Below are 56042 nucleotides of genomic sequence, written 5' to 3' on the forward strand. Positions count from 1 at the left end.
CACGCGTGCGGGCGACTTCCTGTTCGTATCGGGCACGAGTTCGCGGCGGCCCGACAACACGATCGCCGGCGCGTCGGCCGACGCGCTCGGCACCGTGCAGCTCGACATCCGCGAGCAGACCCGCACGGTGATCGAGAACATCCGCGACATCCTGCGCAGCGAAGGCGCCGACCTGTCGGCGCTCGTCGAGATTTCATCGTTCCTCGTGAACATGAACGATTTCGCAGGCTACAACGCGGTGTACGGCGAGTATTTCGACGAGACCGGCCCGACGCGCACGACGGTCGCGGTGCACCAGCTGCCGCACCCGCACCTGCTGATTGAGATGAAGGCGATCGCATACGCGCCGAAGCGTTGACATGTGGGGCGGGTTGGCGTGTCACGTCACCCGCCCGGAGGAGACAACCATGCTGAAGTACGGCACCCCGTTCAATTTCTCGCGCTGGATCGACGAGCATGCGCACCTGCTGAAGCCGCCCGTCGGCAACCAGCAGGTGTGGCAGGACAGCGATTTCATCGTGACCGTCGTCGGCGGACCGAATCACCGCACCGACTATCACGACGATCCGTTCGAGGAATTCTTTTACCAGCTGCGCGGCAACGCGTACCTGCACCTGTGGATCGACGGCAGGCGCGAACGCGTCGACCTGAAGGAGGGCGACATGTTCCTGCTGCCGCCGCACGTGCGGCATTCGCCGCAGCGCCCGGAAGCCGGCAGCGCGTGCCTCGTGATCGAGCGCCAGCGCCCCGAGGGCATCGTCGACGGCTTCGAGTGGTACTGCGACGCCTGCGGGCATCTCGTCCATCGCGTCGAGGTGCAGCTCAAGAGCATCGTGGCCGACCTGCCGCCGCTGTTCGACGCGTTCTACGCATCGGACACGCTGCGCCGCTGCGGGCACTGCGGCCACGTGCATTCCGGCAAGGCGGCCTGAGCCCGCCGCGCCTCTTCACCGACAGAACGACGATGACACTTCGAATCGACATGCACTCGCACTTCTTCCCGCCGATCTCGCGGGAAGAGGCCGCGCGCCTCGACGCGCAGCGTGCGCCGTGGCTGCGCATCGACGCGGACGGCCAGAACGGGATGATCATGACGGGCGAGCGCGCGTTCCGCCCGGTCTACCGCGCGCTGTGGGACCCGGCCGCGCGTGTGGCCGAAATGGACGCGCTCGGCATCGACATCCAGCTGATGTGCGCGACGCCCGTGATGTTCGGCTACGACAGCGCGCCGCACGACGCGCACGACTGGGCGATGCGGATGAACGACCGCGCGCTCGACCTGTGCGCGCATGCGCCCGACCGGATGTTCGCGCTCGCGCAGGTGCCGCTGCAGGATGTCGAGCTTGCATGCCGCGAAGCGACCCGCGCGCACCGCGCCGGCCATCGCGGCGTGCAGATCGGCAACCATCTCGGGCCGCTCGACCTCGACGACGCGCACCTGGTCACGTTCCTCACGCATTGCGCGAACGACGGCATTCCGGTGCTCGTGCATCCGTGGGACATGATGACCGACGGACGGATGAAGAAATGGATGCTGCCGTGGCTCGTCGCGATGCCGGCCGAAACGCAGCTCAGCATGGTGTCGTTGATCCTGTCCGGCGCGTTCGAGCGGATTCCGCGTTCGCTGAAGCTGTGCTTCGCGCACGGCGGCGGCAGCTTCGCGTTCCTGCTCGGCCGCGTGCAGAACGCGTGGGAGCAGCGCGACATCGTGCGCGAGGATTGCCCGAATCCGCCCGTCAGCTATCTCGACCGCTTCCACGTGGACAGTGCGGTGTTCGATCGCGGTGCGCTGCGCCTGCTGGTCGACACGATGGGCGAGGACCGCGTGATGCTCGGCTCCGACTATCCGTTCCCGCTCGGCGAGCAGCGGATCGGCTCGCTCGTCGAGCAGCATCCCGACCTGTCCGACACCGCGAAAGCCAGGATCCTCGGCGGCAACGCGTTGCGCTTCTTCGACCTGCCGCCGGCGGCGGCATCGCGCGCGGCCTGACGCCTTTCACGACATCCGTCATCCCATAAGGAACACTAATTTCATGACCACACGCGAACACTGCGCCGCGCTCGACGCGGCCGACCCGCTCGCCCACTGTCGCGCACGCTTCGACCTGCCAGCGGACACGATCTATCTCGACGGCAACTCGCTCGGCGCGATGCCGGCGAACGTGCCGGCGCGCATGCAGCGCGCGCTCGAACAGGAATGGGCGCACGGCCTGATCCGTTCGTGGAACGACGCCGACTGGTACCCGGCGCCGCAGCGCACCGGCGACAAGATAGCCCGGCTGATCGGCGCGGGCGACGGCGAGGTGATCGTCGCCGATTCGACGTCGGTGAACCTGTTCAAGGTGCTCGTCGCGGCCACGCGGATGCGCCCCGGGCGCCGCGTGATTCTCGCCGAGCGCACCAATTTCCCGACCGACGTCTATATTGCGGCGAGCGTCGCCGAGATGACCGGCTGCGAGCTGCGCTGCGTCGATCCGGACGACATCGCCGCGGCGATCGACGACACCGTCGCGGTCGTTTCGCTGACGCACGTGAACTACAAGAGCGGCAAGCGCTACGACATGGCGGCCGTTACGCGCCACGCACACGAGGCCGGTGCGCTGAGCGTGTGGGACCTGTGCCACTCGGCGGGCGCGATGCCGATCGGGCTGAACGCGTGCGAAGCCGATTTCGCGGTCGGCTGCGGCTATAAATACCTGAACGGCGGGCCCGGCGCACCGGCCTACGTGTTCGTCGCGTCGCGGCATCTGGCCGACGTGCGGCAACCGCTGACGGGCTGGCACGGCCATGCGAAGCCGTTCGACTTCACGCACGACTACGCGCCGCACCCGGCGATCGACCGGATGCTGACGGGTACCGCGCCGCAGCTCGGCGTGATCGCGCTCGAAGCGGCGCTCGACGCGTTCGACGGCGTCGATCTCCGTGTGCTGCGCGACAAGAGCGTCGCGCTCGGCGACCTGTTCATCGCGCTCGTCGACCAGGAGCTCGCGGGCCTCGGCTTCACGCTCGCGTCGCCGCGCGACGCCGCGCAGCGCGGCAGCCAGGTGTCGCTCGCGCACGAGCAAGGCTATGCGATCGTGCAGGCGCTGGTCGCGCGCAACATGATCGGCGACTTCCGCGCGCCCGACATCCTGCGCTTCGGCTTCGCGCCGCTGTACGTGCGCTACGTCGACGTGTGGGACACGATCGCCGCGTTGAAGGACGTCGTGACGACCGGCGCATGGAACACCGATGCATTCCTCGCGCGCAAGTCGGTGACCTGACGGCCTGCGTGGCATGCACTACGACGCAACAGAACAAAATCGGACGACGTCCCGCACGACGCGGGGCGCGTTCGACGAAGGAGACACGGCATGAACCAGCGGCAAGGATTCGACACGATCGTCGAACGTGAGAAGGGGTTGCATCGCGGGCTGTCGACCGCGCAGTTGTCGATGATCGCGATCGGCGGCGCGATCGGGACGGGGCTGTTCCTCGGCAGCGGTTTCGCGATCGGATTCGCGGGGCCGAGCGTGCTCGTCAGCTATGCGATCGGTGCGCTGATCGCGCTGCTGCTGATGGGCTGCCTCGCCGAGATGACGGTCGCGCACCCGACGTCGGGGTCGTTCGGCGCGTACGCCGAGCATTACGTGAGCCCGTGGGCCGGCTTCCTCGTGCGCTACGCGTACTGGGCGTCGATCGTGTTCGCGGTCGGCACCGAGGTGACGGCGATCGCCGTGTACATGAAGTACTGGTTTCCGGCCGTGCCCGGCTGGTACTGGATCGTCGGCTTCTCGGCCGCGCTGATCGGCGTCAACCTGGTCAGCGTGAAGGTGTTCGGCGCGGTCGAGTACGTGTTCTCGATGCTGAAGATCGCGGCGATCGTCGCGTTCATCGCGCTCGGCGCGGTGGTCGTGTTCGGTGCGCCGGCCGGCTCCGGCATCGGCTTCGCGAACTACACGGCGCACGGCGGCTTCTTCCCGAAGGGCGTATGGGGGATGTGGGTCGCGGTGATCGTGTCGATCTTCAGCTACCTGAGCATCGAGATGATCGCGGTCGCGGCCGGCGAGGCGCGCGATCCGCAGAAGGCGATCACGCGGGCGTTCCGCGCGACGATGCTGCGCCTCGTGTTCTTCTACCTGCTGACGCTCGCGCTGATGCTCGCGATCGTGCCGTGGACGGCCGCCGGCTCCGACGAGAGCCCGTTCGTGAAGGTGATGGCCGCGACGCACGTGCCGGGCGCGGCCGGCGTGATCAACTTCGTGATCCTGGTGGCCGCGCTGTCCGCGATGAACAGCCAGCTCTACATCACGACGCGGATGATGTTCAGCCTGTCGCGCGCCGGCTACGCGCCGAAGGCGCTCGGCCGGCTGACGGGGCACGGCGTGCCGGCGGCCGCGCTCGGGTTGTCGGCGATCGGGATCGCGCTTGCGACCGTGCTGAACGTGCTGTATCCGGACACGTCGTTCGTGATGATGATGTCGGTGTCGATGTTCGGCGCGATGTTCACGTGGCTGATGATCTTCGTCACGCACCTGTTCTTCCGCCGGCATCACCGCGGCCAGGCGCTCGCGTTCCGGATGTGGGGCTTTCCGGTCACGTCGCTGCTCGGCGCGGCGCTGATGCTCGCGGCGCTGGTGACCACGTACTTCACGCGCGAATTCCGGATGACGCTGTTCTGCGGCGTGCCGTTCATCGTCGTGCTGTCGGTCGTCTATGCGGTGTGGTATCGCGGCAAGGGCGATGCGCCGGCGGGCGGGCGCGAAGGCGTTCACGCTCCGGGGCAGTGACGAGGCCGTGACGCGGGCGGCCCGGGGGCGCGTCTGCCGCGATGTCCGATTGCCCGCGAAGTTGGTACGATCGCGCGTATCGTTCACGCCCGCGCCGCAGGCCAACCGGCATCGCGGCCACGTCACGGAGAAGCCGGTCATGTTGCAGGCGTTCGCGGTCTTGCTGACCTTCCAGTGTCTCGGGGAAGGCGTGTCCTATCTGTCCGGCGTGCCGGTGCCGGGCCCCGTGATCGGCATGCTGCTGCTGTTCGGCTTCGTGATGCTGCGCCCGCAGGTGGCCGATGCGATCGAGCCGACCGCGCTCGAGCTGTTGCGTCACCTGTCGCTGCTGTTCGTGCCGGCCGGCGTCGGCATCATGGTGTCGGCCGACCGCGTGCGCGGCGATGCGCTCGCGGTCGTCGTCGCGCTGGCCGTGAGCACCACGCTCGCGATTGCCGTCACGGCGCTCGTCACGCGTGCGCTGCTGCGGCGCCAGCGGCGGGCGGGCGGCACGGCGGAGGGCGCGCAATGACGGCGTTCCCGAAACTCGGCGCGATCTGGGTCTATCTCGCCGCGAGCCCGTTGCTCGGCCTGACCATCACGCTGGTCGCGTATCTGTTCGCGCAGGCCGTCTATGCGCGGGCGCGCTTCAACCCGCTCGCGAATCCGGTGCTGATCGCGGTCGCGGTGATCGTCGCACTGCTGACGATCACGCATACGCCGTATCCGACGTATTTCGACGGTGCGCAGTTCGTCCACTTCCTGCTCGGCCCCGCGACCGTCGCGCTCGCGCTGCCGCTGTACCGCCAGTGGTCGAAGCTGCGGCGCACCGCGCTGCCGCTGCTCGTCGGCCTGCTCGCGGGCTCGCTGACCGCGATCGTGTCGGCGGTCGGCATCGCCGCGCTGTTTGGTGCGTCGCACCAGACGATCGCGTCGCTCGCGCCGAAATCGGCGACGACGCCGATCGCGATGGCGGTGGCCGCCGAGATCGGCGGCATCCCGTCGCTCACCGCCGTGCTCGTGATCTCGACCGGGATCTTCGGCGCGGTGTGCGCACGCGGGATCCTCAACGTACTGCGGGTCGACGAGCCGGCCGTGCGCGGCTTCGCGCTCGGTGTCGCGTCGCACGGGATCGGCACCGCACGTGCGTTCCAGGTGAGCGAGGAGACGGGCGCGTTCGCCGGGCTCGGGATGGGACTGAACGGCGTGCTGACGGCGTTCGTCGTGCCGATTCTGCTGCCGATGCTGTCGCGCTGGATCTGAACGGGCGCCGCCCGGCCCGGGGTATCGGTTTCCCTGATGGCGCGGACGATTTGCCGAAAAGACGGCGCACACGGCGCGCATGTATCGTGGCTGTTATCGGGAGAATTCCGGAACGCACACGGACATTCGTGCAGCGATCGGCTAACGTTGCATCGGCGCCGTTGTCGCAAGCCGTCGCGTGCACGCCGGTGTCCGACCCACAATCAACAATCGACAAGGAGATCCGGCCATGAAGCAGTCTCGCGTGGTTTCGGTGGCAGTGGCAGTAGCGGCGTCGTTCGGTCTGTTGTTGACCGCCGTGCCGGCGGCATACGCGCAGGATCCGGCGTCCGCGCCGACGCAGAAGCAGCTCGACAAGGCGAAGAAGAAGGCGGCGCGCAAGGCGGCCCGTGCACGGCACGCGTCGGACCTGAAGGCGATCGGCACCGGCAGCGGCTACCGGCTGACCAACGACCAGAGCAACTATCCGCAGAACGCTGCGCAGAAGGCCCCCGCGACGAAGGCGGCGCCGGCCGCACCGGCCTCGGGCCAGTAACGGTCGGAAGGCTTGCACAGGACGAACGGCGCCGGTTCAACCGGCGCCGTTCGTCCTGTGCGGGACTTGACTGCTAGGGCGCGCGGCCGCCGCGTTACGACGCGAGCTTGCTCGCGATTTCCGCGACGTGCCTGCCCTGGTAGCGGGCGATGTCGAGCTCGTTCGCGCTCGGCTGGCGGCTGCCGTCCGCGCCCGCGAGCGTCGTCGCGCCATACGGCGTGCCGCCGGTGATTTCGCTCATGTTGACGAGCCCGCTGCACGCATACGGCACGCCCACGATCACCATACCGTGATGCAGCAGCGTCGTGTGGAACGACGTGATCGTCGTTTCCTGCCCGCCGTGCTGCGTGCCGGTCGACGCGAACACGCTGCCGATCTTGCCGACCAGCGAACCCTTCATCCACAGGCCGCCCGTCTGGTCGAGGAACGTGCGCATCTGGCCGGCCATGTTGCCGAAGCGGGTCGGCGTGCCGAAGATGATCGCATCGTAGTCGGCGAGTTCGTCCACCGTGGCGACCGGCGCGGCCTGGTCGACCTTCACGCCGATCGCGCGGGCCTGGTCGACGGGGATCGTTTCCGGCACGCGCTTGAGCGTGACCTCGACGCCCGCCACCGACTTCGCGCCTTCCGCGATGTGCTGCGCCATCGTTTCGACGTGCCCGTAGGACGAGTAGTAAAGAACGAGAACCTTGGCCATGTTGCGAATCTCCGATTAAGAAGGCCCCGCGTTCAGCGGGGCCCGGTTTCCCGAACGGGCGTCATGCCCACTCGGCCGTCACTTCGACCGGGCGCAGGTCGAACACCAGCACTTCGGCATCCTTGCCGCCGGCGATCGTCAGCGCCTGTTCGCCGCGGATGCGTGCGCCGTCGCCTTCGCCGAGCGTCGCGCCGTTGACCGTCACGCTGCCGCGTGCCACGTGGACGTAAGCGAAGCGGCTCGGATCCAGTTCCAGCGTCGTGCTTTCGTCGCCGTCGAACAGGCCCGCGTAAATCCGGGTGTCCTGCCGGATCTTCAGCGAACCGGCATCGCCGTTCGGCGACACGACGAGGGCGAGCTTGCCGCGCTTGTCTTCGGCCGCGACGTTCGTCTGCTGATAACGCGGCTCGGCACCCTTTTCGGCCGGCCCGACCCAGATCTGCAGGAAGTGGACCGGCGTTTCCGGTGAGTGGTTGAACTCGCTGTGGCGCACGCCCGTGCCCGCGCTCATCAGCTGCACGTCGCCCGGCACGATCACCGAACCGGTGCCCATCGAGTCCTTGTGTTCCAGCGCGCCGTCGAGCACGTACGACAGGATTTCCATGTCGCGGTGCGGGTGCGTGCCGAAGCCGCGGCCCGGGGCGACGCGGTCGTCGTTGATCACGAGCAGGTCGGAGAAGCCGACTTGCTTCGGATCGTAGTAATTCGCGAACGAAAACGTATGACGGGAGCTGAGCCAGCCATGCTCCGCACGGCCACGTTGGTTTGCTGCACGGATTTCGATCATGATTTTTTGTCCTTGAAGTCGCCGGACCTCGGAAGTGGGCCCGGCCGTTCGTTGAGATGAATCTTAGGTCAATCGATTTGACAAATAAATGGCTGTAGAGATAATGACTGTCTCTATGGAGTGGACAATATGGAACTCAACGACCTGAGGATCTTCGTCGCGACCGTCGACGCGGGCAGCTTCACGGCGGCGGCCGACCAGCTGATGCTGTCCAAGCAGTTCGTCAGCCGGCGCACGATGGCGCTGGAAGCGTCGCTCGGCGTGCGGCTCCTGCACCGCAATACGCGCAATCTCGCGGTGACCGAATCGGGGCAGGAGTTTTATGCGCGCGCGCAGCGCATCCTCGCGGAGATCGCCGACGCCGAGCAGGCGATGTCGGTGCGCAGCACCGAGCTGCACGGTTCGCTGAAGATCAGCGCGCCGCTGTCGTTCGGGATCACGCACGTGTCGCCGCTGATCGCCGAATTCCTGTCCGCGCACCCGGCCGTGCGGCTGAACCTCGACCTGACCGACCGGCGCGTCGACCTGATCGGCGAAGGTTTCGACCTCGTGCTGCGGATCGGCTCGCTGGAGGATTCGACGCTGATCGCCCGGGCGCTCGGCGCATGGCCGATGATTGCGTGCGCGAGCCCCGCGTACCTGAAGCGGCAGGGCACGCCGCAGACGCCGGCCGATCTCGCCGGCCACACGTGCCTGCTGTACGGGCGCGAGCGGCGCGTCGGCTGGGAATTCCGCGTCGACGGCGCGGCGCGCACGTTCGACGTGCAGGGGCCGCTCGTCGCGAACAACGGCGAGGTCGTGCGCGACGCGGCGATCGCGGGGCTCGGCATCGCGTTGCTGCCGCGCTTCATCGTCGGCGCGGCGCTCGACAGCGGCGCGCTCGTGCCGGTGCTCGACGCGTATGCGCCGTCGCCGATCACGCTCAATGCGGTGTTTCCGCAGCATCGGGAAGGCTTCGTCACGCTGCGGACGTTCATCGGGTTTCTTGCGGAGCGGCTCGGGGAGGGCGCGCCGGCGGAGAAGCGGGGCGCGGGCCGGACCCGGTAGCGGGCGGCTTGCGGTGAATAAACGGGTTAATCTCCGCATGATTTGCGGAGATTGTTGAGTCGTGCGGCGAATAGGGGGATAATCTCCGCATCATGAGCGGAGATTACACTTTCATCTGGGAGTCGGCCGACTGGCCGGCCTGGCGCTTCGACCTCCCGGCCCTCGCCACGTCGCTGGCCGACGTCAGTCGTGCGCAAGGCATGCTGGTCGGGCGGCTGGCGGATATCGGCCTGGCGCTGCGCGACGAGGCCAGCCTCGCCGCGCTGACGGAGGACGTCGTCAAGACCAGCGCCATCGAGGGCGAAAACCTGAACGTCGCATCGGTCCGGTCGTCGATCGCGCGCCGGCTCGGGGTCGATATCGGCGCGCTTGCGCCGGTCGATCGCCACGTCGAAGGGGTCGTCGACATGGTGCTGGACGCGACGACCCATTCCGCGGCGCCGGTGACCGAAGCCCGTCTGTTCGGTTGGCACGCCGCGCTGTTTCCGACCGGCTATTCGGGATTGTCGCGGATCACGGTCGGCGGCTGGCGAACGGATGCCAGCGGGCCGATGCAGGTGGTCTCCGGGCCGATCGGCCGGCAGCGCGTGCATTTCGAGGCGCCGCCGGCCGCCCGCCTTGCGCACGAGACCGGGCGCTTTCTCGCGTGGCTCAACGCGACACCGGTCGAACCCTTGCTGATCCGGGCCGGGCTGGCCCATCTGTGGTTCGTCACGCTCCACCCGTTCGACGACGGCAACGGCCGTATCGCGCGCGCGCTCGGGGATCTGGTCCTTGCGCGCGCCGACCGGAGCCCGCAGCGCTTCTACAGCCTGTCGGCGCAGATCCAGCGCGAGCGCAATGCGTATTACGACGTGCTGGAGCGCACGCAGCGCGGCTCGCTCGACGTCACGGAATGGCTCGGGTGGTTTCTGGATACGCTCGGCAGGGCCATCGATCATGCGCACACGACGCTCGATGCGGTTCTCGTCAAGTCGCGCTTCTGGCAGCGAAGCGCCGGGTTCGCGATGAACGAACGCCAGGTGAAGGTGATGAATCGCCTGCTCGACGGCTTCGAAGGGAAGCTGACGACGTCCAAATGGGCCGCGCTCGCGAAGTGCTCGCAGGACACCGCGCTGCGCGACATCACCGAACTGGTCGGATATGGCGTGCTGCATCGCGCGTCGTCCGGCGGCCGGAGCACGAGTTACGAGCTGGTGCCGTTCGACGGCTGACACCCGTTCGCGCGATCACCGGCACAGGTTGTCCGCGACGGAGTGCCGGCGCGGCTTCCACACGATCCTTCCCGCCTCGCCGAGGCCACCCGCCGCTGGCCCAAGCGATTGCCCGCGTCTGGCACTATCCCGCGCTTTTTTGTCTTCGAATACTGGATTCATCGCGGGATGTCGTGCAGGCGCCGCCTGCCGCTCGCCGCGCCCGCGCATCGATATGCCGCACGAACCCGCTTTCGAGGAGACACGCATGCTCAGGTACCTGATCGGCATCGGTATTCCGTATCTCGGCGTGCTGGGCGTGCTGCCCTGGGTGGCCGCGCAGAATCGCTACGTGCTGGGCGTGCCGTTCGTCTTCATGTGGATCTTCGCGTGGTTCGTGCTGACGTCCGGCTGCCTGTTCGCGTGCTGGATGCTGTTCGATCGCCGCGCGGGCGGCACGGCATAGCGCATTCATCGCGCGTTTGCCGTTCCGCGGACCGCCGGCCGCTCGCGTTTTCCGGCGACCCCTACGCTTCCCGTCCTTTCGCAGAGGTGCGCATGTCAACGGTCGTCTTCGCCGCGCTGATCGCGCTGTCGCTCTATCTCGCCGTTCGATCCGGCCGCGGCCGCGGCAAGCAGAGCGTGCATGACTTCTTCGTCGCATCGCGCCAGTTCGGCACGGCGCTCGTGTTTTTCCTGACCGCCGGCGAGATCTACAGCATCGGCACGATGGTCGGCTTCCCCGGCGGCATCTACGCGAAAGGGCCGACCTACGGCGTATGGTTCCTCGGCTACATCCTGCTGGCCTACCCGATCGGCTATTTCGTCGGGCCGAAGATCTGGGAGGCCGGCAAGCGCCACAACGCGATCACGCTGCCCGACCTGTTCAAGGGCCACTACCGCAGCCGCGGGCTCGAGCTGGTGGTTGCGTGCGCATCGATCCTGTTCCTGATCCCGTGGGGGCAGCTGCAGTTCACCGGCCTCGTCGCGGCGCTCAAGGGGCTCGGCTGGCATGTCGAGCCGCTGTACCTGATCCTCGTGTGCGCGGCGCTCGCGTTCACCTATATCGCGATCTCCGGCGTGCGTGCATCGGCCTACATCGCGATCCTGAAGGACATCCTGATGCTGCTCGCGATCGTCGTGACGGGCATCGCCGTCGCGTGGCAGGCGGGCGGCGTGCATCCGGTGTTCGACGCCGCGAGCCGGCAGGTCAGCAACACGATGGGCGGATCGCAACTGCGCTTCTCGATGAGCACGATGCTGTTCCAGTCGCTCGGCTTCTACCTGATGCCGTTCGCCGCGCAGAATTTCTTCACCGCGCGCGGGCCGAACGCGATCCGGCGCACGCAGGTCGTGATGCCGCTGTACATGCTGATGTACCCGTTCCTCGTGATCGCGTCGTACTACGCGCTCACCGCGAACCTGACACTCGCGTCGCCGAACGACGCGTTCTTCGCGGCCGTCACGCACCTGCTGCCCGGCTGGCTGATCGGCCTCGTCGCGGCCGGCGCCGCGCTGTCGGGGCTGCTGGTGCTCGCCGGCATCTGCCTCGCGATCGGCCCGATCGTCACGCGCAACCTGATGCCGAACCTGCCCGAATCGCGCCAGAAGCGCGCGGCCAAATACGTGATCGTCGGCTACCTGCTGCTGTCGATCGCGACCACGCTGCTCACGCCTAACCTGATGCTCACGCTGATCAACACCACGTACTACGGCGTCACGCAGTTCCTGCCGGGCGTGCTGATCCTGCTCGCGCGGCGCCAGGTGCGGCCCGTTGCGGTGGGCGCCGGGATGATCTGCGGGCAGGTGCTCGCGATGGTCTTCTACGCATTCCATGTCGACTTCGGCGGCATCAACCTCGGCCTCGTGTGCCTCGTCGTCAACGTGCTCGTCGTCGCGGCCGTGCATGCGATGCTGCACGGTCGTCCCGTCAAGCAATACGCCGTATCCTGACGCAAAGGAGCGCCACGCCCATGCAAGCATCCGCAACGCCGGTCGCGCCCGTGACGGTCTTCACCGCACGCCGCATCCTGACGATGAACCCGGCGCAGCCGTCGGCCACGCACGTCGCGGTGCGCGACGGCCGCATCCTCGCGGTCGGCGACGCCGCCGACGCAGCCGCATGGCCCGCGCGCTTCGGCGCATGCACGACCGACGACTCGCTGCGCGACAAGGTGCTGATGCCGGGCCTCGTCGAAGGGCATTGCCACCTGATGGAAGGCGCGATGTGGGATGCCGTGTACGTCGGCTACTACGACCGGCGCGGCCCCGACGGCACGCTGTGGCCGGGCCTGCGTTCGCTCGACGCGGTGCTCGACCGGCTCGCCGATGCCGAGCGCGCGATGACCGACGACGGGCCGCTGCTCGCGTGGGGCTTCGATCCGATCTTCTTCGGCACCGCGCGGCTGACGGTGCGCGAGCTCGACCGCGTGTCGGCGCAGCGGCCGATCGTGATCCTGCATGCGAGCGTGCACCTGATGAACGTGAACGGCGCGATGCTGGCCCGCGCGGGCATCGACGAGGACACCGACATCGACGGCGTGTCGCGCGACGCCGACGGCCGCCCGACGGGCGAGCTGCAGGAGTTCGCGGCGATGCTGCCGGTGTACCAGACGATCGGCGGCAAGCTCGCGATTTCCGCGAGCGAGAAGCCGCACGCGGTCTGGAATTTCGGGCGCGTTGCGCAGCTCGCGGGCGTGACGACGGCCACCGATCTCGTCAACGACCTGTCGGCCGACGGCAACCGCACGCTGCGCGAGGTGACCGCCGATCCGGATTACCCGGTGAGGATCGTGCCGGCCTTCGCGCCGCAGCGCAATCCGGCGCGTTCGGCCGACAGCGTGCTCGCGGAGATCGAACGCAATACCGACAAGCTGCACTTCGGGCCCGTGAAGTTCATCGTCGACGGCTCGATCCAGGGCTTCACCGCGCGCGTGCGCTGGCCCGGCTATGCGGGCGGCCAGCCGAACGGGCTGTGGCTGATTCCGCCCGCGCAGCTCGTCGACGTGTTCGAGCCGTTCCATCGCGCGGGGCTGCAACTGCACGTGCACACCAACGGCGACGAGGCGACGGACGTCGTGCTCGATGCAATGGCGACGCTGCTCGCACGCCATCCGCGCCCCGACCATCGTCATACGCTGCAGCACTGCCAGATGGCTGACGCCGCCCAGCTCAGGCGCGTCCGCGCACTCGGGATGTGCGTGAACTTCTTCGCGAATCATCTGTACTACTGGGGCGATGCGCACTACAGCCAGACCATCGGCCCCGATCGCGCGAACCGGATGGACGCGGCCGGCTCCGCGCGGCGGCTCGGCATTCCGTTCGCGCTGCATTCGGATGCGCCGATCACGCCGCTGAATCCGCTGTTCACCGCGTGGTGCGCGGTGCAGCGCGAGACCGCGTCCGGGCGCGTGCTCGGCGAAGGCGAACGGTTGACGGTGGACGACGCGCTGCATGCGATCACGCTCGGTGCGGCGTATACGCTGCGAATGGATCATCTCGTCGGCAGCATCGAGATCGGCAAGTACGCGGATTTCGCGGTGCTCGACGACGATCCGTCGGTGTGCGCACCCGCGCGTTTGAAAGCACTCGCCGTGTGGGGCACCGTGCTCGGCGGGCGCGTGTTCCGGTCGCCGCGATGAGTGCGCAGGCCGATACCGTCGCGGCCGCGCGCGTGCCGATCGACCTCGCGGTGATCGGCGGCTATCTCGGCGCGGGCAAGACGACGCTCGTCAACGCGATCCTGCAGGCGCCGCACGGCCGGCGCATCGCGGTGCTGGTCAACGATTTCGGTGCGGTGAACATCGATGCGCGCCTCGTGCGTGCGCGCGGCGACGACGTGATCGAGCTCGACAACGGCTGCATCTGCTGCACGATCGGCGGCGCGCTCGTCGATGCGCTGACGCGCGTCGCGACGCGCGACGTGCGGCCCGAACTGCTGCTCGTCGAAGCGAGCGGCGTGGCCGACCCCGCGAAGATCGCCCAGATCGGGCTGCTGAACGGCGAGTTCCGGCTGACGTCGGTGCTCGTCGCCGTCGACGCGCTCGCGTGGCGCGACACGCTGGCCGATCCGCTCGTCGGCGCGATGGCGCAGCGCCAGCTCGACGGCGCGGGCGCGATCGTCGTGACCAAGCTCGACCTCGTTGCGCCGGAACGGCGCGATGCGGTGCTCGACGACGTGCGCGCGTGCGCGCCGACCGATATCGTCGTGGCGGCACGGGAGGGCGAGATTCCGCTCGCGCTGCTGTTCGACGCGGCCGTGCCCGATCGGCGTGCGTTGCCGCGCGATATCGCGCGCGTGCACCGGCCGATCGGCCATGCCGCGATGCCGGCGTTCGCGAGTGCCTCCGTCGTCGTGCCGGCCGTACTCGACAAGGCGCGGCTGCGTGCGTGGCTGAAGGCGTTGCCGCGCACGGTCTTGCGCGCGAAAGGCATCGTGCGCGTGGCCGATGCGGAAGGGGTTGTGACCACACGCGTGTGCCAGGTCGCCGCGCGGCGCATCCGGTTCTCGTCGATGGAAGACGAAGGGCTGGCGCCGCACGAAGGCGACGGCGCGATGGTATTCATCGGGATCTTCGATCATGCGACGGAAGCCGTATTGTGCGCCGGTATCGTGCACTGCAGCGCGGCGGCGGAAACGGTTGCAATGACATCGAACGTCGATTGATCGGCGTCGTGCATTCGGGTTACGCTTCGGCGGGCGGCGGCATGCGTCGCATGCCGGGCCGGGCGTTTTTACCTCGAATGTTGCGTGCAGGTAGCTTCTACGGGCGCGCGACCCAGCGACGATCAAGACGATGACCATCCAGAACCGATCGAATCCGCGCGAATGCGCTGCGATTTCCGCATCCGACAAGCGGCGCACGCACCTGCCGTCCCTCGCGGCGGCCGCACTGCTGACGCTGCTGCCGGTTGCCGCGCATGCGGCCGGCTTCGACTGCGCGAAGGCCGCTTCACCCACCGAGAAGACGATCTGCGCGGATGCCGCGCTGTCGAAGCTCGACGGCGACCTGTCGGCGGCGTGGAAGAAGTCTCTTGCAAAAGGCGGCGATACGGCCGCGCTGAAGGCCGCACAGTTGAAGTGGCTCAGGCAGCGCGACCAGTGCGGCAGCGACGCGTCGTGTCTCGGCGATCGCTACCGCGAACGGCTCGCGAGCCTGGACGGCGCGCCGCTGGCCGCCGATCGCTGGCAGCAGACGTGGTACATGACGAGCGACAACCCGTCGTTCGGCGGCGTGCTGACGCTGACCGGCACCGCGCCGCGGCTGCATTTCGAGCTGAGCGGCAACAACGGTGCGAATACCGGCGGGCTCGACGGCGACATCGTGCTGCACGGCGACAGCGGCATCTATCGCAAGGACAAGTGCCGGCTCGATTTCGACCGGAAGGGCGCGCGCATCCGCGTCACGCAACAGGGGGCCGATTTCGATTGCGGGGCCGGCGCCGGCGTCATGTACGCGGGCGACTACGTGACCGCCGCGAAATTCCGGGCCGCGCCGCCGGCCGACCTGCTGAGCCTCAAGGTCGTCGCCGACGCGCAGCAGAACGCGACCGCGCACAAGCTGCTCGGCGCCGATTATCAGACGCTCGTCGACATGGTGAACTACAGCGCGGACGAAAAGGATCTCGACGGGCTCAACGCCCACGTGACGTCGTATTGGGTGCGCGGCATCGCGACGACGAACGCGGCAATCGTGATGCGCCGCGGTACCGATCTGTGGATCGGGTTGCTCGTGTTCGATGCGAAGAACAACGTCCGGATGCGCTATTACTCGAACGTGCCGGCGTGGCGGAAAACCGTGCCGAAAACGATCGACGCATGGCGCGACAATCTCGACAAGGCGCTGCCGGTCGACGTAATGCAGTAAGCGGGCGCGGTTGCCCGGCGCGCGGTCATGGCTTGCGCGCCGCGCGTACCCGCACCTGCGCCGGCGGCGCAGCGGATTCCCGCGTGCGCAACTCGGGTACCACCGCGCAGCCGCGCCCCGTGGCGCCGTTCTCTAGCGCGTCGAGCAACGCACGGGCGGCCTGGCGCCCGATCGCGTCGGTGTCGACCCACATCGTCGTCAGCGGCGGCTGGATCTCGCGCGCGAGCGCGATGTCGTCGAACCCCGTAATCGACAATTGCGCGGGCACGTCGATGCCGAGCGCCTGCGCTTCGAGCAGCGCGCCGAGCGCGAGCGCATCGTTGCCGCAGATCACGGCGGTCGGCCGCGTCGCCGCATCGCTGTCCGCAATCGCGCGCAGGCTCGCGCGCCCGAACGCGATCGTGGCCGACCCCTCGTGCTGATGCACGGGGCGCACCGCGAGCCCGTGCGCGGCCAGCGTGTCGTGGATGCCGCGCAGGCGGGCCTGCACGCGGTCGTTGTCCGCCGACGGCTGCATGATGATCGCGAAATCGCGGTGGCCGAGGTCGAGCAGGTGCGTGGTGATCCGCGCGAACGCCGCGCGGTTGTCAAAGCCGATGCAGCAGTGCGGGCTGTCGTCGCGATACGCATAGGTGACGACGTACGGCACGCGATGCATCGCAAGGAGTTCGAACAGTTCGGGCGGGTATGCTTCGCCGACGAGCGACACGGCCTCCACACCGCGCGACAGCATCGCGCGCACCTGCGCCAGCGCCTGCGCGGGATCGTAGTTCGAGCAGCCGAGGAACAGCGTGATGCCGTGTTCGGCCATGACCGTCTGCATGCCCGCGACTTGCGACGCGAACACCTGGTCGTCGAGCGTCGGAATGATCGCGCCGGTGATGTGAGTGCGCGTGGACGCGAGCGCGCGGCCGGCTGCATTCGGAATCCAGTTCAGCACACGGGCCGCATCGCGCACGCGCTGCTGCACGTCGGCCGATACCTTGCCGGGATCGTTGTACACGCGCGAGACCGTCGCGGTCGACACGCCGGCCAGTTTCGCGACGTCGCCGAGCACCGAGCGGCCGCTGCCGCGGCGCGCCCGGGACGCACCGCCGCGGGGCGGCGGCGTGCTCATCGGCAGTCTCCCGGCGTGGCGGTCCTGCCTGTGCGGTGCGCGGCCCAATGCGTCATTGTTTACCCTCGATTCATGATGGTCCCGCTTGCAACCTCATTCGATCCTGTGAGAATGTAAGCGCTATCTTCTTGCTGCTTCGTATTATGTCAGACATGGATTTCAACTGCATCGCGAAATTTTCAGAGGCAACGACCTTTCCGGTCATTTTGTCGATCAAAAATGTAAGCGATTACATTCAAGCATGAGCGACACCTCTTCGCCGCGTATCGCCGTCGTCGGCAGCGTCAACATCGACCTCGTCACGCGTGCGCCGCGCCTGCCGGTGCCGGGCGAGACGCTGCTCGGCACGACGTTCCAGACCGTTCACGGTGGCAAGGGTGCGAACCAGGCGGTCGCAGCCGCGCGCCTGGGCGCGGTGGTTGCGATGATTGGATGCGTCGGAGATGACGCGTTCGGCGCACGCCTGCACGACGCGCTCGCGGCGGAGCGCATCGACGTGACGCACCTGCACCGGATCGCGGGCACCGCGACCGGCGTGGCGACGATCACGGTCGATGACGGCGGCGCGAACAGCATCGTCGTCGTGCCCGGCGCGAACGCGTGCGTCGATGCCGACCGGATCGACGCGGCGCGCGCCGCCATTGCCGGCGCGGCGCTGCTCGTATGTCAGCTCGAAGTGCCGGTCGCCACCGTGGCGCGCGCGATTGCCTGCGCGAGTGCGCACCGCACGCCGGTACTGCTCAACCCCGCGCCCGCGCAGCCGCTGTTCGACGCATTGCTGGCGCGGGTCGACTACCTCGTCGTCAACGAAACCGAAGCCGAATCGCTGACCGGCATCGCGGTCGGCGACGATGCGTCCGCCATGCGCGCCGCCGATGCGCTGTGCGCGAAGGGCGTCGGCAACGTGCTGGTCACGCTCGGCGCGCGCGGCGTCTGCTGGCGCGGCAGCGCAGGGAACGGCCGCCATCGGGCGCTGGCGGTCGTGGCCGTCGATACGACCGCGGCCGGCGACACGTTCGTCGGCGGGTTCGCGGCCGCCCGCGCCGGCGGCGCATCGATGGACGACGCGATCGGCTTCGGCCAGCGCGCGGCAGCGATCAGCGTCACGCGCCACGGCGCGCAGACGTCGATCCCGACGCGCGACGAAGTGATCCGTTTGGATAGCTGAATTCAGCAGACGACGGAACGGCCCGAAGCGGCTGATACCGGTGACATGGAGACAATCGACATGAACGACAACCAACCTGTTCCGCCCGCGCCGCCGCGCATCCGGCGCGGCCAACGCATCGCGCTCGCGCTGTTGATGGCGAGCGGGATCGTCAACTATCTCGATCGCGGCACGCTGGCCGTCGCGAGTTCGGCGATCCGCGGCGATCTCGGCCTGTCGCTCTCGCAGATGGGGCTGCTGCTGTCGGCGTTCTCGTGGAGCTACGCGCTGTGCCAGTTTCCGGTCGGCGGGCTCGTCGACCGCATCGGCCCGCGCCGGCTGCTCGGCATCGGGCTGATCGTCTGGTCGTTCGCGCAGGCGGCGGGCGGCATCGTGTCGACGTTCGGCTGGTTCATCGTCGCGCGCATCGTGCTCGGCATCGGCGAGGCGCCGCAATTTCCGTCGGCCGCGCGCGTGGTCAGCAACTGGTTCCCGCTGCGCGCGCGCGGCACGCCGACCGGCATTTTCAACGCGGCGTCGCCGCTCGGCACCGCGCTTGCGCCGCTGCTGCTGTCGATCCTCGTCGTGTCGCTCGACTGGCGCTGGGCGTTCATTGCGACCGGCGCACTCGGCCTCGTCGTCGCCGTCGTGTGGTTCGCGCTGTATCGCGATCCGGTGCGCGCGCAACTGTCCGCCGCCGAACGCAGCTATCTCGATGCCGACGCGCAAAGCGTCGTCGCGGCACCGAAGCTGACGTTCGCCGAATGGCGCAGCCTGTTCTCGCACGGCACGACCTGGGGGATGCTGATCGGCTTCTTCGGCTCCGTGTACCTGAACTGGGTGTACCTGACCTGGCTGCCGGGCTACCTGACGATGGAGCGGCACATGAGCCTGATCCGCACCGGGTTCGCCGCGTCGGTGCCGTTCCTGTGCGGGTTCGTGGGTTCGCTGGTGGCCGGCTGGCTGTCGGATCTGGTCACGCGCCGCAGCCGGTCGCCGGTCGTGAGCCGGCGCAATGCGGTGGTGGTCGCGATGCTCGGGATGGTCGCGTTCACGATCCCGGCCGCGCTCGTGCAGAGCAACACGGTCGCGCTCGCGTGCATTTCGGTCGTGATCTTTCTCGCGAACGCGGCGTCGGCCTGCTCGTGGGCGCTCGCGACGGCGGCCGCGCCGCCGAGCCGTATCGCATCGCTCGGCGCGATCCAGAATTTCGGCGGCTTCATCGGCGGCGCGCTTGCGCCGATCCTGACGGGCATCATTGCGCAGAAGTGGTCGTTCGTGCCGGCGCTGCTGACGGCCGCGGCGATCGCGTTCGCCGGCGCGATGGCGTACCTGCTGCTGGTGCGCAAGCCGATTCCCGAACAGGCTGCGAACGCCGCGCCCGGACCGTTGCCGGCTTGAGCATGCAGCCCGCATCCGCATTTACTGAAGCAAGGAGAAACAGATGCAACACCCGCAGCAATCGAACGTGACCATCGAGGGGATCGTACCGGTGATGCTGACGCCGTTCGACGACGCCGGCGCGATCGACTACGCCGGGCTCGAGCGGCTCATCGAATGGTATCTGGCGCATGGCTCGGATGCGTTGTTCGCGGTCGCGCAATCGAGCGAGATGCAGTTCCTGAGCCTGGCCGAGCGCGCGGAACTCGCGCGCTTCGTGGTCGGGCGGGTGGCCGGGCGCGTGCCCGTCGTTGCGTCCGGGCACATCAGCGACGATCTCGACGCGCAGGTCGCCGAGCTGTGCGCGGCGGCCGAATCGGGCGCGCAGGGCGTCGTGCTCGTGACCAACCGGCTCGATCCGCAACGCAAGGGCAGCGCTGCGTTGCTCGACCATCTTCACCGGCTGCTCGCGCGGCTGCCGTCGGATCTGCCGCTCGGCCTGTATGAATGTCCGGCCCCTTACCGGCGGCTGTTGTCGGACGACGAACTGCGCGCATGCATCGACACCGGCCGGTTCGTGATGCTCAAGGACGTGAGCTGCGACCTGGCGACGGTGAAGCGGCGTGTCGCACTTGCCGCGGGATCGCCGCTGAAGATCCTGAACGCGAACGCCGCGATTGCGTGGGACGCGATGAAGGCCGGTTCCGCCGGGTTCAACGGCGTGTTCACCAACTTCCACCCCGATCTCTACCGGTGGCTGCGCACGCAGGGCGAATCGCATCCGGCGCTGGCCGACGAGCTGTCCACGTTCCTGGTGGTGTCGGCGGTGTCGGAAGCGCTGGGCTACCCGGCGCTCGCGAAGCTCTACCATCAACGGATCGGCACCTTCGGGTCGATCAAGTGCCGTGCGATCGACTACGACGTGCGCGAGCGGTTCTGGGCGCTCGACGCGGTGCTCGACAAGATCGTGGCCGGAACCGAACATTTCCGCCGGCGGATCGCCGCGGCATGATGCGCGTCGCGTGCCGCAGGGTTGTCGCGGCGCGTGATCGCATGGTGGTGTGCATGCGACCACCCCTTGGCCGCAAGAAGAACCGGCTTCGCGCGATGCGTCGCGCATGCGACCCGATCGCCGCGATGCCCGATTGAGGCGATGGCGACCCCGCCTGCCGGCGCTGCGTCGTCGTGCCGCCCGGTTTTCATCCTCCGCATCTCGACTCGAGCCGCCCGCGAGCGCGGCGCCGACGCTCGTCTACCCGATTCCCCGCGCCGCGCGTTTCGCCGCGTCCTCCGGCCGCTCCGCGCAAGTTTCTGCGTCGCACGACAAAAGCGCACAAATCTGTGCAATCGCTTCTTCGCTTCCCGTAACGATTCGTAATATTATGCCGCGGAGTGATTTTTACCGATGAACCGCTGAATCCGCATTCGCCCTCCCATGCACCTCGCGACGACGACAAGCCAGCCCCCGATCCTGGCCGCACCGGTTGATGCCATGCTGCACGCCGTGATCGACGAGGTCGTCCACCGGAGTGTGTCGGAAGCGACGACGCGCAGCGGCTACATGCGCTGTGCCGACTATGCGATCGTCGGTGCGCAGGTCCTGACGTTGCTGACCGGCAAGTCTTACCGGCCGTTCGCGGGCGGCGAGGTGATGGATTTCGGCGAAGGCAACCTGTACGCGCTGTGCACGACGCGCGAGCGGCGCCGCACCGCACGGCATCTGTCGCAGCTCGCGCGGTATCACTGCTGGATCGAAGCGCGCCACGACGCCGCCGGCGGCCATGCACGCAAGGAGATCGTGGACTTCACGCTGCGCCACGACGAGACCGTGGCGAATAATCTGGGCATGCCGTTCGGCCGCGCGTACCAGGCCTATTTCTGGGGCTGGGAGGACGAGCACGCGGTCCCGGCCGAGTTGCACGATCATCCGGTCTTCGCGAAGCAGGGCCCCGTGTGGCGCTGGGCCGAGCGCGAATGCACGTCGCTGCTGCGCGCATACGAGCGCGAGCGGCCGGGCTATTTCGGACGGCAGGTGTCGCGTGCGATCGACCTTTTCGCCGACCGCGTCGAGGGTCTGGGCTGACGCCCGGCCCGTTTCAGGAACGCCACGCGCGGGCCGGCTGCCTGCTGCGATGACGCGAACCCGGCAAGCGCTTGCGCACCGCCGGGCGTGAACGACTTCCTCTTCGTACGGCACGGTGCGTGCAACGGCTCGAGCCGTTGCACGCACCGTGCCCGGCAGCCGCTTACTTGTTCGACAGCGTGCCGCCGCTGTTCGCGCCGCCAAACAGCCGCGTCAGGTACTGCGTGTTGGAGTTCATCTTGGCCATCAGCGTATTGAGCGACGTGAACTGCGCCTTGTACTGATTGGTCAGTTGCGTGGCGTAGTCGGACAGATCCGCCTGCTGCTGCGTGACGCGCTTCAGGTCGGCGGTCAGCGCGTTCGTGCGCACGTCGATCATCCCGTCCTTCTTCGTGAAGTGCGTGATCTGCTCGGCCAGGCGCGTGCCGAGTCCGTTCTCCGGATTGAACAGGCGTGCGACGCCCGACGGGTTGGCGGACAGCGCGCTGTCGAGTTTCGCGGCATCGACGTTCAGTGTGCCGTCCTTCTCGAGCTTGATGCCGATCGACAGCAGGTTCACGTGCCCGTTGCCCTTCTCGGTGGTGGCGCCGGTGTCGACGCCGCGCGCGACGATCGACGCGAGCGAGTTGCGGATCGTGTTCAGCGTCGAATCGCCGATCAGCGCGCCCTGCGAGCTTGCCCCTGCCGTGTAGCTCGACAGCGCACCCATCGTCTTGACGGCCGTGTTGTACAGGTTCACGAAATTCGTGATCGTGGCTGCCTGCGACTTCGTGTCGGTGCTGACCGTCAGCGTCTGCGTATCGGTCGCGCTGACCGCGGCCGCCGACAGGTTCAGCGTCATGCCCGTCAGCACGCTCGACACCGCGTTGCTCGCGCTGGTCGATGCGATCCCGTTGATCGTGAACTTCGCGTCCTGTGCGACGGCGCTTTGCCGCCACGCGGCCGCGCTGTTCGCCGAATCGATCTTCGATGCGCCGCCGGCCGTGTCGGGCGTCGACGTGACGCCGAGGCTCGACAGGCCGTTGTCGTCGGACACGTTGCCGACCGCGACGCTGATCGCGTTCGCCGAGCCCGTCTTCGTCGACGCGAGCACGAGGTGCGCGCCGTCCGTGCCGTTGATGACCGTCGCGCTGATTCCCGGGTTACCCGACGCGGAATTGATCGCGGCGGCGATACCCGACAGCGTGTTGTTCGTGCTGCCGACCTCGACCTTGAACGACTGGCTGCCGAGCGACAGCGACAGCGTGCCGGTGCCGAGCGCCTTGCTGCCGTTGAAGCCCGCCGAGGACAGCGCCTGGGCGGTCGCGATCTGCGTGACGCCGATCGTGTAGGTGCCGGGGACTGCGCCCGCGCCCGCCGTCGCGGTCAGGCCCTTGCCGCTTGCGACGGCGTTGAACGTCGACTGCAGCGCGCCGTTCTTCAGCGACGTCAGGCCTGCCTCGAGCGCGCCCAGCGCCGACGACAGCGCGCCGAATGCGGAAATCCGCGTGCTGCCGGTCGTTTGCGAAGCCGCCAGCGTCGCGGCCCGGCCGGCCGTCTTCGCGTTCACCAGTGTCTTGACGAGCGAGCCGACATCCATCGACGGATTGCCGGTCGAGCCGTTGATGATGGATTGCGCCGCCTGCTGCAGCAGGCTGGTCGCGTTCGCGTTGTTATTGACGGGCGTGTTCGTTGCCATGGGTGACTCCGGTTGAAAGGCGATCCTGTGACGAACGGCTGCCGAGCCTGCCTGCGGCGATCCGCGCGGGCTCGTGGCGATTCGCCTGCATGCCGCTTCCCGCGCGACGCACCCCGCAGTTCGCGGGAAGTGTCGGGGAAACGTAAGAAGGAATCGGTGCGCTATCGTATATTTAAATCGGTATTAATTGGTAATTTTTTGTAATGCTTCTTGTGAAAACTGTGGGCGGGAGAAGGGTAAGTGCGAGATATGACGGAAACGCGCGATGTTTCCGCACAAGTACATGATTTTAATTGTATTTATTGAGGGATTTCCCGCTGCATTGAAAACTTGCTGAAAGCATGAATCTTTGATGACACGCTTTTCGTTCATTCCGCTAAACACCCGGCGGATGAACGGTGTGGCAAGAATGTTGTTCCAGGCGGATATCGGGCTGCGAGCCTTTCCAGGCGGGCATTGTGTCGCGGCGTGCGACGTCAGGCCGCATGCCCGTGAAATGTTTTCGTCCGGCGCAGGCGTATTTCCGGGCCATGTGTCGCTGTTCGAAACGGCATGCTTCGTCGATTGCAAAGACGATCGAGTAGTCGGGGCGAAGCGGGTGACGGCGAATCGCGCATCGATTGCACGGCCGAATAACGGATGCGATGCGCCATTCCGGCCGATGTGCATCAATTCGGGCCGACAATAGCGGTCAAAACCGGCTACGCACAAAGACGTGCGGATCTTTCACGTTCCTGAAACGGAGAAGAGGGTGGCTGGCGCGGGCAATCGGGTACTGCGTGACAGGCCAGTCGCCTCCGATTGTCCACTTATTCGAGACAGCGAATCATGTTTTGACGGATTGATGATTTACGGCGGGACAGTAGACTGCACTCGTGCTTCGCCGGAACCGATCCGGAGCGCGCCGGCAACCGCGGCGCAACCGGACGGATTCTTCGGCGGCGGGCCCGGTGGCTTGCCGTCCGAGTGTGCGAGGAGTGGTCCGTTGCCGGCCTGGCGCACCGATTCGGCGCGCATCGGCACCGGATGCATCAAACGGTCAATTCAAGGGTGATGGCTATGCGTTACGTTTCGCTGGAGTCGAAGAAGGACGAGCTGCTGCTGGCGGCTCGCGTGCTGATGATGATCCTGTTCGTGCTGTTCGGCTGGCAGAAGCTGACCGGTTTTTCGGGCACGGTCGCGTACATGGCGTCGACGGGGAATCCGGCGCCCGAGCTGGCGGCCGCGATCGCGGTGGCGGTCGAGCTGGTGGGCGGCGTGCTGATCGCGATCGGCTTCTATACGCGGCCGCTCGCACTGGCGTTCGCCGCCTATACGCTCGCGACCGCGCTGATCGGCCATCGCTACTGGGCGCTGCAGGGGATGGAGCAGTACATGGCGATGATCAACTTCTACAAGAACGTGAGCATCATCGGCGGGCTGCTGTTGCTCGCGCTGACCGGGCCGGGGCGGTATTCGGCCGACCGGAAGTAACGCGCAGGACGTTGCTGTCCAGGGTAACGGGCCCGGTGCGCGCAAGCGTGCCGGGTTTTGTCGTTTGGCGCGCAGACGAACCGTTGCCGGTCGCGCAGGTGTCGCCCGCAGGATTCGGCGTCGCGCCCGATGCGTCCGACGCCTGCAGTCGCAACCCGGCCCGCAGCGTGTCGACGCCGGCCGGGTTCGGCGCAAGCACATGCGGCGAAGACCGGCGACACGCTGCCAGCGTGCGCGCTGTCGGGCGGGGTGCGGTAGCGCGATGCGGCGCGCAACAGCGTCACGCGGCCGGCGGAATTGTCGTTCTCGGACGACGCAGTCCGGCGGGTTGGCGCGAGGTGGGCGCGTCGGCGTCCAGGCGAACCCGTCCCTGAGCCCCGGCGCCCGCAATCCTGATGACGTGGTCACGCAATTACCGGGATCGCCGACCGTTCCGTTTTTTCCGCTATCCTCGACGCGACTCCGTTGGAACGCCTGACGCGATCCAGCGCCCCTCCATTCAACCCGCGTTGCCACCCGTGCCCAATCCAGCCTCGTCGACCGCCCTCCCCACCGTCCTCCTCATCGGCGCCTCCGGCCTCCTTGGCCGTGCGGTTGCCGCAACCCTGGCCGGCGAATCGTCGCTGACGCTGCTCGCGACCATCCGCAACCCGCAAAGCGCAGGCGCAAAGCTTCTCGCGCTGCCGCAGGAAAACATCGCCGAACTCGACGCCCTCGATCAGTCGTCCCTCGAACACCTCTTCGAAACCCGCAAGCCGGCGGCCGTCATCGTGTGCGCCGCCGAACGCCGTCCCGACGTTTGCGAACGCGATCCCGCAGCCGCCCGCGCGATCAACGTCACGGCTCCGGCCCGCATCGGCGCGCTCGCCGCGCGCCATGGCGCATGGACGCTCGGCATCTCGACCGACTACGTCTTCGACGGCAAGGCCGCACCGTACACGGAAGACGCCCTCCCGAATCCGCTGAACATCTACGGCCGGACCAAACTGGAAGGCGAGGCGGCCCTCCTCGCGGCATCGCCGCTGTCCTGCGTGCTGCGCCTGCCGTTGCTCTTCGGCCCGATTGCCGACTGGAGCGAGTCGGCCGTCACGAGCCTCGTCCCGGCGATCGTCGCGTCCGCGCAGCCGGGTGCCGAAGCCGTCGGCATGGACGCATGGGCGATCCGCTACCCGACCTACACGCCCGACGTCGCGAAAGTCATCCGCGACCTGACGCTGCGCCACCTCGCGGGTGGAACCGTCACGGGCATCCGCCATTGGTCGGGCGAAGAGCCGATGACGAAGTACGACATCGCGCAGCGAATCGCGGCCGCGCTCGACATTGCCGCATTGCTCACGCCGGTCGACCAGCCGACCGACGCGACACCGCGCCCGTACGATTGCCATCTGGACGCATCGCGCGTGCGTGACCTCGGGATCCAGTACGCGACACCGTTCGATATCGCGCTGAGTACCGTGCTGCGCGAGGCGCCGCAGGCGCAGTAGGATCAGGTTCCGTCCGCGGTTCGCGCCACCCCGCCGGCATCGGCCGGCCAATCCGCCGCGCACCTCACGGCGCGCCACCGCCCATCCAGGAGCCAGGCCATGCAACTGAAATGGCTCGAAGACTTCGTCGAACTCGCCCGCACGCGCAGCTTTACGCGTGCAGCCGAAAACCGTTTCGTCACGCATCCGGCGTTCGGCCGCCGCATCCGTTCGCTCGAGGAATGGGTCGGCACGCGGCTGATCGCGCGCACGAAGCCGCTCGAACTGACGGCGGCCGGCACCGTGTTCCTCGACGCCGCGTCGAATGCGCTCGACATCCTGCACGGCGCGCGCACGCAACTCCAGGAAGCATCGCCGGTGCTGGAAAACAACCTGCGGATCGCGACCGGCCGCACGTTGTCGGCCACCTTCTTCCCCGACTGGTACGACGAGACGGTTGCGCGCGCAGGCTTCTTCACGGCGACCGTGTCGACCGGCAGCGCGGAGGAGGCGATCCTGCAGCTCACGGCCGGCGAAGCCGACATGCTGATCGTCTATTCGAGCCCGCACACGCGGCTGTTGATCGATCGCGACCGGTTCGACTGGCTGTCCGTCGCGCGCGAGGTGCTGGTGCCCGTCAGCGCGCTGGATGCGCGCGGCAGCGCGCGCTACCGGCTGCCGGCCGGACAGGCGCCGGTGCCGTGGCTCGCGTTCGCCCGCACGCTGACATTGCGCGCGGTGCTCGCCCGCCATCTCGCCGAAATGCCGAACCGTCCGACGCTGCGGCCCGTGTACCAGGCCGACTCCTACGAAGCGATCCTCGCGATGGCGCGGCGCGGGCTCGGCCTCGCGTGGCTGCCGCAGCGGCTCGTCGCGGACGACGTGCGGCGCGGCGAACTCGCGATCGTCGGCGGTGCCGACTGGCAGATCGGCTTCGACATCGCGCTGTACCGGCGCCGGAACGAATCGCATCCGGTACTCGACGCCATCTGGCGCGCTGCGCCGTCCCGCGACGACGACGGGGCGCCGGCCGGCTGACCCGGCGGCCCGAACCGCCCGGCGCACCCGATGCGCCGATCAGCACGCTTGCGTGCCGAAACGGCACGAACGCACGCCCCGCGGTGCCTACACTCCGCGCTTGACTGGCCCGAACGGCCGCCGGCAACCGCCGCGCACCGTCTTTCAAAATCCTGACGGCCAGCATGAATGGAGGAGCACAGGCATGACCCGCAACCCGCACGCCGCGCAGGCGGCCCCGCACAATCCGTGGCGCGAGATCTGCGCCGCGAGCATCGGCAACGCGCTGGAGTTCTACGACCTGCTGATCTACGGTTACTTCGCGATCGTAATCGGCCAGCTGTTTTTCCCGACGCACGACGCGGCGACCTCGCTGCTGTTGTCGGTCGGCACGTTCGGCATCTCGTTCGTCACGCGTCCGCTCGGCTCGATCGTGCTCGGCAGCTATGCGGACCGCGCGGGCCGCAAGGCGTCGCTGACGGTGTCGATCGGGCTGATGATGGTCGGCACCGCGATGATCGCGTTCGCGCCGACGTATGCGCAGATCGGCATCGCCTCGCCGCTCGTGATCATCGTCGCGCGGATGCTGCAGGGCTTCTCGACCGGCGGCGAATTCGGCGCGGCGACCGCGTTCATGGTCGAGCAGGCCGACGCGAAGCGACGCGGCTTCTTTGCGAGCTGGCAGATGTCGACGCAGGGGCTCGCGACGGTGCTCGCGGCCGGCGTGTCCGCGCTGCTGAGCCTGCTGCTGACGACCGACCAGCTGCACGCATGGGGCTGGCGCGTCGCGTTCGCGGTCGGGCTGCTGATCGGCCCGGTCGGCCTGTACATTCGCCGCAACATCGACGAACCGGCCGATTTCCGCCGGCTCGGCGAGCAGGGGCGGGCGAAGTCGCCGCTGCGCGACGTGTTCGTCCGCGATCGCGCGAACATGTTGCTCGGCGCGGGCGTCGTCGCGACAGCCACGGCGTTCAACTACGTGCACAAGCTGTACATGCCGACGTATGCGGTGAAGCAACTGCACATCCCGGCCACGTCGTCGTATCTCGGCGCGGTCGTCACGGGCGCGATGCTGATGGTCGCGGCGCCGGTCGTCGGGCACCTGTCGGATCGCTTCGGCCGCATCCGCGTGATGCTGGTTGCGCTGATCCTGGTTGGCGTGACGACGTGGCCGCTGTTCGTGACGCTGAACCGCTATCCGACCGTCGAAACGCTGCTCGCGGTGCAGGCGCTCGTCGGGTTGCTGATCGCGGTGAGCCTCGCGCCGCTGCCGGCGCTGCTCGCCGACATCTTCCCGACCAGCACGCGCGGCACGGGCCTCGCGCTGTCGTACAACTTCTCGGTCACGCTGTTCGGCGGCTTCGCGCCGCTGATCGTGACCTGGCTGATCGACGCGACGCACAACAAGCTGGCGCCGAGTTTCTACGTGATGGCGACAGCCGTACTCGGCATCACGTCGGTGATCTCGCTCGGCCGCCGGATGCGCGGTGCGGCCGCGGGCGCCGCGCCGTCGACGCGTGCGACCGAGGCGTGACGTACCGGCCACGAACCCGAATCCGGTGCAACCGGCCGACGCCGGCTGCACCTTCCCCGAACCCTGACGAGCCCTTCCGACATGACCACGCTTGAAGCCATCCGCGCCGCGCTGCCGGCCTATCCGATCGAAGTGGCCTTCCCCGACATCTCGCGCTGGCGCGCGGGCAATACGGGTATCGACTATCTGCATACGTTCGACAGCGGCAAGCCCGGCAAGCACGTGATGATCCTGGCGCTCACGCACGGCAACGAAGTCAGCGGCGCGATCGCGGTGGACGCGCTGCTGGCCGCCGGCCTGCGTCCGGTCGCGGGGCGGCTGTCGCTCGGTTTCGGCAACGTCGGCGCGTACGAACATTTCAGCGCGGAGAACGCCGACGCGACGCGCTATCTCGACGAGGACATGAACCGCGTATGGACGCCGGCCGCGCTCGACGGCATGCGCGACAGCCGCGAGCTTGTGCGGGCGCGCGCGATGCGGCCGCTGCTCGATACGGTCGACCTGCTGCTCGACATTCATTCGATGCACGAAGCATCGGCGCCGCTGATGATGACGGGGCCGCTCGACAAGGCAATCGCGCTGGCGGCCGCGATCGGCACACCCGAGCACGTGATCGTCGATCGCGGCCACGCGAACGGCACGCGGCTGCGCGACTACGGCGGCTTCGGCGATCCGGCGAGCACGAAGAATGCGCTGCTGATCGAGACGGGCCAGCACTTCGCCGCCAGCGCGCGCGACGTCGCGCTCGACAGCGCCGCGCGCTTCCTGCTGCATGCGGGCGTCGTCGCGCGCGACGATGTCGCGGCGTTCCTCACGCAAACCGCGCCGGTGCGGCAGAAATTCGTCGAGATCACGGAGCCGGTCATCGCGCGCTCGATGGATTTCCGGTTTTCGCAGCCGTTCACGGGGCTCGAGGTGATCGAGCAGGCCGGCACCGAGATCGCGCGCGACGGCGACGACGTGATCGTCACGCCGTATGACAACTGCGTGATCGTGCAGCCGTCGATGCGCCATCTCGGCGTGAACGTCACGATGATGCGGCTGGGGCGGCTGCTCGAGCGCTGATGCCCGGATCGCCCGGCGCCCCAGGCCCGGCATGCTGCGTTGCAACGGCCACGTTCATCGTACCGGCACCGAAAGACGCTACACTGCGCGGGTTCCCGATTCAGTCGGGAGCGTCAGGGTACCGGGCGCCCTCGTCGCGCAGCCGGCACGTCGTGCGTTGCCGGCCGCTGCCGCGGCGGCGTGGAGCGCTCCACGGGCCCTGACTCATTCGAAAAGACCGAGAGAACGAGAGGGCCCATGCTGACACGTCTTCACAACGGAATCCTGCGCGCGCGCGACCTGCGCGAATCCGAATCCGCTGCATCGATCCGGCTCCGGCCGATGGCCTGCGAACTGGTCGACCTGAGCGCGAAGCGCGCAACGTGGCGCGTCCCGGTGCCCAACCAGGCAGATTGCTATCTGATGGCCCAGCCGGGTGGGGACGAGCATTTCATCGTCCATGTCGACGCCGACAAGTTCTATCGCCGCTGGCTCGAGACGAGCCCCGCGTTTCCGAAGCGGGATTCGCAGGATTGCGTCCCGCGCCAGGCCATGCCGTTCGACCGGAAGTTCGCGATGGCCGCCGCCGGGTTCAAGGGCGGCCGCGACGCGCCGGTGCCGATGCCGTCGGTCGGCTACTGGACGGTGGAAAGCGGTTACGAGGTCGCGATGAGCGACGGCATGACGCGTACCTTCTGGCTGCTCGCCAATCGCGTCCGGTCGTTTCCCGTCGGCGTGAACGACGCGAGCTGGGCGACGGTGCTGAACAGCATGGTCGGCATCGGCGTGGCGCCGATCGCGTCCAGCGACCTGTTTTCCCGGCGCGCGTGAGCGCGACGCCCGGAGGCGTTGCACGAAGCGGGAACCCCGTGCATCGCGCCTCGTTCGGCCCGATTTGACACCCGGCGTCGCCGACCATTAAAGTCGCGACGCGGGGCGGTGGGTCAAGCACACCCCCGGAACAGGCAGCCGATGTTCCAGGACTACGGGGCTACCCCGTGGATGAGATCGACACCCCGATGCGTCGCAAGGGAACCGGTTGCGCGTTGCGCAACGCATCCCCTCGCAGTACCGGCCACGTTGACTCATCGTCCCGCCCATCTTCGCCCATGCATTCATCCCTGCGCGACACCACCCGCACGATAGCCGAGGCGATGCTCGCCGGTGCACCCGAGCGCGCTGGCGTCATCGCGCGGATGGCGGCCGTGCTCGGCGACGCGCAGCCCTGGGCGCACGAATGCGCGGACGCCGCGCTCGCCCGCTTCGGCACGAACTGGGCCGATGTCGACATCGACGTGCTTGCGGCGGACCTGGCCGAGGCGCCCGCGTTCGTACTCGCGTGGTACGGCGACAGTCGGCCGGCAGTGATCCGCATCGTGCGGCGTCCGCCGGTCCAGCGGCCGCTGCCCGCGCCGCTCGCCGGCTGCGACGTGCCGCAATGGGCGACGCCGGGCGATCTCGCCGACTGGCTCGGCACGAGCACGCCGGCGCTCGACTGGCTGTCCGACCACTGGCGCGTCGATGCGCGCGGCAGCGCGACGCCGCTGCATCACTACACGTACATCGCGGTCGACAAGCGCAGCGGCGGGTGCCGCCTCGTCGAAATCCCGAAGGGACGGCTGCGCGAAGCGCAGCGCCGCATCCTGCACGGGCTGCTCGATCGCATTGCGCCGCATGGCGCGGTCCACGGTTTCCGCAAGGGGCACGGGATCGTGTCGTTCGCGGCGCCGCATGCGGATCGCGATGTCGTCGTGCGCTTCGATCTCGCGGATTTCTTCGTGTCGGTACGCGCCGCACGCGTGCATGCGCTGTTCGCGACACTCGGGTATCCGGCCGAAGTCGCGCGTACGCTCACCGGGCTGTGTACCAATCGCGTGCCGTCGGCGCGGCTGCTGGCGCCGGACCTGCGCGACCGGTTCGACTGGATCGGCCGCCAGCGCTATCGCGAACGGCATCTGCCGCAAGGAGCGCCGACGTCGCCGGCGCTCGCGAACCTGTGCGCGTTCCGGTTCGACATGCGGCTCGCCGCGCTCGCGCGTTCGCTCGATGCGACCTACACGCGCTATGCGGACGATCTCGCGTTTTCGGGCGGCAGCACGCTCGCGCGCAACATCGAGCGGCTGCAGGTCAGGGTTGCCGCGATCGCGCTCGAAGAGGGCTTCGCGCTGCAACTGCGCAAGACGCGCGTGATGCGGCGCGGGACACGGCAGCAACTGGCCGGCGTGGTCGTCAATCGTCATCCGAACCTGGCGCGCGACGCGTTCGATCGCCTGAAGGCCATCCTGACCAACTGCGTCCGGCATGGGCCGGCCTCGCAGAATCGCGACGCGCATCCGGATTTCCGCGCGCATCTGGCCGGACGCGTCGCGCATGCCGCGGCGCTGAATGCGGCGCGCGGCGCGAAGCTGCGCGCGCTGTTCGACCGGATCGCGTGGGATGCCGGCGGCGCGGACCGCTGAACGGCGCATCCGCATCAACTTCGGTCCGCGACTTCTGCAACACGACACCGCGCACTGCTATCATTCGCGCCATGCCGCGCCAGTGCCATGGTGCGGCGAATCACTTGCCGCCGCCGTTCGCCCCGTGCATATGTACGCGGCGTGCCGCACGTTGCCGGCCTGGTCCAGCCACTCAATGACGCACGACGTCGTTTAGTGCGCATCGCGCAAACCATGCCGGCTCAGGCAAACGATTCACTCATTCGATAGTCCCGATCGGCGGAACTTCGTGGTAGGTTCGCCCATCGGAGCTTTTTGCAAAAACATGCCCAAAGAGGATGAATACATGACCCAGGCCCTGCAGGACCTCGAAGCACAACTTCGGGACCTGAATATCAAGCTGTCGGACGCGAAGCAGAAGGAAAAGCAAGCCGCGCTGGCGGCCTTCAAGGAACAGGTCGAGCTTTTGGGAATCTCGCAGCAGGAAGTGCTGAGTGCGCTCGGCTACATCGTCCAGCGAAAACGCAAGGCGCCTGCCAAGTACTACGATCCGACGACCGGCCGCTCGTGGTCGGGGCGCGGCCCCCGGCCGAAATGGCTCGAAGGCAAGGATCTCGACACGCTCGCCGTCGACCGCGAGGCCAAAACCTGGTGGCCCGGGGACGACCAGGGCTGAAGCCCGGCGCGCCGCGAGGCCGCCCGGCGCCGCCCGGTTCGCGCAGGCGGCCCGGCCGGCAACCGCCCGCCAGCATGCCGTTTTTCATCCGGTGTCCGGCCTGACCGCGACATCGCCGGCCTCGCCGCCGACACCGGATCGACGTTTTCCCTTTACCGTTCATCGCCCGCCGTTCCCCGGTTGCCGCCCGGCAAGCGGGCGCCGACGTGCGTCCGCGCCCGCCGGCCGTGAGCACAGGCCTTAGAATGTCGCCGGACATTCGTGGCAGGACACCATGGCAGCAAACATGAAATCATCGACGCTCGGCGGCCCGTCGGCCCCGCGCGTGGAGCAGGTCGGGTCGTACGCGTGGAAAGCGCTGGCCGGATCGGCGATCGGCTATGCGATGGACGGCTTCGACCTGCTGATCCTCGGCTTCATGCTGCCGGCGATCACGGCGGCGCTGCAACTGACGCCCGGGCAGGGCGGCGCGCTGGTGACGTGGACGCTGATCGGCGCGGTCGCGGGCGGCATCGTGTTCGGCGCATTGAGCGACCGCTACGGGCGCGTGCGCGTGCTGACCTGGACGATCCTGCTGTTCGCGATCTTCACCGGCCTGTGCGCATTCGCGCGCGGCTTCTGGGATCTGCTCGTCTATCGCACCGTCGCGGGGATCGGCCTCGGCGGCGAGTTCGGGATCGGCATGGCGCTCGCGGCGGAAGCGTGGCCGGCGAGCAAGCGCGCCCGCGTGTCGTGCTACGTCGCGCTCGGCTGGCAGGCCGGCGTGCTGCTGGCCGCGCTGCTGACACCGTTGCTGCTGCTTCACATCGGCTGGCGCGGCATGTTCGTGGTCGGCGTGCTGCCGGCCCTGCTCGCATGGGCGATGCGCAACAAGCTGCACGAGCCGGAGGCGTTCGTGCAGCGCGCGACGCAACCGACATCCAACGCGTTCCGCATGCTCGTCGCCGACGGCCGCACCGCGCGTACGAGCCTCGGCATCGTGATCCTGTGTTCGGTCCAGAACTTCGGCTACTACGGGATCATGATCTGGCTGCCGACCTTCCTGTCGAAGCAGATGGGCTTCTCGCTGACGAAGTCGGGGCTGTGGACGGCCGCGACCGTCGTCGGGATGATGATCGGCGTCTGGGTGTTCGGGCAACTGGCCGACCGCATCGGGCGCAAGCCGACGTTCCTGCTGTACCAGCTCGGCTCGGTCGTGACGGTCATCGCGTATGCGCGGCTGACGGACCCGACGGCGATGCTGTGGGCCGGCGCGCTGATGGGCATGTTCGTCAACGGGATGGTCGGCGGCTACGGGACGCTGATGTCGGAAGGCTATCCGACGGCCGCACGCGCAACCGCGCAGAACGTACTGTGGAACATCGGCCGTGCGATCGGCGGCTTCGGCCCGGTCGCGGTCGGCGCGCTCGCCGCCCACTACTCGTTCCAGACGGCCATCGCGCTGCTCGCCGGCCTCTACGTGCTCGACATGGTCGCGACGCTGTTCCTGATTCCCGAGCTCAAGGGCGTCGAGCTCGAATGAGCACGGTGCGGTCGCGCATCGACACGCTTTCACCGGAAACCACGATGCAACAGAAGCACAGGACGATCGGCGTGATGGGCTCGGGCAAGGAGCCGTGGCTCGCATTTTCGGAGCCGCTCGGCGCGTGGCTCGCGCAGGCCGGGTTCAACCTGCTGACGGGCGGCGGGCAGGGCGTGATGCTGGCGGTCGCGCGCGCGTTCGCCGGCGTGCCCGGCCGGGCCGGCCGATCGATCGGCATCGTGCCGACGCGGGCCGATCCGCGCGCGGGCTTCGTGCCGCTCGACGGCTATCCGCATCCGTTCGTCGAGATTCCGGTCCTCACGCCGCTGCCGCGCCGGGAACCGGGCGCCGAGCCGGACACGATCAACCGCAATTACGTGAACGTGCTGAGCAGCGACCTGATCGTCGCGCTGCCGGGCGGGCATGGTACGGCCGAGGAGATTTCGCTCGCGCAGCGCTGGGGCAAGCCGCTCGTCTGTTTTGGGCCGGACGGGGCGTTCGCGTCGCTGGCGCCGGGCGCCGCGTGCACGTCGTCGCTCGATGACGTGATCCGGTTCGTCGACGATGCGTTTGCGGGGGCGCGCGCGCAGGGCGTGCAATAGGTCGGGCGATCTGCTTCGACGATTGTTGATGCATACGTGCCTGCGGCGCGAGCCGCCGCAGGCACGGTTCAGTGCCGCGACGCTCAGCGCCCCGTCTTCAGCTGCGCCCACAGCCGGTTCTGCAGACGGCGGATCTCCGGCGACATCGGCTTGAGCAGCGTCATCCTGCTCAGTACCTCGTCGGCCGGATATACCGACGGATCGTGCGCGATCGCAGGCTTCACGTACTGGCGCGCGGCCTTGTTCGCGGTCGGGTAGAACACCGCGTTGGTGATGCCCGCGTTGACCTTCGGGTCCTGCAGGTAGTTGATCCACTTCAGCGCGGCGTCGCGGTTCGGCGCGTCCTTCGGGATCACCATCATGTCGAACCACAGCAGGCCGCCTTCCTTCGGATTCGCGAAGCGGATCTCGTACGGGCGTTTCGCTTCGGCCGCACGGCGGTGCGCGATGCCGACGTCGCCCGAATAGCCGAACGACACGCACAGGTCGTTGTTCGCGAGATCGTTGATGTAGCCCGACGAGTTGAACTGCGTGATGTACGGGCGCACCTTCTTCAGTACTTCGTACGCGGCGCGGTAGTCGGCCGGGTTCGTGCTGTTCGGATCCTTGCCCATGTATTGCAGCGTCGCGGCGAACACGTCGACGGCCTGGTCGAGAAACGACACGCCGCAGCTCTTCAGCTTCGCCATGTTGGCCGGATCGAACACCAGCGCCCAGCTGTCGACCGGCGCCTTGTCGCCGAGCGCCTTCTTCACGGCCTGCACGTTGTAGCCGATGCCGTCGGTGCCGTAGGCCCACGGCACGCCGTACTGGTTGCCCGGATCGGCGTCGGCGACCATTTTCATCAGCAGCGGATCGAGGTTCGACAGGTTCGGCAGTTTCGACTTGTCGAGCGTCTGGTACACGTTCGCCTGGATCTGCTTGGCCATGTAGTTCGACGTCGGCACGACGATGTCGTAGCCGGAATTCCCGGACAACAGCTTCGCCTGCAGCGTGTCGTCGCTGTCGTAGTTGTCGTAGCGGACCTTGACGCCCGTCTGCTTCTGGAAGTTCGGGATCGTGTCCGGCGCGATGTAGTCGGACCAGTTGTAGATGTTCAGCTCGCCGGCCGCATGGGCGGTCGAGCCGGCGACGGCGATCGACAGGAGGGCGGCGGCCGAAGCGGCGCGGCGAAGCGTGCGGATTCGCATGACGAAGATTTTCCTTGCGGTGCGCGAGTCGAGCCGCAATGTGCGGGCCGTCGCGCGACGGTTCATCGGATGAAACAGGCGTGCGTGGCCGGTGCTCCTGGCGAGCACGGGCGCTGCAATGAAATAAGGAGTCCGTTAGAAATGGCGTGAGACTCGCACGCAAACGGCGCGCGAGCCGATCCCGTCACCGGTCAGGCGACACGGCGCGCAGGTCGAACGGACACGGGGAAAGGGCGCGGAGCGCTAAGGCAGCAGCGATGCCACGTCGTCGGTATGGATCGCGACGGACGCGCGTGCGGCGACGGCGTTGTGACGGCGAACGGAACGGCGGGACAGGATGGTGTAGATCGACAGAGGCAGGCGAGGACTTTGCCAGCCGTCACTGTCGTCGGGGGACGCGATCGCGGCGCGCAGGTTTCGCGCATCGCCTCGTCGCCACCGCACCAGCGGGCCACGGATTCTCACGATTACTCTCGACCGGGTTGTTGAAAGTATTGAACACCCGGCGATTCGCCAACCGCTGCCGTTTCAGGTGTCGATCATCGCGTTTGCCGCATGGCGGCACCCGCTGCACGACACGAACTGAAAGCCTGGCATCCAGCGAAATCGCCGAAGCATGACGCTCTCGTGAATCATCATGCAAATCGCTGTAAGGTTGTCTCCGGATTTTCCCTAGTGATTGGCGGCCTCGAGAGCGGAATCGGTGCGAGAAGGCATTACCCTGAAATGGCGTGCGATAGAGGGTTTTCCCGTATCTTGATGTATCAGGGGTGATGAGAATATTAGACGGTTTTCGGCATGAGCTGCCGTGCGGCAATGAACCGGGAGGGAACGTGTCCGCCTTTGAAATCCGATCTGCGAACGAATCCGACATCCGGCGGATTTTCGATGTTCATCTGGATTCCGTCACGCAACTGTGCGCGGCGGATTACTCGCGCGGGCAGATCGCGAGCTGGCTGGACGGGCGCGTGCCGGAGATGTATCTCGATGCGATCCGGCGCCATGCGCTGTGGGTGGCCGAAAGCGGCAACGACATGCTCGGGTTCGCGGAAACGGCCGGCGAAGAACTGACCAAGCTGTTCATTCGTGGCGATCGCGCGCGCGGTGGCGCGGGCAAGGCGCTACTGGAAACAGCCGCGTCCGGGATCGCGCGTGCCGGATTCGAGCGGGTGTATCTGGAGGCGACGACGAACGCGGTGCCGTTTTACGGACGGCACGGTTTCGCCGTGATCGGGACGGGCCATTTTTCTCACGGGAACAGCCCGGTTCAGCTGGAAATCGTGAAGATGGAGAGGCCGTTGGCGCGCGAGTAACCGCGCCTTCGCTCGTTGCGACGCGTGCTTCGAGGCGCGCCATCGGCGCGGCTCGCACGAGAACGCCCCGAGGTCGGTGCGTCCAAGCACCGATCCCGGGCAACGGGCGCTCAGGCGACCCGGATTCCGAAGTTCTCGATCAGCATGGCCGCCTGCTCGTAGGAGACGGTTGCCCCGCGCAGCACGCCGGACGCGAGCAGCTTGGGCGTGCCGCCCAGATCCACGTCGCGCAGGTCGGCACCCTCGAAGCGGGCATCGTTGAGATGCGCGTTGCGCAGGCTGCCGCCTTCGAACACGGCGTCGCGGAAGTCCGCGCCGGCGAGATCGGCGTCCGAGAAATCGAGTGCCACGAGCCGCGTTTTGCGAAACGAAAAGCGCCGCAGGCTCGCGCCGACCAGCAGCGTGCTGGCGAATTCGATGCCAAGCGATTTGCATTCCTCAAAATCGGCGCCGGTCAGCCTGCATTCGTTGAACCGGACCGATCCGAGCTTGCCGCGTCGCCAGCTCGTATTGTTGAGATCGCATGACTGGAACGTGGCGTCCTCGAGATCCGACGACGCAAAATCGGCCTGGCGGGCCCGGCAGCGGATCCACGACGTGTGCGCGAGGGTGGCGCCGAGGAACGACGCTTCGGCGAGCGCGCATCGCTCGAATCGCGCGCCGCGCAAATCCAGGCGCGACAGGTCCGCGCCTTCGAGGTCGCAATCCTCCAGGTGAAGGGGCGACGGCGAGCTTGCGACGAGCTGCATCAAGGCGGCGCGATCCAGCGTGCGGCTGGTGACGGAGACACCGGAAGTCATGAGGCGATCCATTGTCGTGTGAAATGTTCGGGGGCAAACATTATCCGGATTTCCGCAGCGTCGTGCATCCCTCATCGTGTATCGCGCTGCCTTCCGCCCGGCTGGAATGCATCCCGGACAATTGGCGGAAAGGCCCCCGACCGATCCGGGTGACAGATTTTGTAAAGTCCGACAAAATGCCCCGGCCTGTCGTGCGTTGGTGAAAGTCGCGTCGAACAACAACCATCCGATCATCCCGACTGGGGGCCCGCGATATGTCGCATCCCGTGTTTCTGGAGAGTCCGCCCTGGCCGCGCATGCCCGAGGGCCGCAAGGGGGAATTGAAGCCCTACTTCGCGGCGGGCGGCCCGTCGCTCGAATCGAACGCGTACATCCCGCTGTTCTGGCGCGTGCTGTTCGGGCCCGACGACGTGCGCTTCGCGTATTGCATCGACGATTTCGACCCGGATGACGAAGCGGCCGAGCTCGACGAGTATCTGGAGAGCGCGACGCCGGAAGAGCGCGATGCGCGCTACCCGTATCTGGTCACGACGAAGGCGAGCGCACTGGCGCGCGCGGCGGCCCGCCGCGATCCGCTCGTTGCGCTGCTCGGCGAGCGTTACCGCACGATCTACGATGCGTTCGTCGATTACGTTGCCGGCGCGTTCGGGGAGTTCGTCCTGGTGCGCACGAGCGGATTGCCGGACGTGAGCGACAACACGGACGCGTTCGCGACGGAGCTTGCGCAGGTCGCGCAACTGCAGCAGCGGCAGGCGCCCGATGCGGGCCTTGCCCGCGAGATTCAGGCGCTGCGTCGCGCGCCGGATGCCGACGCCGTATGGCGCGCAACGGGCGTGGGCGACGCGCACGCGGACATCGATCCGTGGCCGAGCCGGGCGCTGGTCGGCGCGTTTCCCGCCTGCGCGCCGCACGCACGGCAGCGGGTGGACGCCGCCCGCAACACGGCGGACCCGCCGCGTTATCGGGAAAGCCGGCTCGGCAAGGCACTCGAATGGGTGGCGGTCGGTGTCTTTGCCGCGGCGTTTCTCGGAACGTGGATCAACACGCATTCGATCTGGCTGTCGATCCTGGTGACCCTCGTCGTCACGGGCGTATTCATCTGGGGGATCGTGCGGATGCAGCGCATCAGGTGAGCGGTGGCGGCGCGCTGCCGCATCAATCCGCGCCGATCCTGTCTTCCGCATACACGAGCTGCTGCAGGCGCGCGGCGGCTTCATCGCGCATCTCGATCGAGACCTGCGGCGGCACGCCGGCCGTACCGGTTGCCGCGTAAAGCGCGCCGATCAGCGGCGGCTGGGCCGCGACGAACGCACGCCATTTCTGCGACGACGTCCGCATCGCTTCGCGCGAGGCGCGCGGCAGGCGGCGTTCGATGGCCGTCGTCACGTCGTCGATATCCTGCAGGTACAGCGGTATGGCTTGCGCCGCGCAGCGACCTTTTGCGTCGAGCCCGGCGAGCGCCGTGCAGTGCGCGCGTTCGAAACGTGCACCGCGTTGCGGAACGGTGGTGACGCGTTCGGTCGTTTCGGCGGTCGTGGGCGGCAGGCGCCCGGCCAGGCTGAAGCCGTGCGCCGCGCGATCGGCTTCGAACCGCTGCAGCGTCAGCGCGCGTTGCTGCGTCAGTTCCATCACGTCGTTCGCGTTCATCGGCACGTAGACCGTGCCGTGCGTCGTCGCATAGACGGCGCCGATCAGCTTCAGGTCGGCGTCGCGGCGGGCGAGCCACGCGCGCTGCGCCTGCAGCAGCGCGGGCCGGCCTGCCGCCGGCAGCGATGCCTGCAGCGCGCGATAGCTGGCGTTGAGCTGCGCGTCCCACGCACGGCCCGCGTCGTCGACGCATTCGGTCTGGCCGCCCGTCGACGCGTGGTCGGGATCGTTCAGGCACTGCGCCAGCTTCCGGTCGATCGGGTGAGTGCCGGTCGCGGCATCGGGTTGCGCGGCCATCGCGGCGGGCGCGATGACGGCCGCGCAGAGCGCAACGGCCGCGAGACGTTCGAGCATGTGCAGCGTCCTTTGTTCGTGGCGAGCGTCATGATGCCCATTGGAACGACGGTGGTCCATCGAACCTCAGCTGCCGGATGGCCCGGGCCGGCTGAAACGCTGCTCGACCACCTCGGTCCCCCAGTGCGTGCCCGCGGACTCGTGGGTCAGCGCAAAGCCGAACGATTCGTACAGGTGGCGCGCCGAATCGAGGCCCTTGAACGTCCACAGGTAGGTCTCGCGAAACGGCTGCGCGTCGACGAAACGCATCGCCAGCGTCAGCATCTGGCGCCCGACGCCCGACCCGCGCAGCGCGTCGTTCACGATGAACCAGCGCAGGTGGGCGACCCCGGTCGCCGGGTCGCCGTCGATCGCGAGCGACGCGAGCGTCCGTCCGTCTTCCTGGCAGAGCCACAGCGCCTTGCCGGCGGCCGGCAACGCCCCCGCGAATGCGGCCAGTTCGGTCGCGACCCGCTGTTCGAAAAAAGCGCCGAAACCCCAGTGTTCCGAATAAAAGCGCCCGTGCAGGCCCGCGATGTCGCCGATGCAGCCCGGTTGATAGCCTTCGCGAATCGACGGCGCGTCGGGTAGCGCATCGGCCGCCCGGGCCGCATTGTCCTGGGCAAGTGCATCGGCATACAGCGCGAGCGAACGCAGCAGCGCCTGCTGGTCGGCCGGAATCATGCGGCGCAGCGCATTCGATACCTGATCGGTCGCGAACGTGTCGATTCTTTTCTGCAGCTTTTTCCCTTCGGCGGTCAGGTACAGCTCGATCGCGCGCGCATCCTCGCTCGACACGCGTCGCTCGACGACCCCGGCCGCCTCGAGCCGCGCAAGTTGCCGGCTCGTGTTCGATTTGTCGAGCCGCAGGATGTTGCCCAGATCCTTCGCGTTGATGCCGGGCGCCATCCCGATCTCGAGGATCGCGTGTACGGCCGACGGCGCCCAGTCGCTGTCGGCCAGCGTGGCCCGCATGAAGCCGAGCTCGCGCACCAGCTTGCGGGAGAAGTCGCGCAGTTCGAGGATGGTCGCGTCGCGCGGCTTGGCGGGCGGGTCGATCAGGTCCATGGTCAGCCCCAGAAGGTTGCGTATCGCAATCAATAATAGTTGCGATACGCAACTTGTCAAGGCGGTTTTTCGGGTGAACTGCTGTGGCGCTTCCGGGGGCGGAGTCCGAGCGGATCGGCGCGCCCGGACAAACCCGGCCGGGCCGCGACTGGTACTGCAGCGGATGGCCGCGCGCGGTGAAGTGGACGCATACTGGGCATCGCTGGCCGATCGTCGATCAGTCACCGCGGACCACGGAGGTCACCATGAACAAGCTGTTGCCGATGACGATTGCGTTGCTTGCCGGAGGCGGCATCGGTGCGGAGCCGCTTTACGCGGCCGGCAGCATGGATGCGCCGCCGTGCAGCGCGGCGCACGTGGCGGATCAGGGCGGGATCGCCGCGATGCCGGGCACGTCGGTCCGCAGCTTTTCGACCGCCGGTTGCTCGGGCGCGGTGCTGCAGGGCGATCATGCGACCGCGACGGTCAACGGCGACCGGATCGAGCTGCGCGGCGGCATCGTTTACGTGAACGGCCGGTCCTATGGCGCCGTCACGCCCGCGCAGACGGTCGAATACGAGGCCGCGCACGACCGGCGCACGTTGAAGGTCGACGGACAGATCCGCACGCCGCTGCGTTGACGCGTGCGGTTCCTTCCGGCCCGACGGGGAGCGGCGGTCACCGCCACGCGCCACCTGGTTTCCGGATCGCCGCGCCAGCGCTTTCAGCCCGCCGCTGACGCCGGTTCGACCAGCGTCAGCCGGCCGTCGCTGAGCCGCACCTCGCGCCCGATCCATCCCGCGTCGACGCGCGGCAGTACGGCCGACGGCTTGCGCAGCTCGCGCAGCAGTGTCGCTCCGTGCGACAGCCGGCCGCCCATGCGCGCGATCACCGCGCGTGCGGCCTGGTACTGCGCGTGCCGGCCGGGGTCCAGTGTGTCTTCCAGCAGGATGTCGTGACCGAGCACGCCTTGCGTGTGGCCCGGATAGATCATGAAGCCGGCGGCCTCGTCGGTGCCTTCGCTGCCGTCCTGCCAGAAGCTGCCGTTGCGGTCGCGGCGCTCGGGATGGGGAGCGAACCAGGTGTCGCGGTCGGCCGCCGGCATCGCGTGATGCAGGCGGAAGAACACGCGCATCAGGTTGTCGCGATACCACTCGCGTACCTGCAGGTACCAGCCGCGCATGCCGGGCGCGCCGAGGGCGTGCAGCAGGCGGACCGGCAGCGGCCAGTCGGGAAACGCCTGCAGCGGCAGGTCCGCGGCCGCGGGTCGTGCGGTGCCCGGGTCGGTTTCCCACGGCAAGCGGTGCGGGCTGTCGTCGAGCTGGCCGTACGCGGTCGGCGGACGCCCCCACAATGCGCCGCCGCTGCTGGCCAGCGATGACGCGATGCACAGGTTGCCCTGCACGACGAACACGTAGAAGCGCGTGAACCAGTCGGCCAGTTGCTGGCCGTCGGCGCGTTGTTCGACGAGCGTCGCGAGTTCACGGTCGAAGCGCTGCAGGCCATGCGCGAGCGTCGGCAGGTGAGCGCGCGCGACACGCAGCATGCGCCAGAACACCGGCAACGAACGCAACAGGCGCAACGGTCGCCAGCGCAGCGGCGGGGTTGCGCCGCCGATTTCGCCGCTGTAGTTGGCGGCCGATACGCCCCAGTCCGCGAGACGGGCCAGGAACAGGTCGTTGTTGATGTACGACGCACCGCCGTAGAGCGCGGTGAACGGTTCGTTGTCGCGCAGCACGCGCGCATCCCAGCGGGCCATGATGGCCGGAATGCTGCTGGCCGCGCGCCGTTGTGCGTATTCGACGAGCCGGCTCGGTTGCGGCGGCAGGATCTCTGCGATGTTCGCGGCGGTCAGGTGGCGGTGCCAGCCGTAGCTGCTGATCGGGCGGTACTGCAGCAGCCACAGTTGCGTGCCGTCCCACGCCCATTCGACATCGCCCGGCACGTAATGGAACGCGCGCAGCACGCGTTGCAGGAAGGCCCACAGCTGCTGCGGGCCCAGGCCGTGTGCGGCCGGGAACGTGTCGCGCCGCCACGGTTCGCCGAGCCGTGACAGGATCGCGCGCTGCGGGCTGGTCTGCCCGTCGGCGAGCGATTCGAGGTGGCCTTCCACCCATTCGACTTCGGCGGCGAGATGGCGTACGAACGCGATGCCGGACAGCACGGGCGTGACGAAGCGCTGCACGACGGCTTCCTCGAGGCCGCCGTCGAGCAGCTCGGCCACGCGTGCGACAGCTTGCGACGCCGGTACGCGCAGGAATGTCGTGTGCAGGCCCGCGTTGGCCGCATCGGCCTGGTCTTCGCCATGGCTCGACGAGCGGACCGCCCACTCGGCATCGGGCCGGCTCGCGAGAAAGCCGGGCAGGCGCGGATCGTCGGCACGGGTCAGCGACAGCGCGGGCGGTACCGGCAGTCCGGCCATCGTGGCCAGCGCGAGGCGACCGCCTTTCGTATGCGCGACGAAGCCCGTGTCGCCGGCCTCGAGCCACTGCGCGAACGTTGCGGGCGCATCGATCCACGGATAGTGGCCCCAGCCGGGTTGCAGCGTGACGGTGAGGTCGGCGCGCGCGAGGATTGCCGACCACGCGGCGGACTGGCGCACGCCGAGCACGGCATCCTGGTCGCCCCACACGAGTTCGATGCGGTCCGTGATCCATTCGAGCAGCGGCAGCGCGGTATCGGCGCGCACGAGATCCCAGTGCGGCAGGAACGCGCGGCAGCGTGCATAGCCGGCGCCCATGCGGCGGTACTGCGCAGGCGTCCACCTGAGGTTCGAGAACTTGCGTGCGAACAGCGCCGGGTGGTGTGCGAGCAGCCAGTGGATGGTTTTGCGCAGCGGCTTCGGCGCCATCAGTTTCGGCAGGCGCCGTTCCCACAGGAACGCGCCGACCGGGGCGAGCAGCACGCTGCGGCCGAAGTGGCCGGGTCGGCGCTGCAACGCATGCAGCACCAGCAGCGCGTTCACGCCGACCGCCATGATCGCGTGGCCCGGTTCGGTCGCGTCCAGCAGCGCTTGCGCGTAGGCGGCGAGATCCTCGCACGGCGGCGCGGGATGATCGCCGAAGCCCGGCAGCTCCAGCGGCACGGGCTGGTAGCGCCGGAAGTGGGGCAGCGCATCATCCCACCAGTCGGCCGCGCTGCCGTTGCCGGCGAGGAGGTACAGGATCGGTTTGCTCATGAAGGCTTCGTCGGTCGACGATCGTCGCGGTCGTGCGCGCCCGTTTCGGGCGGCGACGTGGCGCTCGTTGGTGTTGTGCCGATGCGAGTGGAATGGAAGGGCGGCCCGCTCGGATTGATTGTTGCGGGCATTTTACGCGAGTCGATTTCATTCGAATCGCGATTCATGCCGGGTGCCGGACGGGTCGATACGCGAGCGACATGCGCGAGCGGCTGCCGGTCGACGGAAGAGCCTGCACGCCGATCGGTCATTCAGGGCGACGCGCGCAGGTGATGTCGGCGCGGAACGTAGAATCTGGCCACGGAATACACCGGACGGGATTCAAGGGACGAACGTGAAAAGAAACGGGATCGCGGGGGCATTGCTTGCGCTCGTCGCGCACGGCGCATGGGCGGAGAGCTGGGTCACGCTGGGGCCCGGCCCGGCAGTCGCGCTTTATGTCGATCCCGCGTCCGTCTACCGTGGCCCGCGCAATTCGTGGGTGACGGTCAAGATCGTGTATGCCGAGCCGCACCGGTATTCGGCGCCGTTTCCGGTGAAGCGCATCGTTTCCGACTGGTCGTTCGACTGCGCGAACAAGACGTGGGCGATGGGCAAGACGAGCATGACCGGAACACGGCCGGGGCAGGTCCATGTTTCACGCGAAGATTCCGACGATTACCGCTATGTCGAGCGCGATTCCATTCAGACGATGGTCATGGACTACATATGCAAGCAATCCGGATGACGGGCAGGGTGTCCGCTCGCCGGTTGTCGTTTGACAGGTTTTCGCGACAGGTTTCCTGAGCGGCGTCTTGCCGTCGATCGTCGTCGCACGCTTTTCGTACGGCGTGCGACATCGTTTTGCGTCCCGGGCCCGATGCGATGGAACACCGGCCCGGGAATGCATCAGTGAGACGCGGCTGCCGCGACGACATCGGCCGGGCTGCCCGGCGGCTGCCCCGTTTGCCGGCGCGAGCGGCCCGAGCTGAGGTATGCGGCGATCGAGTCCTGCGTGATTTCGCCGAGCCACACGCCGTCGGGGTCGAGCACCGGCATCCACGACGCGCTGTACTGGTACATCTTCGACAGCACGATACGTAGGTTGTCGTCCGCCGCGACGCCGGCCGCGAACGGCGTCACGCGTTCGCCGCATACGCCGCCGTCGGTGCGGGCCGCGCGGCGCGTCACGTAGCCGAGCGCGCGGCCGGCGTCGTCGAGCACGGTCAGGTAGCGGCAGTCGGTTTCGTCCATCACCGCCAGCGCGTGCGCGAGCGGCGTATCGACCCGCGCCGTTTCGGGTTGCGTGGCGGCGTCGCCGGCCTTCACGAGCAGCAGGCGCTTGAGCGTGCTGTCCTGGCCGACGAACTGCGCGACGAACTCGTCGCGCGGGCGTGCGAGCAGCGTATCCGGGTGATCGTACTGAACGAGCTGGCCGCGCCGGAACACGGCGATGCGATCGCCGAGCTTGATCGCCTCGTCGATGTCGTGGCTCACCATGATCACGGTCTTGTTCAGTTGCCGCTGCATCTGGAAGAACTCGTTCTGGATCGATTCGCGATTGATCGGGTCGACAGCGCCGAACGGTTCGTCCATCAGCAGCACGGGCGGATCGGCGGCCAGCGCGCGAATCACGCCGATCCGCTGCTGCTGCCCGCCCGACAGCTCGCGCGGATAGCGTTTCAGGTACAGCTTCGGATCGAGCGCGACCATCGACATCAGGTCGCGCGCCCGTTCGGCGCAGCGCTTCTTGTCCCAGCCGAGCAGGCGCGGCACGACGGTGATGTTCTCCTCGATCGTCATGTTCGGGAACAGCCCGATCTGCTGGATCACGTAGCCGATGTGGCGCCGCAGGTCGACTTCGTCGAGCCGCGCCGTATCCTCACCGTTGATGAGCACACGCCCCGACGTGGCCGCGATGAGCCGGTTGATCATCTTGAGCGTGGTGGTCTTGCCGCAGCCCGACGGGCCGAGGAACACGCAGATTTCCCCCTCGGGCACCGACAGGCTCACGGAGTCGACGGCGCGCACGGCCTGGCCGTCCTTGCGCGCGAAGGTCTTGGTCAGCTGGTCGAGTTCGATCATGTCTTCTGCACTCCCTTCGGTGTCAATGCACGCTGCAGCATCTGCAGCAGCTGGTCGGCGACGATCGCGAGCACGCTCACGAGCACCGCGCCCACCAGCAGTTTCATCATGCTGCTCTGCCCGATGGCACGCAGGATCAGCGTGCCGAGGCCGCCCGCGCCGATCACCGCGGCGATCGTCATCACGCCGATGTTCATCACGACCGCGGTGCGCACGCCCGCGAGAATCACGGGCACCGCGAGCGGCAGGTCGACGAGGCGCAGGCGCTGCCACGAGGTCATGCCGATGCCGGTGCCGGCTTCCTTGATCCCGGCGTCGACGTTGTGCAACGCCAGGTAGGTGTTGCGCATGATCGGCAGCAGCGAGTAGAGGAACACGGCCGTAATCGCGGGCGCGGCGCCGATGCCCTGGCCGAAGCGCGAGAAGAACGGGATCATCAGGCCGAACAGCGCGATGGACGGCAGCGTGAGCACGATCGTGGCGACGCCGAGCAGCGGCCCGGCGAGCCAGTCGTGGCGATTGATCAGGATGCCGAGCGGCACGCCCGCGACGATCGCGAAACCCACGGCGATCGCGACGAGCCATACGTGCTGCAGCGTCAGCTGCAGCAGCTCGGGCCAGCTCGAAGCGAGATAGTCGAATACGCTCATCGGGTCTCCTTCAGGGAAGCGGATGGGTGCGCAGGAATGCATCGGCGACGTCGCGCGGCGATTTGCCGTCGAGGTCGACCGCCTTGGCCATCGCCTGCATCCCGTCGTTGTCGAGCGCGGCCGACAGCGCGTTGAGCTGCGCCGCGAGCTTCGGGTTGCGCTCGAGCGTGCCCTTGCGGACGACGGGCGTCGCGTTGTACGGCGGGAAGAAGTGCTTGTCGTCCTCGAGCGGCACAATGCCGAAGCCCTTCACGCGCCCGTCGGTCGTATAGACGAGGCCGATCTTCAGCTGGTTGTTGTGCAGCGCCGTGTAGACGAGCCCCGGATCCATCTGCTTCAGCTGCGCGCGGCTGAACTGCATGCCGTAGGCGGCGAGCAGCGGCTTCAGGCCGTCGGGGCGGTTCGCGAATTCCGCGTCCATGCCGAACACGTAGTGCTGCGCGGCCGGATCGGTCTTCAGGTGCTCGGCGAGCTGCGACACGGTCCGGATGCCGGTGGCCTGCGCGAGCTGGCTCGGCAGGCCGATCGCGTAGGTGTCGTTGAGCGGCGACGCGTCGAGCCACACGAGCCCGCGCGGCACGTCGAGCGCCTTGACGCGCCGGTACATTTCCTCGGGCGAGAGCTTGTCCTGGATCTTGTTGTAGACCAGCGCGGCCGTGCCCGTGTAATCCCACATCAGGTCGAACTGGCCGTTCTCCAGCGCACTGCGGGCGAGCGTGCTGCCGAGGCCCGAGCGGACTTCCACGTCGTAGCCGCGCGAGCGCAGGTATTGCGACGTGACTTCCGCGAGCACGTACTGCTCGGTGAAGTTCTTCGCGCCCAGCACGAGTTTCGCGGCGAAGGCCGGCGTACCGGCCGCGACGCACAGCGCACCGGCGATGCAGAGGCGTGCGAACGATCGAAGGGTACGGTGAAGCGTCATGCGGCACCTCCGTGGCGTGCAAGCCAGTGGCGGCCGCCGGCCGCGACGATGCCGTCGAGCACGAGTGCGAGGAGCGCGGTGAGCGACGCGCCGAGCAGCAAGAGCGGCTGGTTGTCGAGGTAGATGCCGGGGAAGATCAGCGAGCCGAGGCTGTCCGCGCCGATCAGGTAGGCGAGCGGCGCCGTCCCGACGTTGATCGCGAGCGCGGTGCGCACGCCACCGACGATGATCGGCAGCGCATGGGGCAATTCCACGCGAACCAGCGACTGCCAGCCCGTCATGCCGATGCCTTTGGCGGCTTCGCGCAGCGCGGCCGGTACGTTCTTCATGCCTTCGTACGCATTGCGCGTGATGGGCAGCAGTGATGCGAGGAACAGCGCGACGATCGCGGGCACGTTGCCGATGCCGAAGATGCCGAGTGCGATGGCGAGTACGGCGAGCGACGGGATCGTGTTGCCGATGTTGAAGACCTGCATGAAGCGTTCGGCCTGGTGCTGAAATCGCGGGCGGCTCAGCAAGACGCCGGCCGGCACGCCCACGACGATGGCCAGGGTCATCGAATAGACGACCAGCAGCATGTGCTGGCCCGCGTAGTAGGCGAGATCGTCCGCGCGCTGGCGGAACGTGTCGGCGCCGATGCCGCGCGCCAATGCCCATCCGACCACGATGATTGCCACCAGGCTGCCCACCAGCTGGACAGTGCGTCGAGTCATGAAGATACGCCTCCTCAAACCGGTGCGGCACGCGCGCAGGCACGCGCCGCGATGACGCCTTATGGCGTCGCGATGGAAGTTCGTGATCCCGGCATGGCCGCGATTTGAACTGACGGAAACAGTGCTGCCGGCTGCACCGAGGGGCGGCTGGCGGTCGGGTGAACGCGCTGCTGCGTTCGTCTGATTGTCAGGTTCAGCCCGGCGGCGCCGTAACGGCGAGGCGCGTTCGAGCAGGGCACCGTCCTGTGAAGACGGCATGGATTCGGGCGGCTTGACACCGACCGCTGGGGCCGGAGGCCCCTTTGACGTGGCGAAACGGATGCATGCGCAACGAAGTGCGAAATGACATCACGTTGCGTACGAGATCATGCGTTTTGTGATGAAGTTGGGGCGAGTATAGAGCAATCGATGGATCGCGTCTACCGTGGGGAACGATCGCGGCGACGCGTCGCCGGCTGCGCGGCGGCAGCGAGGAAGATCACACCGGAGTGCTGATGGAAATGATTCGAATTGCGAATCATGTTGCCGGAATGCCTGCGTGGATGCCGGCGATTCAGGCGGTTTTGCCGCATGCCCGGCCGAAACGCCCGCGTTCGCCGGGCGCTTCGGCGCATCCGGCATTTACCGCGCCATGCGGCGCGCGCTCGTACCGATCACGTTGGTCAGCAGCCGCACGATCGTCAGCGCGGTCATCTCGCGTACGTCGAGCGCAGGGTGATATTCGACGACATCGATCCCCGCGAGGCGCGTCTGCGCGCACAGATGGCGGAGAATGCCGCGCGTCTGGTGGAACGTCAGGCCGCCGGGCATCGGCGCGACCACGCCCGGCGCGATGCCCGGGTCGAGGCCGTCGATGTCGACGGTCACGAACCACGGCGCGTCGTCCACCAGGTGCCGCGTGACGGCTTCGATCCCTTCGTCGTGCACGACGTCGGCCGGCACGAGCACGTTGCCTGAACGCAGTGCGTCTTCCACGTCGCTCGTGCGCGCGCTGCCGCTGCCGCGCAGGCCGACCTGCACGATCCGCCTGACGAACGGCATCTCGCGAATGCGCCGGATCGGGCTCGAATAGCCGTGCCGCTCGCCGTTCACTTCGTCGCGGAAGTCGAGATGCGCGTCGAACTGCAACACGTTCAGCGGCCCGTACGCTTCGAATGCGCGCACGCAGAGCGCCGGGATCGAATCGTCGCCGCCGAGCACCACCGGAATCGCGCCGCGCTTCAGCAGCGATGCAACGGCCGACGTGACGGCCGCCGCGTTGCGCGCGACGTCCAGCGTGCCGGGCAGGTTGCCGCAATCGACGCAGGTCGCGCCCGTGTCGCCGAACAGCGTGCCTTGCAGGTCGAAGTCATAGTGTCCGACCTGGCGCCCGTAGCGGAAGCTGCGCTCGCGCACCTTGTCGGGCGCGTTGGACGCGTCGCAGTGCAGCAGCGCCGGGCCGTACGGCACGCCGTAGGGCGCGCCGAGCACGGCGAACGTGGCGGAGACCTTCTCCGTGTCCTGCTCGGAACCCTGGGCAAGAAACGGCACCTTCGGTGAATCGCAAAGCATGTTTTCCTCGTTGAATAAGCGGGCGGAATGCGTGTGAACGGCTGCGCGCCCGTCAGTCGGCGACGACGTGCTCGAGCACGTCCGAACGGATCGGCCCGAGCATGAAGATGTAGATCAGGCAGCCGATGATCGCCATGACCGATGCCGAGATCATGCCGGGCGTGAACGAGCCGGTCGCGTCCTTCAGCAGGCCGATCACGGCCGGGCTCGCGATGCCCGCCAGATTGGAGATGCAGTTCTGGAAGCCGGCGACCGTGCCGGCCACCGAGCGCTCGCCGCGCGCGGATACGTCGGCCGGCAGCGCGAGAATGCTCGACGTGGCGACCGATACGCCGAAGAACGCGATCGACAGGAGCAGCAGCGCGAGCCATGCCTGCGATGCGAGCCCCGCGAGGCCGATCGTCGCGCTCAGCGCCATCCCGACGACGATGCAGAACTTGCGCGCGAAGTTCAGGCCGTAATGGCTCGCGGCGATCCGGTCCGAGATCCAGCCGCCGACCCACGAGCCGACCAGCCCCGCGAGGCCCGGCAGGATGCCGTAGAAGCCGAGCTGCAGCAGGCTGAAGCCGCGTTCCTTCACGAGGTAGGTCGGATACCACGTGATGAAGAAGTACACGACGTAGCCCTGGCACGCGAAGCCCAGCGACATCGCCCACACCACGCGCGACGTGAACAGCTCGCGCCACTTGATGCGGACCGGCGCGCGCTTTTCGGTCGGGGCGGCCTGGCCGACGTGCTTCGCTTCGGCTTCGTTGACGAAGCGGCTCTGCGACGGAAACTCGCTCGCGACCAGCATCCAGACGACGACCCACACGAGGCCGATCACGCCGGTGAAGATGAACGACGCGCGCCAGCCGTATGCGGTGATGATCGCGGTGCAGATCGGCAGCGCGATCAGCGTGCCGCCGCGCGCGCCGCAATCGTAGATGCCGGACGCGAGGCCGCGTTCGGTCGGCGGAAACCAGCGTTCGACGAACTTGGTGGCGGACGGGAACGCGCCGGCTTCGCCGACGCCGAGCAGGAAGCGCAGGCCGAGCAGCGATGCGCCGCCGCGCGCGAGGCTCGTCGCCATCGTGAACGCCGACCACCACACGACGGCGCCGGCGAACACGAGCTTTGCGCCGAACCGGTCGACGAGCATGCCGGCCGGGATCTGGCATGCCGCATAGGTCCAGAAGAACGCGCCGAGGATCAGGCCCGATTCCGCGGACGACAGATGCAGCTCCGTGTTCATGTACGGCAGCGCGACCGCCAGGTTGGCGCGGTCCATGTAGTTGGTGACGATCGCGAGAAACGCGAGGAACACCATGAACCACCGGAATTTCGTGGGCTTCTGTGCCCGTGAGCTCGACATTGTCTGCATCGCTGTGTCTCCCGACCTGCCCGTTGCGGCCGCTTTTGTGTTCAAAGCCGTGATTTCATCGAATTCCGGCCTGTTCCGCCAATACATTGTCGGACCGCGCCCTATAACCGTGGGTTATGCTCTCGCGAGTATCCGGCGTCGAAAGGAGGGGCATATGGCGAGGCGAACGCTCAACTATCACCAGGTCGAGCTGCTGTACGAGGTCGTCCGGTGCCGGACGCTGACGGCGGCGGCGCGCAACCTGCACATCTCGCAGCCGGCGGTGACGAAGCAACTGAAGGCGCTGGAAGAAAGCCTCGGTGTCGAGCTGTTCAAGCGCGAGAAGGGCCGCCTGCTGCCGACGGCCGAGGCCATCCTGCTGTTCGAGCAGACCGAGCGGACCAACGCGAGCCTGCATGCGCTGAACGAGCTCGCGGACGGCCTGCGCGGCGGCACGCTCGGCCGCCTCGGCATCTGCGCGTATCCGGCTGTGACGGAGCGGTTGCTGCCCGAAGCGATCACCGTGTTCCAGGAAAAGTACCCGAAGGTGTTCGTCGAGGTCGCGATCGAGAACGCGGAGCGGATGCTCGATCTCGTCGAGAGCCAGCAGATGGATCTCGGCATCTGCGCGCCGTTTCGCGCGATGCGCAACGTCGCCGAGCAGCATCTGCTCGATTCGACGATCGTCTGCGCGATGCGCGCCGACGATCCGCTGGCTGCGCGGCGGACGGTCACGCTCGCCGATCTCGAAGCCGGCGGGCTGACGAGCGTCGATGCGCTGGAAGGCATTCCCGAACTGGAGGCGCTGCTGTCGGCGTCCGAGAACCGGCACGCGATCCACGCGCGGGTGTCGAGCTCGGCGCTCGCGTGCCGGATGGTGCAACTCGCCGGGCGCCGCGCGATCGTCGACAGCCTGACGGCCGCATCGATCGATGCGACGGGCCTCGCGTTCGTGCCGATCGACACGATCCCGCCGCGCCGTATTGCGATGCTGCGTCCGTCGCTGCGGCCGGGCAGCGCGTTCACGGAAGCGTTCTGCCGGATCCTCGAGAGCCAGGCGAAGCGGCTTCAGGCGGACATGACGCGCCGGTGCGCGAGCCCGCGGCGCGTCAGGGCGAAGCGGTAGCGCAGCCGGGTCACGCGTCGGCGTCGGGGTCCGCGCGTGGCGTCTTGCCGGTCCAGCGCCGGTACGCGTGACGGAAGCTGCGCGGCTCGCTGTAGCCGAGCCGTTCGGCGATCGCGGCGACCGTCAGCGTGTGATCGTCGAGCAGGCGCACGGCTTCGTCGCGCCGCACGTCGTCGAGCAGCGACTGAAACGCGATGCCGTCCTTGTCGAGCCGCCTGCGCAGCGTGCGCTCCGTCAGGTGCAGCGCGCTCGCGAGCGACGTCATCGACTTGAAGCGCGCGAGGTCGCGGGCCATCAGCTCCTTCGCGCGATCGGCGAAGCGCGTGCCGACCGATGCGGCCCACTGCCGCTCGAGCACTTCGCACTGACCGTGCAGCGCATTGAAGCTGACTTCGTTCGCGAGGCGCGGCGCTTCCGTGCCGTTCACGGACGTGAACACGAGACGGTTGTCGCCCGCGTTGAATACGACCGGGCAGCCGAAGTGGCGTGCGTAGTCGGCCGCGTTGCGCGGCGTGCGGCGCGCGAGCTGCAACTGCTCGGGCCACACCGGCTTGCCGACGAGATCGGACACGATCAGGCGCAGGCTCGACAGGCACATGTCGACCTGGAATACCTCGAGATCGGGCTCGCCGTTGTAGCGACCGATGGTCACGCTCATGCCGCCCGCGTGCGCGTCGATGCGCACGTCGAAATACAGCCCCATGAACAGCGGAAACTGACCCATGCACCGGAACGCCTGCATCACCGAGCCGCTGATCAGCATCGCGTAGCCGGCGAGCCCGAGCGTCGACACGTGCAGCCGGGCGCCGATCGACAACCCGATCGACGGCACGCCGCTGCAGCGCAGCAGGTTGCGGAAGCAACGCTGCTCCTGGCCGCGATTGACGTGCAGGTTCGGCGACGCGACTTCGTCCGCGCCGAGCCCCGTGCCTTTGAGCAGCGCGGCGCCGTCGATGTGCCGCACGCGGCACTCGTCCAGCGCGACCGCGATCGCGTGGACGGTGGCGGGAATATCCTCCTGGCGCCCGGCCGGGCGCGCGAGGCCGAGCGCCGAGCGCAGGCTGCGTTCGGCCCGGCTCTGGTTTCGATGGGAACGGCTGTCCATGGTGCCGATGCGGTGACGGGGTCGCGTAGAACATAGCCGGAATGTCCGCAAAACGCCAGTGCGGCACAGCAGCATGTGCGGCGCGGAATGCGCAATGCATGGCATCGTGTCCGGAAATATCCCTCTATTACGTCCGCTTTTCTCATCCGTCCTCGATTTTTTGGCGCACCACACTTTCTTCCAGTCGTGCACCGCCGGCAGCGCCGGGGGCACGCGTGTTGAAGTCATGGACGCCACCCACGTGAGGACAGCATGGACAACGACAGGCCCGGTCGAACCGCATCAGTCGCCGCGACGCATGACTTCGGCGCGCACGCGCACCGGAGCGACCCGGACGAACGCCGCAAGCCGCACCTGCTCGGCCTCTCGACGCTGGTGATCTTCGGCCTCGCGTACATGCTGCCGATGACGGTGTTTACGACCTACGGCCTCGTCACGAGCGAGACGAACGGACACCTGACGACCGCGTATGCGGTCACGCTGGTCGCGATGCTGTTCACCGCGCGCAGCTACGGCCACATGGCGCGTCTGATGCCGAGCGCCGGGTCGGCCTACACGTTCGCGAGCCGCAACTTCGGCACATCGGCCGGCTTCATGGTCGGCTGGGCATTGCTGATGGACTACCTGTTCATCCCGATGATCAGCTATCTCGCGATCGGCATCTACATGAAGCAGCTATTCCCCGGCGTACCGGCCGGCGTGTGGATCGTCGGCAGCATCGCGCTGATCACCGGGCTGAACATCGTCGGCATCCGGCTCGTCAATCGCGTGAACCTGATCCTGATCGCGAGCCAGCTCGTATTCATCGCGATCTTCGTCGTCGCATCGGCGCACGTCGCGGCCGGCGAAGGGCTGTCGGCCGCCGTCGCGTTGCCGTCGTCCGGCGATGCGCGCGGGATCTTCGCCGGCGCCGCGATCCTGTGCCTGTCGTTCCTCGGCTTCGATGCGGTCACCACACTGTCGGAAGAGACGCACGAGCCGCGGCGCACGGTGCCGCGCGCAATCCTGCTCTGCACGCTCGCGAGCGGCCTGCTGTTCATGCTGATCGCGTACGTCGGGCAAGTGGTGTTCCCCGACTGGCACGCATTCAAGGATCTCGATTCGGCCAGCCTCGAACTGATGCGACGCGTCGGCGGCCGCACGCTGTCGGCGTTCTTCGTCGCGGTGTACGTGGCCGGTTGCTTCGCGAGCGCGATGGCCGGGCAGGCGAGCGTGACGCGCGTGCTGTTCGCGATGGGCCGCGACCGCGTGCTGCCCGAGTGCGTGTTCGGCCATCTGCATGCGCGGCTGCGCACGCCGGTGCGCGCGACGCTCGCGGTCGGCGTCGTGTCGCTGTCGGCGCTGTTCATCACGCTCGATCTCGCGTCGACGATGATCAGCTTCGGTGCGCTCGTCGCGTTCGCGGTCGTGAACCTGTGCGTGATCCGCAGCTACCTGGGCCGGCCCGAGCATCGTCGCGCGGCGGGCTGGATCGCGTTCGGCCTGATGCCGGCGATCGGCTTCGCGATGAACGTGTGGCTCTGGTCGGGACTGTCGCGCCAGACGTTCTACGTCGGCACCGGCTGGCTCGTGCTCGGGCTCTGCCAGCTCGTATGGCTGACGCGCGGCTTCACGCGCCCGGCGCCGACGCTGTCGATGAACTGAATGACCGGCCGCGCGGTGCCGGTTCCGAAACCCTGAAGGAGGAGTGATCCATGAACGCTGTTGACGTCAATCTCGATACGGACCTGCAGGCGCTCGGCAAGCGCCA

Annotated in this window: 54 protein-coding genes (2 of these 54 running past the window's edge); 36 read left to right on the forward strand and 18 right to left on the reverse strand. The window is 67.8% G+C overall.

All coding sequences use genetic code 11. The features are described from left to right. The 8 genes from AC5LXK_RS32395 to AC5LXK_RS32430 form a co-directional block, all read left to right on the forward strand. Positions 1 to 358 carry the 3' portion of a RidA family protein gene (locus AC5LXK_RS32395; RefSeq protein WP_493394699.1) on the forward strand. It extends 74 nt beyond the left edge of the window, so 358 of the gene's 432 nt are visible here — the last part of the coding sequence; its start codon lies off the left edge, out of view; it ends in the stop codon at positions 356 to 358. A gap of 49 nt (positions 359 to 407) precedes the next feature. Further along, a complete protein-coding gene (locus AC5LXK_RS32400) occupies positions 408 to 932 on the forward strand; it encodes a 3-hydroxyanthranilate 3,4-dioxygenase (protein ID WP_493394700.1) in 525 nt (174 codons plus the stop codon). A 32-nt stretch (positions 933 to 964) separates the two neighbouring features. Next, positions 965 to 1990 (forward strand): amidohydrolase family protein, encoded by a 1026-nt coding sequence (locus AC5LXK_RS32405; protein WP_493394701.1) that lies wholly within the window; start codon positions 965 to 967, stop codon positions 1988 to 1990. Between the two features lie 43 nt (positions 1991 to 2033). Next, complete coding sequence (kynU, locus tag AC5LXK_RS32410; protein WP_493394702.1) at positions 2034 to 3263, forward strand: kynureninase; 1230 nt, start codon at positions 2034 to 2036, stop codon at positions 3261 to 3263. A 90-nt stretch (positions 3264 to 3353) separates the two neighbouring features. Continuing rightward, on the forward strand, positions 3354 to 4769 hold the full coding sequence (locus AC5LXK_RS32415; protein ID WP_493394703.1) for an amino acid permease: 1416 nt from the start codon (positions 3354 to 3356) through the stop codon (positions 4767 to 4769). A 139-nt stretch (positions 4770 to 4908) separates the two neighbouring features. Then, the gene (locus AC5LXK_RS32420; protein ID WP_493394704.1) at positions 4909 to 5280 is read left to right on the forward strand and encodes a CidA/LrgA family protein; all 372 of its coding nucleotides are present in this window, start codon (positions 4909 to 4911) and stop codon (positions 5278 to 5280) included. Beyond that, positions 5277 to 6011 carry an LrgB family protein gene (locus AC5LXK_RS32425; RefSeq protein ID WP_493394705.1) on the forward strand — a complete coding sequence of 245 codons (735 nt, stop codon included), beginning with the start codon at positions 5277 to 5279 and terminating at the stop codon, positions 6009 to 6011. The genes AC5LXK_RS32420 and AC5LXK_RS32425 overlap by 4 nt, the downstream gene beginning before the upstream one ends. A 229-nt stretch (positions 6012 to 6240) precedes the next feature. After that, a complete protein-coding gene (locus tag AC5LXK_RS32430) occupies positions 6241 to 6546 on the forward strand; it encodes a hypothetical protein (RefSeq protein ID WP_493394706.1) in 306 nt (101 codons plus the stop codon). 94 nt (positions 6547 to 6640) lie between these two features. Here the strand turns inward: AC5LXK_RS32430 and wrbA are convergent, their stop codons facing one another. Together wrbA and AC5LXK_RS32440 are read right to left on the reverse strand one after the other, a co-directional pair. Then, entirely contained in the window at positions 6641 to 7243 is a 603-nt protein-coding gene (gene wrbA / locus AC5LXK_RS32435; protein ID WP_493394707.1) for an NAD(P)H:quinone oxidoreductase, read from the reverse strand. A 61-nt stretch (positions 7244 to 7304) separates the two neighbouring features. Beyond that, complete coding sequence (locus tag AC5LXK_RS32440) at positions 7305 to 8030, reverse strand: pirin family protein (protein ID WP_493394708.1); 726 nt, start codon at positions 8028 to 8030, stop codon at positions 7305 to 7307. Between the two features lie 129 nt (positions 8031 to 8159). Between AC5LXK_RS32440 and AC5LXK_RS32445 the strand changes: the two genes are divergently transcribed. The 7 genes from AC5LXK_RS32445 to AC5LXK_RS32475 all read left to right on the forward strand — a co-directional run bounded on the left by AC5LXK_RS32445 (position 8160) and on the right by AC5LXK_RS32475 (position 16137). Next, positions 8160 to 9077, forward strand: a complete 918-nt coding sequence (locus AC5LXK_RS32445) for a LysR family transcriptional regulator (RefSeq protein ID WP_493394709.1) — start codon at positions 8160 to 8162, stop codon at positions 9075 to 9077. 92 nt (positions 9078 to 9169) lie between these two features. Continuing rightward, complete coding sequence (locus AC5LXK_RS32450; protein WP_493394710.1) at positions 9170 to 10291, forward strand: Fic family protein; 1122 nt, start codon at positions 9170 to 9172, stop codon at positions 10289 to 10291. 247 nt (positions 10292 to 10538) lie between these two features. After that, positions 10539 to 10736, forward strand: coding sequence for a DUF3311 domain-containing protein (locus AC5LXK_RS32455; RefSeq protein ID WP_493394711.1), 198 nt, complete (start codon positions 10539 to 10541; stop codon positions 10734 to 10736). A gap of 92 nt (positions 10737 to 10828) precedes the next feature. Next, positions 10829 to 12223 carry a sodium:solute symporter family protein gene (locus tag AC5LXK_RS32460; protein WP_493394712.1) on the forward strand — a complete coding sequence of 465 codons (1395 nt, stop codon included), beginning with the start codon at positions 10829 to 10831 and terminating at the stop codon, positions 12221 to 12223. A gap of 20 nt (positions 12224 to 12243) precedes the next feature. Then, positions 12244 to 13911: an amidohydrolase gene (locus AC5LXK_RS32465; RefSeq protein WP_493394713.1), complete on the forward strand. Its 1668-nt coding sequence runs from the start codon at positions 12244 to 12246 to the stop codon at positions 13909 to 13911. Then, entirely contained in the window at positions 13908 to 14936 is a 1029-nt protein-coding gene (locus AC5LXK_RS32470; protein ID WP_493394714.1) for a CobW family GTP-binding protein, read from the forward strand. Before AC5LXK_RS32465 ends, AC5LXK_RS32470 begins: the two co-directional genes overlap by 4 nt. Before the next feature lie 130 nt (positions 14937 to 15066). Further along, positions 15067 to 16137, forward strand: coding sequence for a lysozyme inhibitor LprI family protein (locus AC5LXK_RS32475; protein ID WP_493394715.1), 1071 nt, complete (start codon positions 15067 to 15069; stop codon positions 16135 to 16137). A gap of 25 nt (positions 16138 to 16162) precedes the next feature. Here the strand turns inward: AC5LXK_RS32475 and AC5LXK_RS32480 are convergent, their stop codons facing one another. Next, positions 16163 to 17254, reverse strand: coding sequence for a LacI family DNA-binding transcriptional regulator (locus tag AC5LXK_RS32480; protein WP_493394716.1), 1092 nt, complete (start codon positions 17252 to 17254; stop codon positions 16163 to 16165). Between the two features lie 241 nt (positions 17255 to 17495). Here AC5LXK_RS32480 and rbsK point away from each other — a divergent pair, with 241 nt between their 5' ends. From rbsK to AC5LXK_RS32500, 4 genes are all read left to right on the forward strand, one after another. Further along, complete coding sequence (rbsK, locus tag AC5LXK_RS32485) at positions 17496 to 18422, forward strand: ribokinase (RefSeq protein ID WP_493394717.1); 927 nt, start codon at positions 17496 to 17498, stop codon at positions 18420 to 18422. A gap of 60 nt (positions 18423 to 18482) precedes the next feature. Beyond that, positions 18483 to 19802, forward strand: coding sequence for an MFS transporter (locus AC5LXK_RS32490; RefSeq protein WP_493394718.1), 1320 nt, complete (start codon positions 18483 to 18485; stop codon positions 19800 to 19802). A gap of 43 nt (positions 19803 to 19845) precedes the next feature. Then, on the forward strand, positions 19846 to 20793 hold the full coding sequence (locus tag AC5LXK_RS32495) for a dihydrodipicolinate synthase family protein (protein WP_493394719.1): 948 nt from the start codon (positions 19846 to 19848) through the stop codon (positions 20791 to 20793). A 423-nt stretch (positions 20794 to 21216) separates the two neighbouring features. Continuing rightward, the gene (locus AC5LXK_RS32500; RefSeq protein WP_493394720.1) at positions 21217 to 21864 is read left to right on the forward strand and encodes a hypothetical protein; all 648 of its coding nucleotides are present in this window, start codon (positions 21217 to 21219) and stop codon (positions 21862 to 21864) included. A 163-nt stretch (positions 21865 to 22027) separates the two neighbouring features. Here the strand turns inward: AC5LXK_RS32500 and fliD are convergent, their stop codons facing one another. Then, the gene (gene fliD / locus AC5LXK_RS32505) at positions 22028 to 23542 is read right to left on the reverse strand and encodes a flagellar filament capping protein FliD (RefSeq protein WP_493394721.1); all 1515 of its coding nucleotides are present in this window, start codon (positions 23540 to 23542) and stop codon (positions 22028 to 22030) included. Positions 23543 to 23725: 183 nt separating this feature from the next. Next, positions 23726 to 24211 (reverse strand): hypothetical protein, encoded by a 486-nt coding sequence (locus AC5LXK_RS32510; RefSeq protein WP_493394722.1) that lies wholly within the window; start codon positions 24209 to 24211, stop codon positions 23726 to 23728. A 390-nt stretch (positions 24212 to 24601) separates the two neighbouring features. Between AC5LXK_RS32510 and AC5LXK_RS32515 the strand changes: the two genes are divergently transcribed. From AC5LXK_RS32515 to AC5LXK_RS32560, 10 genes are all read left to right on the forward strand, one after another. After that, positions 24602 to 25015 carry a DoxX family protein gene (locus tag AC5LXK_RS32515; RefSeq protein ID WP_493394723.1) on the forward strand — a complete coding sequence of 138 codons (414 nt, stop codon included), beginning with the start codon at positions 24602 to 24604 and terminating at the stop codon, positions 25013 to 25015. A 518-nt stretch (positions 25016 to 25533) separates the two neighbouring features. Next, positions 25534 to 26499, forward strand: coding sequence for a dTDP-4-dehydrorhamnose reductase family protein (locus AC5LXK_RS32520; protein WP_493394724.1), 966 nt, complete (start codon positions 25534 to 25536; stop codon positions 26497 to 26499). A 99-nt stretch (positions 26500 to 26598) separates the two neighbouring features. Next, positions 26599 to 27516: a LysR family transcriptional regulator gene (locus AC5LXK_RS32525; protein WP_493394725.1), complete on the forward strand. Its 918-nt coding sequence runs from the start codon at positions 26599 to 26601 to the stop codon at positions 27514 to 27516. A gap of 184 nt (positions 27517 to 27700) precedes the next feature. Continuing rightward, positions 27701 to 29029, forward strand: a complete 1329-nt coding sequence (locus tag AC5LXK_RS32530; RefSeq protein WP_493394726.1) for an MFS transporter — start codon at positions 27701 to 27703, stop codon at positions 29027 to 29029. A gap of 81 nt (positions 29030 to 29110) precedes the next feature. Next, a complete protein-coding gene (locus AC5LXK_RS32535; protein ID WP_493394727.1) occupies positions 29111 to 30094 on the forward strand; it encodes a M14 family metallopeptidase in 984 nt (327 codons plus the stop codon). Between the two features lie 237 nt (positions 30095 to 30331). Beyond that, positions 30332 to 30904 carry a plasmid fertility inhibition factor family protein gene (locus AC5LXK_RS32540; RefSeq protein ID WP_493394728.1) on the forward strand — a complete coding sequence of 191 codons (573 nt, stop codon included), beginning with the start codon at positions 30332 to 30334 and terminating at the stop codon, positions 30902 to 30904. Between the two features lie 278 nt (positions 30905 to 31182). Beyond that, a complete protein-coding gene (locus tag AC5LXK_RS32545) occupies positions 31183 to 32532 on the forward strand; it encodes a reverse transcriptase family protein (RefSeq protein ID WP_493394729.1) in 1350 nt (449 codons plus the stop codon). A gap of 325 nt (positions 32533 to 32857) precedes the next feature. Continuing rightward, the gene (locus AC5LXK_RS32550; RefSeq protein ID WP_493394730.1) at positions 32858 to 33187 is read left to right on the forward strand and encodes an H-NS histone family protein; all 330 of its coding nucleotides are present in this window, start codon (positions 32858 to 32860) and stop codon (positions 33185 to 33187) included. Positions 33188 to 33461: 274 nt separating this feature from the next. Further along, positions 33462 to 34709, forward strand: coding sequence for an MFS transporter (locus AC5LXK_RS32555; RefSeq protein WP_493394731.1), 1248 nt, complete (start codon positions 33462 to 33464; stop codon positions 34707 to 34709). Between the two features lie 44 nt (positions 34710 to 34753). Continuing rightward, positions 34754 to 35311, forward strand: a complete 558-nt coding sequence (locus AC5LXK_RS32560) for an SLOG cluster 4 domain-containing protein (RefSeq protein ID WP_493394732.1) — start codon at positions 34754 to 34756, stop codon at positions 35309 to 35311. An 83-nt stretch (positions 35312 to 35394) separates the two neighbouring features. Here the strand turns inward: AC5LXK_RS32560 and AC5LXK_RS32565 are convergent, their stop codons facing one another. Beyond that, positions 35395 to 36501, reverse strand: coding sequence for a polyamine ABC transporter substrate-binding protein (locus AC5LXK_RS32565; protein ID WP_493394733.1), 1107 nt, complete (start codon positions 36499 to 36501; stop codon positions 35395 to 35397). A gap of 243 nt (positions 36502 to 36744) precedes the next feature. Beyond that, positions 36745 to 36966, reverse strand: coding sequence for a hypothetical protein (locus AC5LXK_RS32570; protein ID WP_493394734.1), 222 nt, complete (start codon positions 36964 to 36966; stop codon positions 36745 to 36747). Between the two features lie 368 nt (positions 36967 to 37334). On the opposite strand from AC5LXK_RS32570, the gene AC5LXK_RS32575 reads away from it, so the two are divergent. Continuing rightward, positions 37335 to 37814 carry a GNAT family N-acetyltransferase gene (locus AC5LXK_RS32575; RefSeq protein ID WP_493394735.1) on the forward strand — a complete coding sequence of 160 codons (480 nt, stop codon included), beginning with the start codon at positions 37335 to 37337 and terminating at the stop codon, positions 37812 to 37814. Positions 37815 to 37924: 110 nt separating this feature from the next. Here the strand turns inward: AC5LXK_RS32575 and AC5LXK_RS32580 are convergent, their stop codons facing one another. Next, positions 37925 to 38614 carry a pentapeptide repeat-containing protein gene (locus tag AC5LXK_RS32580; RefSeq protein ID WP_493394736.1) on the reverse strand — a complete coding sequence of 230 codons (690 nt, stop codon included), beginning with the start codon at positions 38612 to 38614 and terminating at the stop codon, positions 37925 to 37927. A 320-nt stretch (positions 38615 to 38934) separates the two neighbouring features. On the opposite strand from AC5LXK_RS32580, the gene AC5LXK_RS32585 reads away from it, so the two are divergent. Next, positions 38935 to 39747 (forward strand): hypothetical protein, encoded by an 813-nt coding sequence (locus AC5LXK_RS32585; protein WP_493394737.1) that lies wholly within the window; start codon positions 38935 to 38937, stop codon positions 39745 to 39747. A gap of 22 nt (positions 39748 to 39769) precedes the next feature. On the opposite strand, the gene AC5LXK_RS32590 is transcribed toward AC5LXK_RS32585, so the two are convergent. Both AC5LXK_RS32590 and AC5LXK_RS32595 read right to left on the reverse strand, forming a co-directional pair. Next, entirely contained in the window at positions 39770 to 40615 is an 846-nt protein-coding gene (locus AC5LXK_RS32590) for a lysozyme inhibitor LprI family protein (protein WP_493394738.1), read from the reverse strand. A gap of 66 nt (positions 40616 to 40681) precedes the next feature. Beyond that, the gene (locus AC5LXK_RS32595) at positions 40682 to 41662 is read right to left on the reverse strand and encodes a bifunctional helix-turn-helix transcriptional regulator/GNAT family N-acetyltransferase (RefSeq protein ID WP_493394739.1); all 981 of its coding nucleotides are present in this window, start codon (positions 41660 to 41662) and stop codon (positions 40682 to 40684) included. A 245-nt stretch (positions 41663 to 41907) separates the two neighbouring features. Between AC5LXK_RS32595 and AC5LXK_RS32600 the strand changes: the two genes are divergently transcribed. Then, positions 41908 to 42282: a sugar ABC transporter ATPase gene (locus AC5LXK_RS32600; RefSeq protein ID WP_493394740.1), complete on the forward strand. Its 375-nt coding sequence runs from the start codon at positions 41908 to 41910 to the stop codon at positions 42280 to 42282. Between the two features lie 83 nt (positions 42283 to 42365). Here the strand turns inward: AC5LXK_RS32600 and AC5LXK_RS32605 are convergent, their stop codons facing one another. Continuing rightward, the gene (locus AC5LXK_RS32605) at positions 42366 to 44819 is read right to left on the reverse strand and encodes a PEP-utilizing enzyme (RefSeq protein WP_493394741.1); all 2454 of its coding nucleotides are present in this window, start codon (positions 44817 to 44819) and stop codon (positions 42366 to 42368) included. Between the two features lie 334 nt (positions 44820 to 45153). Between AC5LXK_RS32605 and AC5LXK_RS32610 the strand changes: the two genes are divergently transcribed. Continuing rightward, a complete protein-coding gene (locus AC5LXK_RS32610) occupies positions 45154 to 45546 on the forward strand; it encodes a surface-adhesin E family protein (RefSeq protein ID WP_493394742.1) in 393 nt (130 codons plus the stop codon). Positions 45547 to 45707: 161 nt separating this feature from the next. Here AC5LXK_RS32610 and AC5LXK_RS32615 read toward each other — a convergent pair whose 3' ends face one another. The 6 genes from AC5LXK_RS32615 to AC5LXK_RS32640 all read right to left on the reverse strand — a co-directional run bounded on the left by AC5LXK_RS32615 (position 45708) and on the right by AC5LXK_RS32640 (position 52082). Then, positions 45708 to 46883 (reverse strand): ABC transporter ATP-binding protein, encoded by a 1176-nt coding sequence (locus tag AC5LXK_RS32615; protein ID WP_493394743.1) that lies wholly within the window; start codon positions 46881 to 46883, stop codon positions 45708 to 45710. Then, positions 46880 to 47533, reverse strand: coding sequence for an ABC transporter permease (locus AC5LXK_RS32620; RefSeq protein WP_493394744.1), 654 nt, complete (start codon positions 47531 to 47533; stop codon positions 46880 to 46882). The genes AC5LXK_RS32615 and AC5LXK_RS32620 overlap by 4 nt, the downstream gene beginning before the upstream one ends. A 10-nt stretch (positions 47534 to 47543) precedes the next feature. Continuing rightward, positions 47544 to 48455 (reverse strand): glycine betaine ABC transporter substrate-binding protein, encoded by a 912-nt coding sequence (locus AC5LXK_RS32625; protein WP_493394745.1) that lies wholly within the window; start codon positions 48453 to 48455, stop codon positions 47544 to 47546. Next, complete coding sequence (locus AC5LXK_RS32630; RefSeq protein ID WP_493394746.1) at positions 48452 to 49168, reverse strand: ABC transporter permease; 717 nt, start codon at positions 49166 to 49168, stop codon at positions 48452 to 48454. The genes AC5LXK_RS32625 and AC5LXK_RS32630 overlap by 4 nt, the downstream gene beginning before the upstream one ends. A gap of 621 nt (positions 49169 to 49789) precedes the next feature. After that, the gene (locus AC5LXK_RS32635; protein WP_493394747.1) at positions 49790 to 50719 is read right to left on the reverse strand and encodes an agmatinase; all 930 of its coding nucleotides are present in this window, start codon (positions 50717 to 50719) and stop codon (positions 49790 to 49792) included. Between the two features lie 52 nt (positions 50720 to 50771). Further along, positions 50772 to 52082, reverse strand: a complete 1311-nt coding sequence (locus AC5LXK_RS32640; RefSeq protein ID WP_493394748.1) for an MFS transporter — start codon at positions 52080 to 52082, stop codon at positions 50772 to 50774. Positions 52083 to 52236: 154 nt separating this feature from the next. Here AC5LXK_RS32640 and AC5LXK_RS32645 point away from each other — a divergent pair, with 154 nt between their 5' ends. Further along, entirely contained in the window at positions 52237 to 53187 is a 951-nt protein-coding gene (locus tag AC5LXK_RS32645) for a LysR family transcriptional regulator (protein WP_493394749.1), read from the forward strand. A 10-nt stretch (positions 53188 to 53197) separates the two neighbouring features. On the opposite strand, the gene AC5LXK_RS32650 is transcribed toward AC5LXK_RS32645, so the two are convergent. Continuing rightward, on the reverse strand, positions 53198 to 54292 hold the full coding sequence (locus tag AC5LXK_RS32650) for an AraC family transcriptional regulator (RefSeq protein ID WP_493394750.1): 1095 nt from the start codon (positions 54290 to 54292) through the stop codon (positions 53198 to 53200). A gap of 252 nt (positions 54293 to 54544) precedes the next feature. Between AC5LXK_RS32650 and AC5LXK_RS32655 the strand changes: the two genes are divergently transcribed. Both AC5LXK_RS32655 and AC5LXK_RS32660 read left to right on the forward strand, forming a co-directional pair. After that, entirely contained in the window at positions 54545 to 55936 is a 1392-nt protein-coding gene (locus tag AC5LXK_RS32655) for an APC family permease (protein WP_493394751.1), read from the forward strand. 50 nt (positions 55937 to 55986) lie between these two features. Continuing rightward, positions 55987 to 56042: the start of an aspartate aminotransferase family protein gene (locus AC5LXK_RS32660; protein ID WP_493394752.1), read on the forward strand. Its footprint extends 1342 nt past the window's final position; the window shows 56 of its 1398 coding nt (coding positions 1-56); the start codon lies at positions 55987 to 55989; its stop codon lies off the right edge, out of view.

This window comes from Burkholderia pulmonis (assembly GCF_984667975.1).

What these genes read in the sequence shown, in the direction of transcription:
- AC5LXK_RS32400 (WP_493394700.1), top strand. Translation starts at nt 408, where the DNA reads ATGCTGAAGTACGGCACCCCGTTCAATTTCTCGCGCTGGATCGACGAG.
- AC5LXK_RS32405 (WP_493394701.1), top strand. Translation starts at nt 965, where the DNA reads ATGACACTTCGAATCGACATGCACTCGCACTTCTTCCCGCCGATCTCG.
- kynU (WP_493394702.1), top strand. Translation starts at nt 2,034, where the DNA reads ATGACCACACGCGAACACTGCGCCGCGCTCGACGCGGCCGACCCGCTC.
- AC5LXK_RS32415 (WP_493394703.1), top strand. Translation starts at nt 3,354, where the DNA reads ATGAACCAGCGGCAAGGATTCGACACGATCGTCGAACGTGAGAAGGGG.
- AC5LXK_RS32420 (WP_493394704.1), top strand. Translation starts at nt 4,909, where the DNA reads ATGTTGCAGGCGTTCGCGGTCTTGCTGACCTTCCAGTGTCTCGGGGAA.
- AC5LXK_RS32425 (WP_493394705.1), top strand. Translation starts at nt 5,277, where the DNA reads ATGACGGCGTTCCCGAAACTCGGCGCGATCTGGGTCTATCTCGCCGCG.
- AC5LXK_RS32430 (WP_493394706.1), top strand. Translation starts at nt 6,241, where the DNA reads ATGAAGCAGTCTCGCGTGGTTTCGGTGGCAGTGGCAGTAGCGGCGTCG.
- wrbA (WP_493394707.1), bottom strand. Translation starts at nt 7,243, where the DNA reads ATGGCCAAGGTTCTCGTTCTTTACTACTCGTCCTACGGGCACGTCGAA.
- AC5LXK_RS32440 (WP_493394708.1), bottom strand. Translation starts at nt 8,030, where the DNA reads ATGATCGAAATCCGTGCAGCAAACCAACGTGGCCGTGCGGAGCATGGC.
- AC5LXK_RS32445 (WP_493394709.1), top strand. Translation starts at nt 8,160, where the DNA reads ATGGAACTCAACGACCTGAGGATCTTCGTCGCGACCGTCGACGCGGGC.
- AC5LXK_RS32450 (WP_493394710.1), top strand. Translation starts at nt 9,170, where the DNA reads ATGAGCGGAGATTACACTTTCATCTGGGAGTCGGCCGACTGGCCGGCC.
- AC5LXK_RS32455 (WP_493394711.1), top strand. Translation starts at nt 10,539, where the DNA reads ATGCTCAGGTACCTGATCGGCATCGGTATTCCGTATCTCGGCGTGCTG.
- AC5LXK_RS32460 (WP_493394712.1), top strand. Translation starts at nt 10,829, where the DNA reads ATGTCAACGGTCGTCTTCGCCGCGCTGATCGCGCTGTCGCTCTATCTC.
- AC5LXK_RS32465 (WP_493394713.1), top strand. Translation starts at nt 12,244, where the DNA reads ATGCAAGCATCCGCAACGCCGGTCGCGCCCGTGACGGTCTTCACCGCA.
- AC5LXK_RS32470 (WP_493394714.1), top strand. Translation starts at nt 13,908, where the DNA reads ATGAGTGCGCAGGCCGATACCGTCGCGGCCGCGCGCGTGCCGATCGAC.
- AC5LXK_RS32475 (WP_493394715.1), top strand. Translation starts at nt 15,067, where the DNA reads ATGACCATCCAGAACCGATCGAATCCGCGCGAATGCGCTGCGATTTCC.
- AC5LXK_RS32480 (WP_493394716.1), bottom strand. Translation starts at nt 17,254, where the DNA reads ATGAGCACGCCGCCGCCCCGCGGCGGTGCGTCCCGGGCGCGCCGCGGC.
- rbsK (WP_493394717.1), top strand. Translation starts at nt 17,496, where the DNA reads ATGAGCGACACCTCTTCGCCGCGTATCGCCGTCGTCGGCAGCGTCAAC.
- AC5LXK_RS32490 (WP_493394718.1), top strand. Translation starts at nt 18,483, where the DNA reads ATGAACGACAACCAACCTGTTCCGCCCGCGCCGCCGCGCATCCGGCGC.
- AC5LXK_RS32495 (WP_493394719.1), top strand. Translation starts at nt 19,846, where the DNA reads ATGCAACACCCGCAGCAATCGAACGTGACCATCGAGGGGATCGTACCG.
- AC5LXK_RS32500 (WP_493394720.1), top strand. Translation starts at nt 21,217, where the DNA reads ATGCACCTCGCGACGACGACAAGCCAGCCCCCGATCCTGGCCGCACCG.
- fliD (WP_493394721.1), bottom strand. Translation starts at nt 23,542, where the DNA reads ATGGCAACGAACACGCCCGTCAATAACAACGCGAACGCGACCAGCCTG.
- AC5LXK_RS32510 (WP_493394722.1), bottom strand. Translation starts at nt 24,211, where the DNA reads ATGCACATCGGCCGGAATGGCGCATCGCATCCGTTATTCGGCCGTGCA.
- AC5LXK_RS32515 (WP_493394723.1), top strand. Translation starts at nt 24,602, where the DNA reads ATGCGTTACGTTTCGCTGGAGTCGAAGAAGGACGAGCTGCTGCTGGCG.
- AC5LXK_RS32525 (WP_493394725.1), top strand. Translation starts at nt 26,599, where the DNA reads ATGCAACTGAAATGGCTCGAAGACTTCGTCGAACTCGCCCGCACGCGC.
- AC5LXK_RS32530 (WP_493394726.1), top strand. Translation starts at nt 27,701, where the DNA reads ATGACCCGCAACCCGCACGCCGCGCAGGCGGCCCCGCACAATCCGTGG.
- AC5LXK_RS32535 (WP_493394727.1), top strand. Translation starts at nt 29,111, where the DNA reads ATGACCACGCTTGAAGCCATCCGCGCCGCGCTGCCGGCCTATCCGATC.
- AC5LXK_RS32540 (WP_493394728.1), top strand. Translation starts at nt 30,332, where the DNA reads ATGCTGACACGTCTTCACAACGGAATCCTGCGCGCGCGCGACCTGCGC.
- AC5LXK_RS32545 (WP_493394729.1), top strand. Translation starts at nt 31,183, where the DNA reads ATGCATTCATCCCTGCGCGACACCACCCGCACGATAGCCGAGGCGATG.
- AC5LXK_RS32550 (WP_493394730.1), top strand. Translation starts at nt 32,858, where the DNA reads ATGACCCAGGCCCTGCAGGACCTCGAAGCACAACTTCGGGACCTGAAT.
- AC5LXK_RS32555 (WP_493394731.1), top strand. Translation starts at nt 33,462, where the DNA reads ATGGCAGCAAACATGAAATCATCGACGCTCGGCGGCCCGTCGGCCCCG.
- AC5LXK_RS32560 (WP_493394732.1), top strand. Translation starts at nt 34,754, where the DNA reads ATGCAACAGAAGCACAGGACGATCGGCGTGATGGGCTCGGGCAAGGAG.
- AC5LXK_RS32565 (WP_493394733.1), bottom strand. Translation starts at nt 36,501, where the DNA reads ATGCGAATCCGCACGCTTCGCCGCGCCGCTTCGGCCGCCGCCCTCCTG.
- AC5LXK_RS32580 (WP_493394736.1), bottom strand. Translation starts at nt 38,614, where the DNA reads ATGACTTCCGGTGTCTCCGTCACCAGCCGCACGCTGGATCGCGCCGCC.
- AC5LXK_RS32590 (WP_493394738.1), bottom strand. Translation starts at nt 40,615, where the DNA reads ATGCTCGAACGTCTCGCGGCCGTTGCGCTCTGCGCGGCCGTCATCGCG.
- AC5LXK_RS32595 (WP_493394739.1), bottom strand. Translation starts at nt 41,662, where the DNA reads ATGGACCTGATCGACCCGCCCGCCAAGCCGCGCGACGCGACCATCCTC.
- AC5LXK_RS32600 (WP_493394740.1), top strand. Translation starts at nt 41,908, where the DNA reads ATGAACAAGCTGTTGCCGATGACGATTGCGTTGCTTGCCGGAGGCGGC.
- AC5LXK_RS32605 (WP_493394741.1), bottom strand. Translation starts at nt 44,819, where the DNA reads ATGAGCAAACCGATCCTGTACCTCCTCGCCGGCAACGGCAGCGCGGCC.
- AC5LXK_RS32615 (WP_493394743.1), bottom strand. Translation starts at nt 46,883, where the DNA reads ATGATCGAACTCGACCAGCTGACCAAGACCTTCGCGCGCAAGGACGGC.
- AC5LXK_RS32620 (WP_493394744.1), bottom strand. Translation starts at nt 47,533, where the DNA reads ATGAGCGTATTCGACTATCTCGCTTCGAGCTGGCCCGAGCTGCTGCAG.
- AC5LXK_RS32625 (WP_493394745.1), bottom strand. Translation starts at nt 48,455, where the DNA reads ATGACGCTTCACCGTACCCTTCGATCGTTCGCACGCCTCTGCATCGCC.
- AC5LXK_RS32630 (WP_493394746.1), bottom strand. Translation starts at nt 49,168, where the DNA reads ATGACTCGACGCACTGTCCAGCTGGTGGGCAGCCTGGTGGCAATCATC.
- AC5LXK_RS32635 (WP_493394747.1), bottom strand. Translation starts at nt 50,719, where the DNA reads ATGCTTTGCGATTCACCGAAGGTGCCGTTTCTTGCCCAGGGTTCCGAG.
- AC5LXK_RS32640 (WP_493394748.1), bottom strand. Translation starts at nt 52,082, where the DNA reads ATGCAGACAATGTCGAGCTCACGGGCACAGAAGCCCACGAAATTCCGG.
- AC5LXK_RS32645 (WP_493394749.1), top strand. Translation starts at nt 52,237, where the DNA reads ATGGCGAGGCGAACGCTCAACTATCACCAGGTCGAGCTGCTGTACGAG.
- AC5LXK_RS32650 (WP_493394750.1), bottom strand. Translation starts at nt 54,292, where the DNA reads ATGGACAGCCGTTCCCATCGAAACCAGAGCCGGGCCGAACGCAGCCTG.
- AC5LXK_RS32655 (WP_493394751.1), top strand. Translation starts at nt 54,545, where the DNA reads ATGGACAACGACAGGCCCGGTCGAACCGCATCAGTCGCCGCGACGCAT.